Below are 43,977 nucleotides of genomic sequence, written 5' to 3' on the forward strand. Positions count from 1 at the left end.
CCAGCGAAGGGTGGAGTTATAGACGAAACGCACACAGCCGAATGTTTGAGCCAAAAGCTCAATTTGTTCGGGGGTTGGATAGAATCTATATCTATATGCTCGCTTCATTCCTTACATTTTATTTTATTGAATGTAAAAGTCAATGACGGGTTGGATAGAAGGTCAAAAGCACGCCTTATATCCTCGCCCTAGAAGAACGAGGTTTTACGGCGCTTCCTGAAAAACCCCAACGGCTATTGTGGCCTGGGTGGTATCGGTATTTGCTTACCGCCTGAACGTTAATATCAGCACATCGTTTATAGCAATAGTCCGGCCAAGGCTGTTGCTGCTGAAAACTAATCGCCTAACTGCGTGCTTTGACGTAAACGATACAGACTCAACGCTTTATCTTTGATGACATTCATCTTGGTCTCAGCAGCAATAATCCCCCAGATAGTCCCCTGCTCCTGGCGATAGAATTCGTTGGTTGCTTCGTTATAAGAATCTTTATATTTAATCCATTGTCGTTGCGAAGCCCGCAAAGCCTTGCGTACGCTTTCAGGATTCTCTTTCAATAATGCCTGATATTGCGTATTGAGTTCTTTATCCCAGTCAGCCATCGCCTGCCTATAGCACTCACTGGAATCCAGGGTGGTCTGCGCTTTGTCCTGACATTGTTTAAGCTCTGTATCAATGTTAACTGCCGGAGATTGGGCAAACACAGGTAAAGTGTAGCTGGCTAAGAGTAAAAAAAAGACTGGTTTTAGCAACATAGAAACACCTGTATAAGTGAGAGTGATACCGAGAAGTTAGTTATTTCCTCAGTCCGGAAGCGATGAAATCATAATTTTCAGTCAATCTGGATAGAAAATCATCATCTTTGAACGCTGGCGACGAATTTACTCTTTAGGCTATACTCTTGATGGTCAAAATTGTCATCTTGAGATAATAAGATGTAGTCAGACATTTTTTCACGTATTAGTTATCCATTATCCCAGAGGATCTGACTCCAGCAGTCAGATAAATTATGTTAAACAGTATTTTGATAATACTTATTCTGATAGCCATTAGTGCCTTTTTCTCAATATCTGAGATTTCACTTGCCGCATCTCGCAAAATAAAACTTAAACTCCTGGCCGATGAAGGCAATACCAACGCCAAACACGTGCTCAAAATCCAGGAAACACCGGGTACTTTTTTTACCGTAGTACAAATTGGCCTGAATGCTGTCGCCATTCTGGGTGGTATTATCGGTGATGCCGCTTTTTCGCCCGCCATCCAGGCATTACTGGAACGTTTTTTATCTCCAGAACTTTCTGAGCAGCTGAGTTTTGTTTTATCTTTCACCCTGGTGACCAGTCTGTTTATTCTGTTTGCCGACCTGACGCCAAAACGTATTGCGATGGTATCCCCGGAAGCAATTGCGCTTCGTGTCGTTAATCCGATGCGTTTCTGCCTATATATTTTCAAACCATTTGTTTGGATTTTCAATGGGTTATCCAATTCAATTTTTCGTCTTTTCAAGCTGCCGATGGTACGAAAAGAAGACATTACTTCCGATGATATCTATGCCGTGGTTGAAGCGGGAGCCCTGGCTGGTGTACTGCGTAAACAAGAGCACGAATTAATCGAAAACGTATTTGAGCTGGAGTCTCGTACCGTTCCATCCTCAATGACTTCTCGTGAAAACGTCATCTGGTTCGATTTACATGCTGACGAGCAGCATCTGAAAGCCACCATTGCAGAACATCCTCATTCTAAATTTTTAGTTTGTAACGGCGATATCGATCATGTCCTGGGGTATGTTGACTCCAAAGATTTACTGAATCGCGTGCTGGCTAATCAAAGTATGGCGCTCAACAGTGGTGTACTGCTGCATAATGCGCTGATTGTGCCCGATACGCTAACGCTCTCAGAGGCGCTGGAAAGCTTCAAAACTGCTGGTGAAGACTTCGCCATCATCATGAATGAATACGCTTTAGTGGTCGGGATCATTACTCTGAACGATGTCATGACAACGCTGATGGGTGACTTAGTCGGTCAGGGCATGGAAGAACAGATCGTTGCTCGCGATGAACATTCATGGCTGGTTGAAGGTGGGACGCCAATTGAAGATGTGATGCGCGTTCTGGATATCGATGAATTTCCACAGTCCGGTAACTATGAAACTATCGGCGGTTTCATGATGTTTATTCTGCGTAAGATACCGAAACGTACCGATTCAGTGATACTGGCTGGCTATAAATTCGAAGTGGTTGACATTGATAACTACCGAATTGACCAACTCCTGGTCACACGTATTGATCCTAAAGCAAGTCCGGTGATCCCTAAACTCCCGGATGCTTCCGCTTTTGCTGAATAAGGTTCTTCTTATCCGGTAATCGAAAAACGGCCCGCAAGGGCCGTTTCAGATTGCTACATGGCATCAGCCTGCATCAGCGTAACCTGCCGATTCACTTCAGACATCACCGACAGATGTAGCTTATCTTTAATCCTTGGGATAAGGATCTTGCCCTTATCGAACTCGAATGCACCGACATCCTTGATATATAACCGTCCTCTGAACAGGATCTTCACGTACTTAGCCACTTGTAAGGGATTGTAGCGTTGGAAAATTTTCATTTTTCTTTCACTCCTGCAATATTGCCGTCTCCGCGGTACCACACTTGGTCCAGCGAGATGAGACGAAAAAGTTGATGCCTAAAAACTATAATTCAGAAACAAGCTGGCATCGAGTGTGTATAAGTTTTTTTACTTAATGATGACAAAATGCTAAAAATCCTCGTCAAAAACTGCCGAGCCTCAATATAGAGGCTAATGACTCATCGACCTGTGCAGTAGTCCACAAACTGGTAAGTCCAATTCGCTATCCGCGATAATTTTCTACATATTGTTAACATAGTCACCCTCAGTTCCGGGAACCTTTTTATTCCGACAAGAGGTAACATATGAACCGACACAACGCTGTGTTAATTCTGGCATTACTGACTCCATTTATCGCTTCTGCCCATCTCTTTCAAGAACAGCATCGCTTACCCCCTGTCGGTATTGCCGATAAAGGTGAGTTAATTCTCGATAATAATCAGCTCAGTTATAAAAACTGGAATACTGCCCGGCTACCTGGAAAAGTGCGGGTTTTACAGCATATTGCCGGCCGTTCAAGTGCTAAAGAACAAAATGCGCCATTAATTGAAGCAATAAAAGCGGCCAATCTGCCTCATGACCAATACCAAACCACCACCATTATCAATGTTGATGATGCCATCATCGGTAGCGGTATTTTTGTCAGAAACAGTATTGAAGACAGTAAAAAACAGTTCCCCTGGTCTCAGTTTATTGTTGATGACCAAGGGGTTGCCGCAAAAGCATGGCAGTTAACCCCGGAAGGCTCCGCTATTGTGGTACTGGATAAAGACGGGCGCATTGAGTTTGCTAAAGATGGAGCATTAAATCCGCAAGAGATACAGCAGGTGATAAGCCTGCTGCAGAGTTTACTCAATAAACCGTAACGCGAAAACCTGGATTAAGGAAGGACTCACGAGGGGTATAGTCAAGTACGCGACCTTCCCAGTCGTGAACATGGGCCCCCGCTGCCACAGCAACAGCATGACCAGCTGCCGTGTCCCAAATATTGGTCGGCCCAAAGCGAGGATACAGCTGGGCCTGACCATCAGCAACCAGGCAAAACTTCAGAGAAGATCCTACTGAGACAGTCTGATGCTCACCCAGCAGATGTAAATACTCTTTCAGCTCGGTGTCGCTATCTGCATGTGAACGGCTCACCACCACCAAAGGAGGGCGCGCATCTTGGATCTGAATCTCAATACGTCTTCCCTGCTCTTCTTTCCAGGCTTTGCCTTCTGCCGCGCTATACATCACATTCAGTACCGGGGCATACACCACCCCCAGTACCGCTTTGCCTTTATCGATAAGCGCAATATTTACAGTGAACTCACCGTTACGCTTCAGAAACTCTTTAGTACCGTCTAAAGGATCGACCAGCCAGTAACGCTGCCAGTTTTTGCGCGTCTCCCAGTCTTGTGGATCTTCTTCGGATAGTACGGGGATATCAGGCGTCAGCTCCTGGAGTCCTTTGACAATAATGCCATGAGCGGCAATATCTGCTGCCGTCACAGGGGAGTCATCTGACTTTTTAACCGCGTCAAGTGGGGATTTCCCATCATAGACTTGCATAATAGCCACGCCTGCTTCGCGCGCCAGCTGGCAAATTTTATCTAGCATTGTCCACCTCCGTAATGTCCGGGTATACGTGTCGAACAGATTTTTTATTTATAACCCATTGTGCTGCGATACGCTATTAATGAGCACCAACATGCGGTTCTCAGAGGAAGGAGAGATGAACAATGGTGTTGAATTTGATATTTACAGTAAGATATTCCCCGATAACCGGGGAATATCTGGCATGATTAGAGAGTTAGGATCACCACCAAACTTCGGCCTGAACCCCCAGAGAGAACTGATCGCTCTTCTGGTCCTGGAAGCTGAAATCAGACAGTTCATTATCCAGTACGTGCAAGTAGGTTCCGTAGAAACGGATTTCAGGACGTGAAGTCAGGATACTGGTATCCACCTTCAGAGCATGATACAGCGTAGTTTTATAGCCGGACTCTTTCAGATCTTGTCCTGCCTGAGTTTTGTTCGTCTGGGTGAACCAACCCAGTTCAACGCCGGTTTGATTGTAGCTATCCCAAACCCAGGCTGGTCTCACGACGGTGCGTATACTGTCGAAGTCACTGTGTGCGCCGCTTTCATAGCTATAGACATCGTTCCCTTTTGAATAGACCAGGGCATTCGCCATGATTATCTTATCGCCAAAGTACATCTCTCCCTGGGAAATCAGGCGGAATGCTTTACCGTTGGTATGGTCACCATAATAGTAGCCATTGTTACTCACATTCGAACTGGCACCATTGTAGTTAGAAAAACTGCTGGCGTAGGAGTTATTCCCCACCTGGAGGGCAAAATCATTAAATCCTTTGTTGCTCAGTTGCTGATGTACAATGACAGTCCCCAGCCCGGCATCTTTCAGGTTATAGAAGCTGTTATTATTTTCATTCTCTTTTTGGGTATCCGTTTTATTGGCCATCGAGTATTTTGCCATCAGCGTTAGTGACGCGGTATCCCACAGAGGAAGATCTTTATAGCGTGCTTCGACAACGTTGGTATTCGTCTGGGTTTTGCTGGCCAAGTCACGTGAATACACATCCATATCTTCACGGGTCAGTGACAGATCAAGCTTGCCAGGTCCAGCATCAAGGTTTTCGATACCTACACCTGCTCCGATGGTCGAAACGGCCGCCTTCCAGTCAAGCATCTGAATTTCATACTTCACTAAACCATGTCGGCCGACCCAGAAATCAGCCTCTGGAGCAAATGGCAGGAAACCTTTGGTATTCAGATAAATATCTGAGAACTGCAGTAGGTTTTCATTACCGGCATTATCACCAAACCAGCCCGATCCGTACTGTTGCGTTACGTTACCGTCTAACTGGACAATCGCTTCAGCCGATTTGCCATTCTGATTATAGACTCGCTGTTTTAACAACAAATCAAACCAGCCACTGTGCTCGTTACCAAAACGACCGAGTGAACCGATAGCATAAGACTGTGGCGCGCCGCGGTTACTGGTTGCCCAGCCGCTGCGCAGGTATCCCGAATAGGTGAAGCCTATTTCATCTTTAACATACTGGCTGAGATCTTTAATGCTGACAGCCTGGTTATTATTGCCCGCTGCATCGGTGCTGGTCACATTAATCGTCGAGCTGGCAGTCACCGGAATAGCCTTCGCTTCAGGCGATGAGTTTTGTACCGGGGCCGGTGATGATTGAGCCACAACTGAAGCCTGATGTTGAGCCTTGTACTCACTGAATTCTGTTTTCGTCTTCTGTAACTCTTGTTCGAGTAATTCAAGGCGTTGCTCAAGGGTCAATTTGGCTGCAATAGCATGATTTGAGAAAAGTGCAGCACCCATTAAAACTACTATTAGTTTCAGAGAATGTTTTTTCATTACGAGTTATCCTCGATAATATTATTATATTTATACCCAAAATAATTCGAGTTGCTTGTAGGCGCGAAATGAGGCGCGTCGATGAGCATAGATAAACTATGTGATTCGGCGTGCCTCATGCACGCAACACCCAAGCAACTTGAAGTATGACGGGTATAAGCGAACTGAGTCCTTGCCGGTTATATTAATAACTGGCAGATATTAGGAACTGATGATTCTCATCAGAACGATGTCATTAACTAATATATTTATTTTGTTCTGTTGTTCGTTTCCTTTATTTCATTCACTACTGAGCCTATTCGTTAAGTCATTCACCGTTTGAGCGCTGACAATGCTCAGGCAAGGCGCTACATGACGGCATATTGAAAGCAAAAAAAAACCTGAACAAATTCCCTGGCATTAATCAATGCGGGAGCCTGTTCAGGTTTTGCCTGCTATCCAGCGAACTGGAAAACAGTAGCAATCCTATGGTCATATTAACGAAATAAACTTCACACTATTTCGAAGTTCGCTAATATTGTCTCACTAGCGACGGAGACTGCAATCAGTTTTTATTCTCAATGAGTAATCTGTGATGTAACTTACATTTCATTGCTAATGATGAAATTCATTTTTCGATTCTTATGCTGTACAGAGCAAGCTAATTCTGCCCGGGATTACCACTTTTTCCGCTGAGCAGACTTTCTAAAATCAGTCGCGCTGAGCCATAATATTAACGCAGCTCACCCCACTTTAGCCTGTCTCACGCGTTTCATTGGCCTGATAACTCAAACTATCAACACTGGCTTATCGTCTGCATCCTGATATGGCTCAGGATAACCGAACGTGCAATACTGACAGCCAGACAGACCGCCCTTCACCTCATCATAGTGCTTACAGAGACAGAGATAAGATAGTTTATATTATCGTAATAGAACACTAACCCGGCACTGTGCTAAAGACCTCAGGAGTGAAACCAGTATTCAACCCATTAATACCCCACCGATGGCGATACCGACCAGCGGCAGTGTTTCAAGAAGCATGGCGTATTTAAATCCTCTGACCTTATCGATATTTTTGAATCACCAGCCGAAAAATACGGTACCAAAGAAACTAGAAATCATAATAACTGACATAAACCAATTAATTAACTCAGGTGGTTTCAGAATATTGTCACAGTAGTAGATAATACTTCCACCCTTAAATAATACCGCCACAAGATTAACGATATTCAGAACAAATATAACGTTCGCATGTAGTAAAAAAAAGATATAGAAAAAGACAATATTCAGAGAGTTTGTAATCATCATGGTATAAAAACACTCTTTCTGAATACAGAGAAAAAATACCAGACCGATAGCAATATCAACACTTTGATTACGTATTTATATCAGTTGAAGAATGTCCGTTCTTCGGAGGCAGATACAGTATCCCTCCGTAAGTGGTCAACATTATATTTTACCCGTTATTTTAAAAGATGATTTTCAATAACCGTCAAAGAATACCTTTTATTCCGGAAAATAAAATATGCACGTCAATTTTTTCTGCCCTCTGATCTGAACATTTCTGACGTTACGCTGATAGCAGGGTTTACTGATAGCGCCTACTTCCGTATGAAATTTAAAAGAGTGATGGGATACAGCCCAATGACCTTCCGACACGATACTTTAGGGACAAATCCTGTCGAACACCGCCCTCCCATACAGCATATAACTATCTAATATTTAAAATATTATTAACTTGTTACCTATTGATAACCTGCATCATTCGGGTCGCTTGTAGTCGATGAATGTCTTCTGGTAATGAGCATAAACATATGATGTGTCTGACAGGGCTCAGGGGAATTAAAATTCCAATAACTATTTATGAGTGATTATTATGTAACATTACATATTTGTCGATGGCATCACATTCATATCAAAATATACGTGATAGCTTCCCTGTTGCTAATAGCTATGTACTTAGAAATAAATACATGCTCAGCCTTCTGATTTATATCCTAAATGATTCGAATTGCCTGCAGGCGTCAAAGCCCTGTCCATCGATGAGCACAGATACGCTATGTAAGTCGGCGGGCTGAACGCAGTCAATATCCATACAATCAGAAAAATATCGGATATATATCAACAATACTAAACAAAATAAATACATGAGGTGATATTATGTCTACTGATGATAAAATGTATTCTGACGAAAGAATCGCATTATTATTTAGTCAAACTGGGAATTTATTATCTGGATATTTAGCCGCAAACCCCAAAGAGACGCCTGAGTATGTTATCCGCGATATGTTTGAAACCACATATAAAGCGCTTCAGACTGAGTTTAATAAAAGCTACATTAAGAAATAGTCACTTTAACTAACAGACACCCAAGAGATAATCCAGTCCGATGTTGGCGACCGGACTAATCATCAACAACCGGACTGGATCATCTTGCTTATTTTATCAACAGGATTGCATTCAAATTAACGAAGATAAAACAATTACAACATAATATATTTATTTTAAATGCAATGGCGGAAACTCAGATTACAAATAAGCATTTTATTGAATACTCTTCTGGTTATAATACCAATACCCGTAATATCCTGGAGTATGATCAGGTTGGGGAACCGCAGGCATATTCTTGTATTCATGGAATAATGGTAACTACCTGTTATTATTTATAATAAATACCGAACATTAACTCATTTCAACCGCGAAGGGCGGTGAGTGGTTTTATCCCCTCCCCGAGCGCCTCGCCACCACCATAGCGCAAATCATCATACAACCCGCCACCAGAAACGTCAGTTTCATCCCTGTAGCAATGGCTGTTTCGCTAGCCTGAGCCAGTTCAGCGGTTCCAACACCCAACGCAAATACCGCGCCGAGACCCGAAGCTCCGGTAATCATGCCAACGTTACGCGACAAATTAAGCAGTCCTGATACGGTTCCCTGGCGTTCTTTGGGGATGTCCATCAGCGTGCCGGTATTATTGGCCGCCTGGAATAACTGATAGCCCGGTGTCAGGACAATCATCGCCAGTATATAGCCACTGGCCGCCATCATATTAGGTAGAAATGCCAGCAGGAAAGCCCCTGCGGTTAACAGACTCAGTCCAAGAAACAATACACGTTTACTGCCCCAGCTATCTACCAGTCGCCCGGAAGGGATCCCGCTAATAATAGAGATAACCGGGCCGACGGCCATAATCAGACCGACCTGCGTGGCCTGCAACTCCAGACCCAGACTCAGGTAGTAAGGTCCCACCGTCAGGGTGGTCATCATAATCGCAAACACCAGTAAGTTCAGCACAAGACTGGGGGCCAGATGGCTATTCAGTGCAGACCAAATAGTGACTTTAACCACCGCAGCCCGATTCTGCTGAGCCGGCAGCGTTACTGCGGCAAAGATAAAGGCCACAGCGGCTAATAATAGCTGTAACCAAAACAGACTACGCCACCCTGCAAGCTCAATCAGCAGTCCTCCGAGTGAAGGTCCGATAGCCATTCCTAGCGCCGAAACCGTTCCAAGCAGCCCCATCGCACGGCCGATCCGTTCTTTACCTGCTGTCTGACGGGCCAGCGCCATGGCCAGAGTCATCAAAAATGCCGCCCCTATCCCTTGCAATGCCCTGGCTGCCACCAGTAATACTAAATTTGCGGCAACGCTACACAGCAGTGAAGCCATGCCAAAAATCACCAATCCGGTCATCAACATTGGCTTTAGTCCATGACGATCGCCGAGCCGACCGGCAATGACCACCGTAATAGTCAAGGCCACAAGATAGACCACGACCACCGCCTGTACCTGTGCAAAGGGGGCGGAGAACGCAACGCTCAGTGTCGGTAAGGCAATATTCGCGATACTGGTTCCGAGTGATGCCAGTAGCATTGATAGTGCCAAGGTAATCGTGATCCCGGATTGATTTTTGGTGACTAAAGGTATTTCAGCCTGCTGCATTCTTTTTCTCTCTTGCCTGACACAGGGTATGGGGAGATGATACAAGTTAAAGTCAGCTTGAGGTCAAGTATGAAATTTATTGATATTGGTGAAGTGGCTAAGCAGACAGGAGTCAAACCTTCAGCGCTACGCTATTACGAAAAAATAGGGCTGATTTCTTCAAGCTCTCGTCACGGGCTACGCCGGCAATTTCCGCACCATGTTGTGCTCCAGCTAAAATTGATTGCCATGGGGAAATCCGCAGGTTTTTCACTGGAAGAAATTGCCAGTATGTTTGGTCGCCAGGGAACTCCTGAGCTGCCGCGTACGCTGCTACATCAAAAGGCTGACCAGATAGACCAGCAAATCCATAAGCTGACTGCGCTACGTGATACTTTACGTCATGTTGCAGACTGTCCGGCCCCCTCTCATATGGAGTGTCCAACCTTTCAACGACTGGTCGAGGTAACAGGAAAAAGTCGCCGTAAAGCTCTCAAACAGGCAGCGGAGTAACGTTTTTATTCATCAAGTTGCTGACGGGAAGCCATCACTTTCGATAAGTTTATTTCAATCCAGTCGGCTAATGCCTCTACTTTATCCGCAACCTCAGCCCCCAATGGCGTTAAGGTATATTCAACATGAGGTGGCACAACCGGATAGGAATGGCGCGTCACAAAGCCATCCGCCTCCAGCCATTGTAAGGTTTGCGCCAGCATTTTTTCACTGACGCCCCCCATCTTGCGCCGCAGCTCGCTGAAGCGATGGGTCCCTCCCTGTAGAGCGATAAGGATCAGAACCCCCCAGCGGCTGGTGACATGTTTCAGTATCTCCCGTGAAGGGCAGGCTGCGGCAAATAAATCACCGTCACGCTGTAGCTCGGAGATCAGACGGGGTCGGGCGATTAAATCACTCATTCATACTTACCTTTTTGTACGTACTTACTAAAAGTTAGCTAGGATGTTAGTGTGACACAACATCACCAAAACATCACGCAGGAGAGTCACAATGTTTGCAATCACAGGGGCATCCGGTCAATTAGGCCGTCTGGTTATTGAAGAATTAGTTACCTATGTTGAAGCTGAAAAACTGGTCGCTGTCGTACGTAATCCGGCCAAAGTGGCTGACTTGGCACAATCTGGAGTAGAAGTACGGGCGGCCGATTATAATGACCAGGCAGCACTGGCTAAGGCCTTTGCTGGCGTAGAAAAATTGCTGCTGATCTCTTCCAGCGAAGTCGGGCAGCGCGTGGCACAGCACCGTAAGGTGATTGAGGCAGCAAAACAAGCCGGGGTTAAACTGATTGCGTATACCAGCTTACTGCATGCCACTGATTCCCCGCTGGCACTCGCCGCTGAACATATCGAAACTGAAAAGCTGCTGGCTGACTCCGGTATCCCGTTTGTCCTGCTGCGTAATGGCTGGTATACCGAAAACTACCTCGCTTCCCTGCCACCGGCATTGGAACATGGCGTCTTTATCGGTAGCGCTGGCGAAGGCAAAATATCTGCCTCCCCGCGTGCTGATTATGCCGCCGCCGCCGCTAAAGTCCTGGTCCTGGATGACCAGGCCGGTAAAGTCTATGAACTGGCAGGTGATGAGGCCTGGACCCTGACAGATCTGGTCACTGAAGTGGCTCAACAAACCTCTACTGCGCTTCGTTATCAGAATCTGAGCGAAGCAGATTTTCAGGCGGCATTACTGCATGCCGGCTTACCTGAAGGACTGGCGGGTGTGCTGGCAAACTCCGATACGGGTGCCTCAAAAGGCGGTTTATTTGATGATAAACGTCAGCTTAGCCAGTTAATTGGTCGCCCAACGGTGCCACTGAGTATCAGCGTTAAAGAAGCCCTGTCTGCACTGAAAAACGCTTAATCTCTGGCTCTCCCCACAGAGCGCTTTATACTGTGGGGAAAAGCCCAGAGGAGAAATATCGTGCAAGGTGTTCCCGCCGTTTTCGCTGATGAACGAGACCGAGCCCAGTTCCGTCACCTTCCACAGCTGGCTGGCGTTGAGCTTTATCACGCTCATATCACCAAATATGCTTTTGAGCCTCATACCCATGAGGCTTTTGGCGTGGGTGCAATTACCCGGGGAGCAGAGCGTTTTCGCTACCGTGGTGAACAGCTGGTTGCCCCAGCTGATTCTCTGGTACTGATGAACCCGGATGAGCTACACACCGGTGAGTCAGCCAGTGATGATGGCTGGCAGTACCGGATGATTTATCTTGAACCCGATTTTCTCGAGTCACTGACCGGGGAACGCAACTGGTGGTTTAATGCTGCGGTGAATCACGATCCGCTGCGGGCACGGCAGATATCTCATCTTATTGGTGGCTTATGGCAGGCTCCGGATACCTTAAGCCAACAAGGTTTACTGCTTCATCTGGTGGAGACCTTTCGTCCTTATGCGCACCATACGCCAGGCAGAGCTCCTGATGCCACCAACCGTTTTATACGGGTAAGAGAATATCTGCATGATAACTATATGCATACTATTACTCTGGATACCTTGGCTGCCCTGCTTTCGCTCAGTCCCTATCATTTTCAGCGCCAGTTTAAAGCCCATTATCACGTAACACCGCATCAAATGCTGATGGCGATTCGCCTCTGGCACGCCAAACAATTTCTCACCGCGGGAATACCGGCGGCGGAAGTCGCAGTCCAGTGTGGACTGGTGGATCAGTCACACCTGACAAAAGCCTTCACCCGACGTTATGGTATTACGCCAGTACGCTATCAAAAACAGGTCACGCGGAAATAAAAGAGCGCAACCTGGTACAATATATTTAATATTTAGCCCCCTACACTGACGCCATATTGTCATTATTCGGGATAAGAAAAATGTTGGTTGGCGTATTCTACGCGCTACTCGCGGGTATCATGTGGGGACTTATCTTTGTCGGGCCGGTTATTGTGCCAGACTACTCTGCTGCCTTTCAGTCTACCGGGCGTTACCTGGCTTTAGGCCTGATTGCTATCCCTATCGCCTGGCTGGGTCGTCAGCGTCTGCGTGCCTTAAGTCGGGCAGACTGGTGGACTGCCATGAAACTTTCTACCTTTGGTAATCTGATTTATTACCTTTGTCTTGCCAGTGCGATTCAGCGTACCGGAGCGCCTATCGCAACCATGATTATCGGCACTCTGCCGGTGGTTATCCCTATTTTTGCTAATCTGCTGTACAGCAAACGTGATGGGAAACTGCCCTGGCGTCGCCTTGCTCCCTCTCTGGTAGCCATTGCTGCTGGGCTTATCATGGTCAATATTGACGAACTCGACAGTCATGCATCGACCGATTTTAGCTGGTGGCGCTATATCAGCGGTATTCTGCTGGCGCTGGTAGCAGTAATTTGCTGGGCCTGGTATGCGCTGCGTAATGCCCGCTGGCTGCGTGAGAATCCGGATAAAAATCCGATAATGTGGGCAACAGCCCAGGGGCTGGCGACCCTGCCATTATCCCTGGTCGGCTATATTGCTGTCTGCTTTTGGACCGCTCAGGATAACAGTAGTTTTGCTTTACCTTTTGGCCCACGACCGCTGCTTTTTATTAGCCTGATGCTAGCCATCGCTGTCCTCTGTTCCTGGGTTGGTAATCTGTGCTGGAATATTGCCTGTCAACGCCTGCCGACCGTCGTGGCCGGGCCACTTATGGTATTTGAGATCCTGACAGGTCTTACCTATGCCTTTATGCTGCGCCAAAGCTGGCCACCGTTATTAACTCTGACTGGCATTTTATGTTTGATTATGGGTGTCGTGCTGGCGATTACCGCCAAACCAGAAAAACAAAATATCACTCCGATATCTGAGTGACCGTTAATCTATTTATTTTTACCAGATAAGCTTTTCTTATTTAGGTTGGACTCTGTGAATTGGGAATCCCCGTCCTTCAGGGCGGGGAGCAGTCAACATCATGCATCTGTACGATACAAAGCAGCTGATTAACTGGCGACGCGAATTGCACCAGCATCCGGAGCTTTCCAGTCAGGAATTTGCTACCACAGAACGTATTACTCGCTGGCTGCAACAAGGGGATATTCGTCTGCTACCTCTGAGGTTAAAGACGGGGTTGTCGCTGAAATTGGCTATGGCGAACCTCTTATTGCCCTGCGATAAAAAAGCAGCATAACGTTAACTATGCTGCTTTTTTACTTATCTTACTGAATGCAACCCAATGGCTTATTTGGTCTGATTTCTTCTCGATAAGAAGAACCAGCCGATTCCTAACATAACAAACCATACCGGTGTCACGATAAGCGCCTCACGGGTATCATCTTCCAGCGTTAACAGCACCAGTACTGCTGCGAAGAAGGCCATACATACCCAGCACATCAGTTTACCAAACGGCATTTTGTAGATAGAACGAGCATGCAATTGAGGGCTGCGTTTCCGGTACGCCAAATACGAACACAGAATGATAGTCCAGACGAACATAAACAAAATCGCCGATACCGTGGTTATCATCGTAAAGGCGGAGATAACATCTGGATTCACATACAGCATCACCACGCCGCCCAGCAAGCACATACAGGAAAAGGTTAATCCTTTTGCCGGAACAGAACGCTTAGATAACTTAGCAAAGGCCTTTGGCGCCACACCATCCTGCGCCAGGCCATAGAGCATACGGCTGGTAGAAAAAATACCACTGTTTGCTGAAGATGCCGCTGAAGTCAGAACCACAAAATTGATAATACTTGCCGCTGCAGGTAATCCCACCAGCACAAACAGCTCCACAAATGGGCTCTTATCAGGTACTACGGAGCTCCATGGCGTCACTGACATAATGATAATCAGTGAGAATACATAGAACATGATAATACGTAAGGGAATCGAGTTAATCGCACGCGGCAGCGATTTTTCCGGGTCTTTCGTTTCAGCAGCGGTTGTACCCACCAGTTCAATACCTACAAAGGCAAAGATAGCTATCTGGAAACCAGCAAAGAACCCACTGAGCCCTTTAGGGAACCAGCCACCGTCATTCCAAAGGTTAGCGACAGAGGCTTCAACCCCCGATGGCGAATGAAAGTTCGTCAGGATCATTACCAACCCAACAACGATCAGGGCGACAATGGCGACAATTTTGATCATCGCAAACCAGAACTCCATTTCACCAAACAGCTTAACCGTGACCAGATTCAGGCCCAGTAACAGGAGTATTACCGCTAAAGAAGCAATCCAGTCTGACAGCCCTGGAAACCAGAACTGCGCATAGGCGGTAATCGCCACAACGTCCGCCATTCCGGTAACCACCCAACAAAACCAATAGGTCCAACCGGTAAAATAACCCGCCCATGGCCCAAGTAAGTCCGCCGCAAAATCACTGAATGACTTATATTCAAGATTAGAGAGCAGCAGCTCTCCCATCGCTCGCATCACAAAGAACAACATAAAGCCGATTATCATATAAACGAAGATAATCGACGGCCCGGCAAGACTTATCGTTTTGCCTGATCCCATAAACAACCCGGTACCAATGGCTCCACCAATAGCAATCAGCTGAATATGCCGATTAGTAAGATTACGCTGGAGCGACGGCTCGGCGGAAACACTCGCTTCGCTCGCGCTTTTTATCTGCTTTCCCATGTCTTTTTCCCTGTACTTGTCTGTTCTCAGGCTCTGACGGCCTTATTATTACGTTTTTTATAACTATATTAAGTATAAAACTCTGCTGATAGTAGGCAGTAACCGACCAATTGCATACCGATAAGGCGCTCAAATGTTAATTTTTTGTTATATTTGAGTGCAAAATCTCATTTGCATTGCAAGTTATAGAATCTTTCAGCATACAAAGATAGCGAGCCAAAAGAAATTAACCTCTTTAAATCTATAAGCTATTTTTCATATAACCGCGATAGCGCTTTCAGCTTAATCTCCTGTGGAAATGTCGCTCCAGCTACCCTTTGCCGCCTTATTTTCTTTCCTGTTCGTCACAATCTACAGCCAATTTATGAGCAATCATCCAGGTTAAGTTAATTTTCAAACATCGTTAGTCATTTTTCTTCGTTTTCATCCTTTATCGATTGCGATGTTATGGAGCTCAGGTCGCAGATAGCGCCATAAATTGCCGGACAATATAAAGGAAACTACCATGCCATTACTCCCTCGTCGTAACCTGCTGGCCCACAGCCTGGCGCTGGCAACCACTTTGACGGCATTGAATAGCTTTGCCGCCCCAGTAAAAGGGGGTGATTTGGTTTATCTGGAGCAACAGGCGCATACCAATCTCTATCCTCCTGCCGGTGGCTTTTACCCTAATGGCGGGATCCTGAACCAAATTACTGACAAGCTAACCTGGCAAAACCCGCAAACACTGGAAGTTGAACCCTGGATAGCTGAGTCATGGAGCAGTAACCCGGATAAAACGGAATATACCTTTAAAATACGTCCAGGGGTGACCTTCTCTGATGGCTCCCCATTGGATGCCGCTGCGGTTGCAAAAAACTTTGATACCTACGGGCTCGGCAATAAAGCACTACGTTTGCCCGTATCCGAAGTGATTAATAACTATGACCATAGTGAGGTTATCGATCCCCTGACGGTGAAGTTTTACTTTAAAAAGCCTTCCCCCGGTTTCCTGCAAGGCACTGCCACTATTGGTTCCGGACTGGTGTCAGTCAAAACCCTCAACCGCAGTTTTGATGAACTTGGCGATGCCCGCAATATTATCGGCTCCGGCCCATTCGTGGTTAAAAGTGAAGTGCTGGGACGGGAAGTCAATCTTGCAGCCCGTAAGGACTATCTATGGGGACCGAAAAACAGTCCTCAGCAAGGTCCGGCTAACCTCGATAGCATCAAGATCCTCGTAACACCAGAAGACAGCGTACGTATTGGTGCTTTGCTCGCGGGACAAGCCGATTTTATTCGTCAGATCCAAGCCTATGATGAAAAACAGGCCAGCGACCAGCAATTCCCGGTTTATGCCGCGCCAACCCGTGGGGTAAACGATGGTATTGCTCTGCGCCCTGATAATCCGCTGGTTTCCGATATTCGGGTTCGCCAGGCTTTATTACACGGCACTAATGCCCAACAAGTGGTCGATACTCTCTTCTCACCCAACTATCCGGTAGCCACTTCGATTGTCGCTACCACCGCCGCGGGCTATGTCGACCTGCGCGATCGGTTAAAATATGATCCCGACCTCGCCAATAAACTACTGGATGAGGCAGGCTGGAAAAAAGGCAGTAACGGTCTGCGTGAGAAAGAGGGCAGAACGCTCAACCTGACTATCTATGAATCCCTGCCGCAACCACAAAATAAAGAAGTCTTGCAGCTGGTTGCCCAGCAATGGAAGCCGCTGGGCGTCGGTCTGACCATTCGTTCAGGAGACGCCGGTAGCCATGCTATCGATACTGTCGATCCACAAAAAAACGCCCGCCAATGTGATTGAAGTGGGTCGTGCCGATCCCGATGTGATTAAGAGCCAGTTCCACCCTGCTAACCGTGATGCGCTATTACAAAAAGGTGGGCTGAGTGCAGCATCACAATTCAGTGATGACAAGCTGAATACCTTACTGGTCGGTATCTCTTCTGAAGTCGATCCACAAAAACGTCTGGCCCTGGCGGGTGATGCTCAACGCTACCTGATAGAACAAGCCTACGTCATTCCTATTTTCGAAGAACCCCAGGTTTATGCCGGCTCGCCTGCATTAAAAGGTATTGCCTTTGAAGCTGTCGGTCGTCCGTCCTTCTATACCGCCTGGCTTGAGAAAGAATAAGGAGAGGTGAATGATACGTTATCTGGCTGGCCGGTTAAGCCAGGCAATACTGGTATTATGGGCGGCCTATAGCCTGTCGTTCATTCTGCTGCAGTTTCTGCCTGCTGATGCGATTTTAATTAAATTTCAAAGCCCTGACTTAGGGCTTAGCGCCGCACAAATACAAGAGATCCGTGCTGCCTATGGGGACAATACCCCGGTCTGGCAACAATACCTGACGACGCTTGGTAATATGTTGCGCGGAGACTTTGGTTATTCCGTTGAAGCAGGCGTGTCAGTCAGTCAGCTTATCAGTACCAATCTGCCACCGACACTGCGGCTGGCAGCATTAGGTTTTATCACAGCGATTGTACTGGCGGTTATCATTGCCGCAGCCTCAACCCTGACACCACTGCGCTGGCTGCGATCTTTATTTGCTAACCTTCCCGCGCTATTTATTGCCGTACCCACCTTCTGGCTGGGCATTGCTCTGATTCAGCTATTTTCCTTCCACTGGCGACTCATACCGGTGATTAATCCTGGTTTCTGGCAAGGACTTGTCCTGCCGGTTGCCACTCTGGCAGTACCTATCAGCGCCCCGCTGGCACAGCTATTAATGCGCAGCATCGATCAGGTATTAACACAACCCTATATCGCCGTTGCCCGCGCCAAGGGTGGCAGTCATGCCGGTGTGTTATGGCGGCATGTTGCCCGAAATGCCTTGCTGCCTGTACTCACTGTCGCTGGATTATTGTTAGGTGAATTAATAGCAGGGGCATTAGTTACCGAAACGGTATTTGGTTTAAACGGGCTGGGACAGCTGACGCAACGAGCAGTGAATAATCAGGATGCGGCGGTATTACAAGCTGTCGTGATGATCTCAGCCCTGAGCTTTGTAGTGATTAATTTACTCGTTGATCTGATTTATCCCTTACTCGATCCGCGTCTCAAGTCTATTCGGGGAGTGACCGCATGAGTACCGTTGATATGAATACTCCGCTGGCAAGCCGTACCTCACGCCGTTTATTGAGGATAAACGTCGAAGTTAAACCCGGCTTATGGCTGGCCTGGCTTATCGTCTTACTGGTTGCCAGCTGGGCGTTATTTCCTGGCTTATTTACCCACTATAGCCCAACTGAAGGGCTGCCAGGCGCTCAGCGTCTTGCTCCTCAGGCAGGACACTGGTTAGGCACCGATCAGTTGGGCCGCGATCTTTATGCACGTATTGTCTGGGGCGCATCCCATTCTCTTTCCGGCGCCTTAGTCGCGGTTGCTTTGGGTCTGGTTGTCGGCGTTGCCCTTGGCTTAATTGCCGGTGCGACTGGCGGTAAAACTGAAAATATTCTGATGCGTGGTGTTGATGTTCTGCTCGCGATCCCGGGCCTGTTACTCTCGCTAAGTATCATCATCCTGCTGGGATTTGGCACAGTGAATGCAGCAATTGCCGTGGGGATTACCTCGGTCGCTAACTTTACCCGTCTGGCCCGTGCGGAAGTGGTGCGTATACGCCATCTTGATTATGTCGAAGCAGCAATTGGCAGCGGGGCTACTTTTTCCCAGGTACTGTGGCGACATATCCTGCCCAATGCCATGACCTCCGTATTCGCCTTCGCAGCCCTGCAATTCGGCAGCGCAATCCTGGCACTCTCCACCTTAAGTTTTCTCGGTTATGGCACACCGCCTCCAACCCCTGAATGGGGATTACTGATTGCTGAAGGACGTAATTACCTGGCAACAGCATGGTGGTTATCCACTTTCCCGGGCCTCGTAGTGGTGGCAGTGGTATTAGCAGTTAATCGTCTGAGTCACCATTTTGCCAGGAGGAATGCATGACAACGCCCCTGTTGAAAATTAACGACCTGAGTATCGCCTGGCGACAGCAGAGAACCCATAAACGCGTGGTACATGATGTTTCCTTTGAGCTTAATGCCGGAGAAGTGCTGGCCTTGGTCGGCGAGTCTGGATCAGGTAAAACAACGCTTGCTCAGTCTATTATTGGCTTACTGGGTGAAAACGGCACCATTGAGTCAGGTGAGATCCAGCTTAACGGACAGCCGATTAGCCGCTGGTCTGAACGTCAGCTTGATGGTCTGCGGGGAGCCAGTATTAGTCTGATCCCACAAGATCCCGGCAGTGCATTAAATCCGGTCAAAACCATCGGTCAGCAAGTCGCTGAAGTACTCAAGCTGCATACCCGAATGCCCAAATCACTGCGCGATGCACAGGTTGTATCATTGCTGGAAAAAGTCGGTCTGACTCACCCTGCCCTGCGGGTGAATCAATATCCGCACCAGCTTTCCGGTGGCATGAAACAACGGGTACTGATAGCGATGGCCATCGCCCTCAAACCCTTACTGATTATTGCCGACGAACCCACCAGTGCACTGGATGTCACGGTTCAAAAACGTATTCTTGATTTGCTGGATAATTTACGCCGCGAATCCGGCACTGCGCTATTATTTGTCACTCATGACCTGGCGTTAGCCGCCCAGCGTGCGGACAAAATCATGGTGTTCCGGCATGGGCGTATTCAGGAGGCAGGTCCCACGGCAGAGGTAGTCTTACGTCCGCAGAGCCCCTATACCCGACAACTCTTTGCCGATGCTCCAGGATTATCACAAACGCTGCATTCCTGGCCGGTAACAGGCACGCGCACAGCAGCCATTGAAATTGAAAACCTCAGCCAGAGTTTTTCACTCGGCAAAGGTCACGAACAAACGCTTCAAGTGCTGGATGGTGTTTCGCTTCGCGTTGATCGCGGCACCACTCATGCCTTAGTGGGAGAGTCAGGCTCTGGTAAGTCAACCCTGGCGCGTATTCTGCTCGGTTTTCAGCGACCAGATACCGGTCGCATATTAATCGATGGTATCGACACCACGCATCTTAGCCCGGAAGCCCGACGTCAACTGCGGCAGAAAATTCAGCTGGTCTATCAGAATCCCTTTGCTTCGCTTGATCCGAGCCAAACATTATTTCAGATCATTGAAGAACCGCTGAAAAACTTTGGTAAGTTATCGAAGACTGAACGCCGTGCAAAAGTTGAAGCCATTACCCACAAAGTTGCGCTCCCGCTTGACATTTTAACCCGTAAACCGCGGGAGCTCTCTGGCGGGCAGCGTCAGCGTGTGGCAATCGCCAGGGCACTGATACTTGAACCGCAAATTTTAGTACTCGATGAAGCCACCTCGGCATTAGATGTCACCGTTCAGGCTCAGATCCTGCAATTACTCGACAATCTTCAGCAGCAGCTGGGCCTGAGTTATCTGTTCATTTCCCACGATCTGGCAACCGTACGTCAGCTGGCGCACAGCGTCTCGGTACTGCAAGCCGGAAAATTAGTCGATAGCGGCCAAATAGCAGATGTCTTTAACTCCCCTGCCAGTGACTACACCCGACAATTACTGAATGCCATTCCCACAATACCTGTCACTGAAAGGAGCATCGCATGACCATTAAACGACTCGGTTTCTTTACTCGCCTGTTGGACAATGTTCCTGCCAGTGAGCGCTACCGATTAGCGACAGAGCAAATTCTCCATGCGGAGCGCCAAGGATTTGATAGCGCATGGGTTGCTCAACATCACTTCCACGAAGCAGAGGGAGGTCTTCCTGCTCCCCTGGTGTTTTTAAGTTACCTTGCGGCGCAAACGCAACGGATCCGACTAGGAACAGGAATTATTACTTTACCCATGGAATCCGCACTACGGGTCGCAGAGGACGCGGTAGTACTGGATTTATTAAGTAAAGGGCGTTTCGAATTAGGCGTGGGATCTGGCGGAACACCGAGTTCATTCCCCACATTCGGGCTACAAAGCAGCGATCGTGGCAAAGTCTATGCTGAAAATCTGACGCTACTGCGTGCAGCATTGAATGATGAACCCCTGTCCGGGACCGATAATCATCTCTACCCGTCTTCGCCTCAGCTTGCCCGACGCATCTGGCAGGCAACGTTTTCCGTTGATGGTGGTGCCCGGGCAGGTAGGGCTGGCGATGGTTTAATGCTATCGCGCACACAACCCCGCAGTGCTGATGCTCTCGATGCGCCGCTCGATGTTATCCAGAATCCAATAATTGATGCTTACCTTGATGCCCTTCCCGAAGGTGTTGAGCCGAGGATCCTCGCATCACGCACTGGGTTTGTGGCCGATGACGGCGAACAGGCGCGGCAATTAGCCGTACCGGGTTTACGCCAGCAGGCAGAACAGTTTCAGCTTCAGGGATATAAACTGTCAGGCAATAGCCTCGATGATCATATTGCCCTGTTTGATGTTCATCTTGGTGATGTCCGACAGGTTATCGCCTCATTAGGGCGGGACAGTACTCTATCCCGAGTCACCGATTTATCGTTTCAAGTTCACTCTATCGACCCACCCCATGCTTATATTTTGCGATCCATCGAACTGCTGGCACAGCAGGTAGCCCCGGCATTCGGCTGGACAAGTCATGGAGCGCGTTCTACCCCTACGCCGACCCCCACTAAGGAGACAGCATGAGTCACCCAGATTTACTCAATCAACTGGCAGAGATTATTCCCAATAGCGCTCTGGCAGAGGCCCGTGAAACGCGCCATGCCGCAACCCAGCATGCACAAGGGAGTTATCAGGCTTTATTTGGTGAAACCAGTATCAGTGGTCTAACGCTCAATGAACGTCTGACTCTGGCAAAGCAGGTTGCTGAATGGCATGAAGACACACAGCTTGCCGATCATTATCATCAACGCGTCACAGAGCCCGTAAGCAAGCGCTTTGCCGCCCTGCTTGATCATGCTGAACGACTCAGTTTTCAACCAGTACAAGTCAGTCCTGCTGGGGTAGAAGGCTTACTCGCAGCCGGATTCAATGAAGAAGAGATTGTTACCTTATCGCAAATTATTGGTTTTGTGGCTTTCCAGAGCCGTCTGCTACGCGGTCTGCGTTTACTCGGCGACAAATCGGTCAGCGGTGAGCAGGAACGCATTCCCGGAGCGGGAGAATGGCATCATCAGTCTCATACTCTGAGTGGCAAATCAGCACCTCAGGCATTTACTCAGGCAGAATTAGGCTGGGAAGCCTGGCTACCGGCAAAAGCCTTTAGCGAGTTTAATCCTGATGAGCAAGAAACCCTGAAACGTTTTGGTCATCAAAACTCCGATTATTTCCGCTTACTGGGGCGTAATCTGCCGGTACTGGAGCAACGGACCCTGACCGATAAAGGTATCTTCTTTACGCCAGGGGGCCTGCCACGCGCTGAACGTGAGCTTGCCGCCACTATCGCGAGTAAAATTAATGGCTGTATCTTTTGTGCCTCGGTGCATGCCCGAAAAGCGGGGCAGCTTGCCAAACAAAGTGAGGCTATCGACAAGCTACTGGCGATTCAGCCCGGCCAGCAATTAAGTGAAGGTCAGTCTTCACGTTGGCAGGCAGAGATTAATTTCTCAGCCGCACTTTCAGCCACACCTGCCACGGCCAGTGCACAACAGGTAGCGATTCTGAGAGAACAAGGATTAAGTGAATTAGAACTGTTGGACTTAGTGCAGTCGACGGCATTTTTTGCCTGGGCTAACCGCTTGATGTTGACTCTTGGTGAGCCATTTAATTAATTTCTTGTGGTTTTATCGATAAAAATGGCCCGAAAGGGCCATTTTTATCGGAAGTTTGAACATGAAAGATTAGATGATATCTAACAGTTCAACTTCAAAGACCAGGGTGCTAAATGGTGGGATAGAGGCACCCGCACCACGCTCGCCATAAGCGAGGTTGTAAGGGATAGTCAGTTCCCATTTAGAACCTACAGGCATTAATGTCAGCGCTTCAATCCAGCCTGCGATAACACCATTAACCGGGAACTCAGCCGGTTCGCCGCGCTGTACGGAGCTGTCGAATACTGTGCCATCGACCAGTTTGCCGGTGTAGTGAACACGAACATGATCGGTACGGGCAGGAATAGCCCCTTCACCCTGAGTCAGTACACGGAACTGCAGGCCTGATTCTGTGCTGTTCACGCCTTCTTTCTGCGCGTTAGCTTCCAGATACTTCTGGCCTTCAACAGCCAGCTCTTTTTGACGTTCCTGACGTACTGCATCAGCGCGTTCATGCACTTCACGCAGAGCGCGGTGAACCACGTCTACGGGTACCACTGGAGCATTACCTTCCAGTGCATCAGTCAAACCAGCGAGCAGGGCTTCTGGCAGTAAACCTTCCAGGCCAGATTCACTCAGTTGTTGACCAATCTGTAAACCAATACCGTAGCTTGCTTGTGCTTCAACGCTGTCAAAAGCAGGAGTTGTCATGGATTATCCTTTCATAGGGTTTGAATATCAGTGGCAAGCATAACAGCGTTGTACCTGCCCGGTAAAATGCAATTGACCAGCAGGTAATAAAACAGGAACAATGTATTCTACAAACTCAGTGCATTTCACGTTGTTAAAATGCATAAGACAATGGATTACATGAGGAGGTTAGCGATGCGATTCGCCGCGAAGTTCTGGCTGAGAAAGGTCTGGCACGCACCTGAATATTTCCGAATTATGGATCCTCTTCCCCCGGCCCATCGCCGCGGGATCATTGCCAGTGCGATAGTCATCTGTGTCTGCTTCTTATGGCCAACAGATCCCCCTCCGCCCAAGCCCCAAGCTATTCAACTGAATAGCGAGGCGACTCTGCCATTACAGGCCAATCTGGTAGTGCCTTCTTACGATAGCGCTGAAAATAGCAACACCTCTGAAAGTCAGCCCATCGCACCAGACAATAATACATCCCCTCCACCGGCAGAAGTTGCGGTTCAGAATAGTGATACCGGAGGACAATGGCATACCTATCAGATTGCACCGGGGCAGACTATGGCGCAATTATTCAGGGATAATAATTTACCCCCCACTGATGTCTATGCAATGGCCCAGGTCGAAGGAAGTGATAAAGCCCTGAGTAATCTGCAAGCGGGTCAGACTGTGCGTATTCTTGAGAATGAAGATGGAGTAGTGACAGGATTATCTATTGAAAATGAAAAAGACAATAAACAAGTCCATTTCACTCGTCAGCAAGATGGCAGCTTCAGACTGGGACGTTAATAAGTCTTAGGGGATTTTTCGGTATGAAACACATAAAAACGCCAGCACGAGGCTGGCGTTAAAAACGGTGTGAATAATTAATTATTCAGCAACAACGTTTACAGTCAGTTTAGCGAATACTTCGCTGTGAACCTGGAAGTCCACTTCATGCTCACCGGTGGTGCGCAGAACGCCGTTCGGCAGGCGAACTTCACTCTTAGCAACGCTAACGCCAGCAGCAGTAACTGCATCAGCGATATCACGTGTACCGATAGAACCGAACAATTTACCTTCGTCACCCGCTTTAGAAGCGATAACAACGGTTTCCAGTGCAGTGATTTTCGCAGCACGTGCTTCGGCAGCAGCCAGAACTTCAGAAAGCTTAGCTTCCAGTTCAGCACGGCGAGCTTCGAAAAACTCCACATTTTTCTTAGTTGCAGGAACAGCTTTACCCTGTGGTACTAAGAAGTTACGAGCATAACCCGCTTTAACGTTAACCTGATCACCCAGGCTACCCAGATTTGCTACTTTATCAAGCAGAATAACTTGCATTACCTTATCCTCTCAAAGTCGTATTAATGGACCGTGACCGATTACTGATGACGATCAGTGTACGGCAGCAGAGACAGGTAGCGAGCGCGTTTAATAGCGCGAGCCAGCTGACGCTGATACTTAGCACGGGTACCGGTGATACGGCTTGGGACAATCTTACCGCTTTCGGTGATATAGTTTTTCAGCGTAGCGATGTCTTTATAGTCAATCTCTTGAACGCCTTCCGCGGTGAAACGGCAGAACTTGCGACGACGGAAATAACGTGCCATATGGCTAGTCTCCAGAATCTATCAAATCAATCTGCTCGGCATGCAATACCATTTTGTTCAGGCCATTTTTTGTCTGATGACAACTGATAAAACCATGAACAGTGAGTTGCGTACCGACCGTTATACTGTGAGTAATGGCTTGGTTCATCTGCCCGCTAACAATTACAGGCATTCGGCACCAGGCCTGCCGGTTAAAACCGGCTTCCTCTTGCACAGAACGGTGCTCAAGCACGAACTGACAATGAGGAATTCCTGAGGGGCTGACCTTACGAAGCGGTGTCTTACACACAGTGCCAGACAACACTAACCGGTTGGCCATCATCAGAATTACTCTTCAGAATCCCCAGCATCTGCATCGTCAGCGGTTTCGCCAGCAAAATCGTCACGACGCTCACGGCGTTCGTCTTTTGCTTTAACCATTGGAGATGCTTCGGTAACCGCGTGCTTAACGCGCATAACCATGTTGCGGATAACGGCGTCGTTGAAGCGGAAGTTAGTTTCCAGCTCATCAATCACTTCCTGCGGAGCTTCAACGTTCATCAGAACGTAGTGAGCTTTGTGCAGTTTGTTGATTGGGTAAGCCAGCTGACGGCGGCCCCAGTCTTCCAGACGGTGGATCGTACCTTCTGCTGCAGTAATTGCACCAGTGTAACGTTCGATCATACCCGGAACCTGTTCGCTCTGGTCAGGATGGACCATAAAAACGATTTCGTAATGACGCATCGAATTGCTCCTTACGGATTATTCAGCCTCCTGTCAGGGTCAGCCGCGGCCCATGGAAGCAAGGAACGTTGTTTGAAATGCGGCTGAAAAATTGACGCGTAATAATACTTATACCGCCGCCTAAACTCAAGGCCTGAGTGGATTAATTTTGAGCACGAAGGAAATCACGTTTTAATCCGTTGAATTAATGAAGAGATGGCTAAAAATTCTGTTCGAAAAACGCCGTGGTGGCGCTCAGCGCTGAGGGAGTGATGCGGTGTTTTACCCCCGGCTCCAATAAGCAGGTCAGCCGTGTATCAAGCTGCCGAATGGAGAGAGCCTGTTGCAACCTTTGGGTTTCAGTCACAGGGACGACATCATCATCTTCGCCATGCCACAATAGCAAAGGGCGATCCGCCAATTTGCCAAGTTGGTGTTCAATATCATAAGACGCTAATGTCGCCATCACCTTATCACTTTCCCTTGGAGCGGGTGGAAACAGTGTCGTAGCGAGAGAGGAAAAATAGCCTGATCCCATCAAACAGGCCACGGCACGCACCTCAGGATGACGCGCCATAATTCCCAGTGCCGTCATTCCCCCCATCGAAGCTCCGGCAACGGCCACTTTATTATCCTCAATCCATGACTTTTCTAACGCCAGCTGATGAAGTTCGGGAAATTCATCAATATTTTTTTGCAGAATTGACCAGAACTGCTCCAGACGGCGATTTTCATCACCAGTAAAACGCGCACCGTGTTGATCCGCATCCGGCATAATGACCCTGAATCCAGCCTGCGCTAAAGCGATGGAAAAGTAGCTATACACCAGTTTTGATGAAAGGAATCCGTGATAAAAAAACAACGTCGGTAATGGTGTGTTATGGCATCCTGAAGGCGTTGCATGTAAAAACTCCCTTGCGCCGATTTTTTCGAGATTAATCTCTATCACGGGTCACTATCCTCAATATTTGCTGTCAAAAAAAATAAACCCCACCAACGATTATTATCAGGATGAGATCTGGCTTGCAATTTTCCTTTTTCGCTCATAAAAAAATGTGTCGGAGATAGCAAATAACAGGCATTCCTCCATCGCTGGCAACGTATTCAAACTATAATAAAAACATGATGAAATGGGGCTGAAGAGGCGACTCTCTCGGTTATCGCTGACTGATTAACAACGTTATATTTTAAGCCATTAAACTTGAATTGTAATAAATATGTTAATAGCAAGTCACATATAGCCGAATACATTAACAAAGATATTACGAGTCTATCTACAGATATTCACATTTAAATAATGTGAAGCATGAAGATAGAAGTTTTACCGGCAATGATGCCAGTATCATTTCGAGCACTATCCCTGTTATTGATAAGCCTTTATTACTGATGAATATGTCTGTGAGTTATTAATAAATAAACGTTATTTATTGATATTTACACATGCTTTCACAGATTTATTCTTTATTGTGCACAATGAACTACGAGCTCAGGAAAGAACTGTAGTTTGATTCTGCAAAGGAATGTCCAGCGCTATCGGGATATAAATAAAAGGAGCCGACAATGAAACGATCAAATGCCTTAACGAACTTGCTCTCATCTATGAGCCTGCTCCCGCCTTTGGCTCGTTCTGCTGAGGATGTCGCGGCAGACTGTGTCACCGGATTAAATGAAATTGGTACGATGTCCGTCAATGACATGGTAGGCAGTCCATATGATGTAGAAAAGGTTATCGCCCTGAAAGCCAGTGAACAAGGGGCATCTTATTACCGTATTATCCAGCTTGAGGAGGATTTACCGACTGAAAGCTGGCAAGCACAAGTGATTATCTATGCCTGAAAAATTTCAGCTTCATCACCCATGGCACGGCAGGACGGGTATTTAATGATATTTGCCGATTAAACATCATTTAATACCGGCCCCGGCCATCGGTGATGCAAGCGATTTATGTTTTTATATCCCGTGCACCCCACCAGAATATCTCCCACATTACTCGCCAATGACCGAATATAGTGCACCGCATCAAGGATGGTTATCCGGGTAAAAAGACAGCGCAGCCAGCTTTAATGATGACTGAGCAACAATTCTAACGCTTACAGAAATGTCCCTAAACAGAGTCGTTCCCTGTCGGGATCTGCGCAAAGAAATTCACATAATCCGCGGCTCGAACTTGTTTAAGAATAACAACAAGCTGTCCTAAGGGATCTGTAGACCAATCACAACGGATATCAATATCGGCATACTGGCGCTTATTCCACACTTTTAATGCAGCAGAGCCTATGCCACGATAGTCACCCCCCGCTTTTGCGCCTGCTTGCATAGCAAGTAATAACCTTTCAGCAAATTCACACTCGCTATTTTTCTGGTAGCTGTGTCGCATCGCTTTAATTACCTGCTCACCAACTAACATATTACCCGCTATGGCGAGATTTTCTTCTGACAGACTGCCACACCAGGGTAAACAAGAACGACCTGTCCAGTCAACACTCTGCCCCTGGCTATCGATGATGATCCATTGTCTCAAATCTCGGCCATCATCCTCGGCGAGCATCATTTCCAGACTGGCTCTCGCACAGAGTCCCTGCTGTAGCCATTCAATACCTTTCAGGCCAGCCACGGGATTAGTCATGGCCTGTGTCGCGATTGCCCCGGTCAAACTGGCACCGTGAAGGACTAATGCGCCGACAGCAGGACCAGCAGTTGCCGTTGCGGCACCAATTACCCCTGTTCCTGGACAACGCGCCACGATTGAAAACGTCATTTACACCTCTAAAAATAGACATCGCTCAAATTTATCATTATAAATTATTGCATATAAGCTAATTTATCATCACAAATAAATAAAAAAGATAAAGCAGTTAACAAAATTGACACAAATATCATTTCAAAAATCATCTGTGCGGTCAGTTCCGGGAGGTTACATGAGAATACGTTTAAGGCGGTGGATAGCAGGAATTATGCTGCTCTCTCTGTTTTCACAGCCGGCTTTAGCATCAAAGTTCCGTGATGTCCTGCTCCTGGGGCAGGTTGCCGAACCGCAATCACTTGACCCACAGGTTGCGACAGCAGCAAACGATTCACGGATTTTGGTTAATATTTATGAGGGGCTCGTGCGGAATGCCGACGGTACATTGACCCTTGAGCCATCGCTAGCGAAGTCATGGCACATCAGCGACGATGGGCTGACTTACACATTTCAATTGCGCGACCACATTCAGTTTCACGATGGCACCCCATTTAATGCTCAAGCGGTGAAATTCACATTTGAGAGAATGCTCGATAAAAACCACCCCTACTATTCCACCGGGCCATTTCCTCTGTCTTTTTTCTTCTCTGCTATCGATAAAATTGATGTGCCTGATGACTTAACCGTGGTCTTTAAATTAAAAGAGCCTTTTGCCCCCTTCTTATCAAATCTGGCGACACCCGCCGGGCTTATTGTTTCCCCAGCTGCGGTTAAGCAATATGGCAAAGATTTCAGTCGTCATCCTAACGGTACTGGGCCATTTAAGTTTGATGAGTGGACGGCCAACCAACGAGTGGTCGTCTCCGCCAATCAAGATTACTGGGATGGCAAGCCAAGTTTAAAGCACGTGGTATTTCGCCCAATTACTGATGCCAATACCCGCGTGGCGGAGATGCTATCGGGGGGCATTGATGCCATCGTGGAAGTACCTGCCGATAATGTCCCTCTTTTTGCAAAAGATAATCGCTTTAACCTGTATGAAGCTACAGGCCCGCATGTGTGGTACAGCATGCTGAATGCATCCCAGCCTCCTTTCGATAATGTTCGTGTCAGACAGGCGGTGAACTACGCGGTTAATAAACAAAACATCGTTAAATATATTCTTCAGGATTCAGCCGATGTTGCCGAGGGACCGATTCCCTCAGCATTTGATTGGGCGTTTGATAAACAAACCGCCCCCTATCCTTATGATCCCAACAAAGCTCGCGAGCTGATTAAAGAGGCTGGTGCGGAAGGCAAAAAAATCATTTTTTATGTCACTGAGGGGGGATCTGGCATGTTAGATCCGATCCCGATGGCAACAGCTATTCAAGCCGATTTAAAAGCAGTGGGGCTATCAGTTGAAATTCAAACTTTTGAATGGAATACCTATTTATCTAAGGTTAATGCCGGACTAAAAGAAGCGCATATGGCGGAAATGGCATGGATGACTAACGATCCTGATACTTTGCCATTTCTCACCTTACACTCGGCATCCTGGCCGGATAAAGGCGGTTTCAATTCAGGCTATTACAGTAATAAACAACTTGATACGTTGCTAAATAAGGCCCGGATTACCAATGACCTTGAGGAACGTGCCGCTTTGTATCATCAAGTCCAAAGAATCGTTCATCAAGATGCGCCTTGGTTATTTGTAGCCAATTGGAAGCAAAATGCCGTCGCCAGTGAACATGTCCAAAACTTTAAATTACAGCCGAACTTTAATCTATTACTCAAAGATGTTCGCAAAAATTAATTTAATGGGGAAAAAATGATGTGGATATACTGTTTAAAGCGCATTTTAGCGACGATTCCCATACTGATCGGTTTAACACTAATCGTTTTTCTAATCATGGCAATGATTCCCGGGGACCCTGCTCAAGCCTTGCTTGGCCCTTGGGCGACCCCCGAGAATGTTACCCGTGTTAAAGCTGAACTAGGCTTAGATAAGCCTCTCTATCAACAGTATTTTATCTGGATGTACAACTTAATATCAGGGGATTTTGGCCGGTCATTTGTGCTGAATCGTCCAGTTGTGGATGAAGTACTGGAGCGTTTTTCAGCAACCCTGGTCCTCGGTGGATGCGCCTTATTATTAAGCTCGATACTTGGGCTACTGGCAGGAATAATTTCTGCTATTCGCCAGTTTAGCTGGAGCGACAGATTTATTACCCTGGCAGTTTTATTAGGGATCTCAATGCCATCTTTTTGGATTGGATTATTGATGATTATGGTTTTCTCCGTTCAGCTGCAGTGGTTTCCTGCCTCAGGAATGTACGATATTTGGCAAGGCGGCGGTTTGAGCGACTTATTACATCACCTTGTTTTACCAGTGATAACCTTATCACTGGTCGCGACAGGCGTGATTGCCCGTTTAACTCGCACCGCTATGTTAGAGGTTTTACGCCTCGATTTTATTCGTACAGCAAGAGCCAAAGGAGTGAGTGAACGCCAAGTGATTTTTCGTCATGCATTTCGCATGGCGTTAGTGTCAGTGATCCCTGTCATAGGTATTCAAGCTGGTTTTGTGTTTGGCGGAGCAGTCTACATTGAAACTGTCTTTCAGTGGCCGGGGCTCGGCGCGATGCTGGTCAAAGCCGTCGCCACGCGTGATCTATTCCTCGTTCAAGGGGGCGTTCTGATTGCCGCTGCATCTTACGTGTTTATTAACTTGTTTGCCGATGTGCTGCAAGCCATGCTAGACCCGAGGTTGAAATCATGAACCAAACGACTATACCGATTATTCAACATCGCCAACGACAGTCTGTAGGCACTTTGCTCCTTGCCAACCGGCTTGCCACTATTGGATTAGTGATTATCTCGATTATCATACTGCTGGTGCTATTAGCTCCTTGGCTACCGCTGGATAATCCCGACCAAACAGATCTGGAAAATCGTTTATTACCTGTTTTTTCATCGGGGCATATATTAGGAACGGATCATTTAGGCCGTGATATTTTATCTCGCCTGTTATGGGGAACAAGAGTGTCGCTGATGGTCGGAATATCCGCCACACTCATTGCGGCATTTTTTGGAACACTGATTGGTTTAGTTGCCGGCTATGTAGGACAGCGTACTGATACGATATTAATGCGCTGTATCGATATGCTAATGGCTTTCCCCTATATATTGTTGGCGCTGGCTATTGTGGCAGTATTAGGTCCCGGACTATTGAATGCGCTGTATGCCATTGCTTTAGTTAACATTCCCTTCTTTGCACGAAATATTCGTGGGTTAACCGTCGGATTACGCGACAGAGATTTTATACAAGCCGCCCGCCTGTCAGGCAAAAATCATTTCCAAGTATTATTGACCGAAGTTTTACCTAATGTATTGCCGATTATTGTGGTCACCATGTCAACGACCATTGGTTGGATGATTTTAGAGACTGCAGGCCTCTCATTCTTGGGTCTTGGCACTCAGCCACCCAATGCCGATCTCGGTTCAATGTTAGGGCAAGGGCGCGCGCAAATGTTTGTTGCCCCCCACGTTGCCTTAGTGCCTGGCGTGATGATCTTCTTGATAGTTATCAGTTTTAACCTATTAGGCGATGGGGTTCGCGATATTCTCGATCCGCGCCTAAAATCGGGAGCGTTATACCGCTCACAGCCGGTAACTGAAACTGACCGCGTGGATATTCCAGCCAAAGAACTTGGTAAACAAGTCGTACTAGAAGTCAAAGATCTCAGGGTGGCGTTTCGTCAGGGTCAGCAACTGCGCCCCACCGTCAAAGGCATTAACTTTAGCGTTGCCCGCGGTGAGTGCTTTGGTTTGATCGGGGAAAGTGGCTCAGGTAAGAGTGTCACAGCTTTGTCTATAATGGGCCTGCTGGCGTCTCCTCCTGCGGTTATCACCGGCGGAGGGATTTATGTAGAACATGAAGAGATGCTCTCTTTACCTCTTGCTATTTTACAACGTCGCCGCGGCGCGCGAGTGTCTTATATTTTCCAAGATCCGCTTACGACGCTACATCCCCAGTTCACTATAGGTGCGCAGCTTCAAGAAGCCATTACCGCCCACCAAGCCTTAGGTCAGCAAGCGGCAAAAAAACAAGCTATTGAGCTACTTGATAGCGTGGGTATCCAGAATGCCGCGGAACAATTCAGTGCTTATCCCCATGAACTATCAGGAGGACAGCGACAGAGAGTCGGTATTGCCATGGCATTGGCTAACGACCCTATATTGATCATTGCCGATGAGCCAACAACCGCTTTGGATGTCACCATTCAGGCAAAAATTCTGGAATTACTGAATAAATTACGCCGTGAGCGTGGAGTCGCATTGCTCTTTATCACGCATGATTTTGCCGTAATCAATCAAATCTGCGATCGCGTTGCCGTATTACAGCACGGAGAGATTGTCGAGACAGGAGCCACTCAGTCAGTATTGCAAGATCCGCAGCATCCCTATACCCAACGGTTAATAGCCAGCGTACCGAAACTGGGTGAAGGCCGTCAGTTTCTAACCCAAGTCGCTGCGCTTTATCGCAGTCAAGCCGATGATGAAAATCTAAAAGTAGCGCAGGAGACATCATGAATAGCGTTATTGAAGTGGATCAAGTGGTGAAAACATTTGGCCGGCCTCGCAGTTTATTTCATCCAAAAGGCCGGCAAGTTCATGCTCTGAAAAATATTTCATTATCACTCTATGAAGGGGAAACTTTGGCGGTTGTCGGTGAAAGTGGCTCGGGAAAAAGCACTCTTGCGCGAATTTTAGTCGGTCTGGAAAATGAAAGCTCAGGCACTATCCGGGTGTCAGGTCAAACCAAGACACAGTGGAAGAAGCAAGGAGCTAAAGCCTTTGGTCAGGAAATTCAATATGTTTTTCAAGATCCTGTCGCATCGCTAAATCCTCGAAAAACCATTGGTGAAACCTTATCGGTTCCTCTGAAATATTTAAAACAGATGACCTCGCCACAACGCAACAAGCGACTGGCAGAATTGCTCGAAGCCGTCAATATGCCGGTCGACTCTCTCGCTTGCTATCCCCATGAGTTTTCTGGAGGCCAGGCTCAACGCCTGGCGATTGCCAGAGCCCTCGCCGCCGATGCACGAATATTAGTGCTTGATGAACCCGTGAGCGCTTTAGATGTGTCGGTTCAAGCTCAGGTTCTGTTGCTTCTGGAAGAGTTAAAAGCACAATTCGCACTTTCGTATTTATTTATTAGCCACGATTTAGCGGTCGTGGAATCCATTGCCGATAGAGTAGCGGTACTCTATCTGGGAGAGTTACTTGAATGTCGCGAAACTCGCCAGCTTTTTGACGCTCCTGAACATGCGTATACTCAGAACTTAATTGCCAGCGCGCCACGTATACATATTGGGCCATCTATTGAAACTGATTAAGAGCAACTATGAGCATCGATAAGACATCAGCTAATGATCCGGTTCGTATCAAACGGACAGATGAAATTGTGAATGCCATAAAAGAAACCATTATGGCGGATAATCTCACCCCAGGTGATCGATTACCGCAAGAAAAAGATCTGATTGAGCGCTATAGCGCGAGTAAAAGTACTGTCAGAGAAGCGCTAAAATCTCTGGAGGTTCAAGGGCTAATAAGAACTAAAACCGGGCCAGGCGGTGGGGCATTTATTGATTCTATGACCGAATCACGCGCCATGAGCCTGTTATCTAACTATCTGTTTACGCGTAATATTTCTATTAAAGATATCTACACCTTACGTAAATTGTTGGAGCCCGTGGTGGCCGTCAGTGCGATGGAGAATATCGATAATGCCGGTATTCAAAAACTGTATGAGATTATCGCTATCTATGACCATGAACCAGTGGATGAAGATGAGCGCTGGCAGCAACGTATGGCAGAGCTCGATTTCCATACGGTTGTTGCCAGCTATTCCGACAATGTGCTTCTGGTATTTATATGTCATTTTCTTCAGAGATTACTGAAGGATTTAGCGGTTTGTAAGGACATTTACTTAAAGCCAGAGCCGGTTGATCGATGCCAGGGTATTGAATATCAATACCAATTAATCGAAGCCTTACGCCGGAAAAATGCAGAAAAAGTACAATCCGTCATGGAAGCACATATGAATTATGCAGAGCAAATCATGTTGGAATTACAGGCCACGTTACAAGAACGCTTTTTAAGTGAAGACAGGTAAAAATCATGATCGATACAGCATATCTGACCAAGGTATTGCGCACTCTTCTACAAACGCCAAGTCCAGTCGGAATGACGGAGAAAGCCGTTGCCCAGACTCATCAGTGGCTCACAGAATTGGGTTTTGTTCCTCAATATACCCGTCGTGGCGTGCTGTACATTACCTTAGGGTCGGAACAACCTCAGCGTGCTCTGGCCGCCCACTTGGATACATTGGGGGCGATGGTTACCCAATTAAAATCCAATGGCCGCCTGGCCCTTCGGAATACTGGCACATGGGCAGCCCGTTTTGCCGAAGGCGCAAGAGTGACGGTGTTTAGTGATAATCACCAGTATCGCGGTACGATTTTGCCTTTAAAGGCTTCCGGGCATCGTTTTAACACCGAAGTGGATACCCAAATTGCCGACTGGGACAATCTGGAAATTCGCCTGGATGCTCCTTGTTACAATGAAGCCGACTTACACGCGCATGGTTTAAATGTCGGCGATATTGTAGCGGTGGATGCGCAACCCGAATTTATGGATAACGGCTTTATCGTCTCTCGCCATTTGGATGATAAAGCAGGCTGTGCCGTGATGCTAGCAGCCCTAAAATCTCTCGTGGATGACGGGATTCTTCCGGCGGTGTCATGCCAAATTATGTTCACGATTTCTGAAGAGGTCGGCATAGGCGGAACACATGGCTTTGGCCCTCAGGTCCAGGAACTATTAGCAATAGATAATTCGGTATCAGGGCCAGACCAAACAACTCGAGATGATGCTCTGACATTAGCCTTTCGCGACAGAACAGGGCCATTTGATTTGGCAATAACTCGCCATTTGCTACAGTTATGCCAACAGCATGACATTCCTCATGTACGGGATACGTTTAAACATTATCGTTCAGACAGTGCCGCAGCGATTGATGCCGGATGGGATATCCGCGCGGCATTAGCCTGCTTTGCCCTGGATAGCTCCCATGGCTGGGAAAGAACGCATATGGATTCATTAGTGGCATTAGCCACACTGGTAAGGCGTTATATAGAAAGTGATTTGGTCCCATTGCCCGGACAATAACTCTCCCTGCGACTCACGCAAAGGGTTCTGGTCAGTTATGCACCAGGCGGGAATTCAAATAAACGATGGGATTGTTCCCCAGGGGCTCGATAGCCGAGCCCCTGGGCGATTAACTACAGAGCACGCTGACGCACAATTTCAAACAGGCAAACCCCGGTAGCAACCGAGACGTTTAACGAAGAAACCGTACCAGCCATTGGAATACTGATCAGTTCATCACAGTGTTCCCGAGTCAGCCGGCGCATACCTTCACCTTCTGCTCCCATCACTAAAGCAATGGGTCCGTTAAACTTGCTCTCAAACAGAGTATGCGTGGCTTCGCCGGCGGTCCCGACGATCCAGACATTCTCTTCCTGTAACAGACGCATGGTGCGCGCGAGATTAGTTACCCGAATCAAGGGAACATTTTCTGCGGCCCCACAAGCCACTTTCTTGGCTGTGGCATTAAGCTGAGCTGAACGATCTTTCGGTACAATAATCGCGTGCACACCTGCAGCATCAGCACTACGCAAGCAGGCACCGAGATTATGTGGATCGGTTACGCCATCGAGGATCAACAAGAAAGGACGTTCATGTTCTGCCAGCAGATCCGGCAGGGAACTTTCCTGATACTGACGGCCCGGTTTTACCCGCGCGATAATCCCCTGGTGCACTGCGCCTTCAGCCTTGTCATCAAGCCACTGGCGGTTAGCGACCTGAATCACAACACCTTGCGCTTCCAGTGCTTTAATAAGCGGCATCAAGCGCTTATCTTCACGCCCTTTCAGAATAAACACTTCCTGAAAACGTTGTGGAGCGTTTTCAAGCAAAGCCTGAACCGCATGGATGCCGTAAATAATTTCACTCATTGATTTCACTCATTTCAGACCATGGTGTGTCTGTGTTGTTTTATACCCTGCCAGACATCTGGCAGGGATAACGATACACCTATCATAACGTCAAGCTACTCGGATGTAGCCTGCTTTTTCGCTGCGCGTTTAGCCTTAGTGGCCGCCGCTATTTTACGGGTTTTATCTGAAGGCGCTTTGGCTTTCTTCGCTTTACTGCCCGTTTTTTCAGGCTTCACTTTTGCGCTGCCTTTCTCGTTACTGCCCGCTTTTCCAGGTTTCCCTTTACCACTTTTTTTCGCCGGGCGAAATTCGCTATCAGGCTCAAAGTTCTGACGTTTGCCAGCATCCCGACGTTTTGAAGGAGAACCCGCAGACTTCTTCTTCGCCCGGTCTTTTTGCGTTTTACCTTCACCACGCGCGACTCGCTGGCTGGAAATCAGAGCAAAGTCGATTTTACGCTCATCCATATGGACAGCCTCAACACGAACTTCAACTTTATCACCAAGGCGATAGGTTTTACCGCCCGATTCACCAATCAGCCGCTGGCCTACCTGGTCGAAACGGTAATAGTCATTATCAAGTGAAGAGACATGTACCAGACCATCGATAAACAGCTCATCCAGACGGACAAAGAAACCAAAGCCCGTTACGCTGGCAATAATACCGTTGAATACCTGACCGACCTGATCTTGCATAAAATCGCATTTAAGCCAGTCAGAAACTTCACGGGTTGCTTCATCAGCCCGGCGTTCAGCCATGGAACAGTGCTGACCCAGTTGCAACATCTCTTCCATGCTGTAGTGCCAGCCACCTGACTCAGTGCTGTTCCCCTGATGCCCCTGCTCTTTCGCCAGCAAATACTTAATCGCACGATGCAGCAGTAAATCCGGATAACGGCGAATCGGTGAGGTAAAGTGTGCATAGGACTGCAATGCTAAGCCAAAGTGACCGCGGTTTTCCGGATCGTAAATCGCCTGTTTCATTGAGCGCAGCAACATCGTTTGCAGCATTTCATGATCGGGGCGATCGGCGATTGAGGTCAGTAACTCAGCGTAGTCACGCGGTTCTGGTTTCTGACCACCCGGTAATTCCAGTCCCAGCTCAGCCAGTACCGAACGGAATGCAGTAATGGCGTCATTACCAGGCCTGTCATGATCGCGGAACAGTGCTGGTTCATTGTTCTTTTCAACAAAACGCGCGGCTGAAATATTGGCGAGGATCATGCACTCCTCAATCAGCTTATGCGCATCATTACGTACTGTCTGTTCTACCCGCTCAATACGGCGTTCAGCATTGAAGATAAACTTGGCTTCTTCGCTCTCAAAAGAGATCCCGCCACGCTGAGTGCGCGAAATTTCCAGGGCTTTATAGAGACGGTGCAGTTCTTCAATATGCTTCACCAGCGGCGCATATTGCTCACGTAACTCTTCGTCACCCTGCAACACATGCCAGACTTTGGTGTAGGTCAGGCGAGCATGGGAACGCATAACTGCTTCATAGAACTTGGAGCCCGTCAAACGGCCGCTAGCTGAAACTGTCATCTCACACACCATACAGAGTCTGTCGACTTGTGGGTTCAGCGAGCACAGACCGTTAGACAGCACTTCCGGCAGCATCGGTATCACTTGTGACGGGAAGTAGACCGAGGTTCCGCGGTTGCGTGCTTCAGCATCCAGCGGCGTTGGAGGACGTACATAGTAGCTCACATCAGCGATAGCCACCCAAAGACGCCAGCCGCCCCCGCGTTTTTTCTCACAGAATACCGCATCATCGAAGTCGCGCGCATCTTCTCCATCGATAGTCATCAACGGTAAATCACGCAGGTCAACACGGCCAACTTTCGCTTCTTCCGGGACTTCTTCTTTCAGTCCTGCAACCTGGGCTTCAACTTCTTTTGGCCACACATAAGGAATTTCATGGGTACGCAGTGCCATATCCACTGCCATACCGGTTCCCATATTGTCACCTAATACTTCAACAATCTTACCGACAGCCTTGGTGCGTCGTGTGGGTCTTTGGGTGAGTTCAACCACCACCACAAAGCCCATACGCGCGCCCATAATATTTTCAGGCGGGATCAGAATATCGAAACTCAGGCGACTGTCGTCCGGTACCACAAAACCGACACCAGCATCGGTAAAGTAACGCCCAACGATTTGCCCGGTTCTGGCTTCCAGAACACGCACGATGCGGGCTTCACGACGCCCCTTGCGGTCAGCGCCTAAAGGCTGTACCAGGGCAATATCGCCGTGCATACACATTTTCATCTGCTCGGAAGAGAGATAAAGATCGTCTTTGCGGCCTTCTACGCGCAGAAAACCAAAGCCATCGCGATGGCCGATAACTTTACCTTTGAGCAAATCCAGACGTTCTGGCAAGGCGTAGCATTGACGACGGGTAAAGACCAGTTGTCCGTCACGCTCCATGGCGCGCAGACGACGGCGCAGCGCTTCCAGCTGCTCTTCATCAGTAATATTTAGTGCTTCAGCCAGCTCTTCCCGGCTGGCGGGTTTTTCTCTCTGAGAAAGAAGATCGAGAATAAATTCCCGACTTGGGATCGGATTTTCATATTTTCCGGCTTCTCTTTCCTGAAAAGGATCTTTTGACATTGCGGTTCCTCCGTTGTCATCTGGAACCTGCACGCATTGCGTTAGCTCCAGCAAAATGGGTCAGCAATGGGGAGGGGGTTATTTTAGGCTGGTCATTTTTATCTGACAGCGCTTAAACCGCTCATCCCCTACATCCGTCCTGTTTCATACATTACGTGAAATCGTAGGACTAAAGTATTGCTGTTGTTCGCTTTAAAGCGAAATTTTTAGTTGTTAGCCTCAGCATATTCAATGATAAGGCTGGAAATTTGCCCGCACGAGATATCGGTATCAGATAGCCCTGGTGGCGTGTTGATTAATATTTTCACCCTGAACTCAAGGTGAGCCAAACGTCATACTCTCTTTAATCTTAGTCGTGCCAGTCATATTTGCGGTGAGTAACAACGTTTATAATATAAATCTGGCGCACATAACGAGCAAAACAAACGATAACCATCAATCTGTTAGGCGGACAAGCACATGATACAGATCATCTGTTAATGATATTGATCATAAACCAGCCAGGCAGATACCCGCTAATTTATTTATGCAAGAGGGAATGAAAGGATGGGGAATACTGTGAATGGGGTGTGCAAAACACACCCCTTTAACCTGTTATGCGTCGAATGGATCACGCAGAATCATGGTTTCAGTCCGATCCGGGCCGGTTGAAATAATATCAATCGGTACACCTGTCAGCTCTTCAATACGCTTAATATAGTCCAGAGCCGCTTGTGGCAAGCCACTGCGCTCTTTTACACCAAAGGTGGTTTCAGACCAGCCTGGCATCGTTTCGTAAATCGGCTCGATACCTTCCCAGTCGTCTGCTGCCATTGGCGTGGTGGTGACTTCGCGGCCATCAGGCATGCGGTAAGCCACACAAATTTTAACTTCTTTCAGGCCGTCCAGTACATCAAGCTTGGTCAGGCAGAAGCCAGACAGGGAGTTGATCTGTACAGCGCGGCGAACGGCAACAGCATCAAGCCAGCCGGTACGACGACGACGACCGGTGGTAGCACCAAATTCGTTGCCCTGTTTGCACAAGAACTCACCGATATCATCAAACAACTCAGTTGGGAACGGACCCGCACCCACACGCGTAGAGTACGCTTTAATGATACCCAGAACGTAATCGACATAACGTGGACCGATACCAGAACCTGTCGCTACACCGCCCGCAGTGGTGTTAGAAGAGGTCACATACGGATAGGTACCGTGGTCGATATCCAGTAAGGTACCCTGCGCGCCTTCAAACATAATGAAGTCACCGCGCTGACGTGCCTGGTCTAACAAGTCAGAAACATCAACCACCATACTGGTCAGGATGTCGGCAACCGCCATCACATCGTCCAGTACTTTCTGGTAGTCAACCGCTTCAGCTTTGTAGAAATTGACTAACTGGAAGTTATGGTATTCCAGAACGTCTTTCAGTTTATCAGCAAAGGTTGCTTTATCGAACAGATCACCCACGCGCAGACCACGGCGAGCCACTTTATCTTCGTAAGCAGGTCCAATACCACGACCGGTAGTACCGATAGCTTTAGCACCACGCGCTTTCTCACGAGCAACATCAAGCGCTACGTGATAATCGAGGATCAGCGGGCAAGCTTCAGATAACAGCAGACGTTCGCGTACAGGAATACCGCGCTCTTCAAGCTGTGTCATCTCTTTCATCAATGCCGCAGGCGACAGAACAACACCGTTACCAATGATGCTGGTAACATTGTCGCGAAGAATACCTGATGGAATAAGATGGAGGACGGTTTTTTCACCGTCAATTACAAGAGTATGGCCTGCGTTGTGTCCACCCTGATAGCGCACAACATATTTAGCCCGTTCGGTCAGGAGATCAACAATTTTCCCCTTGCCTTCGTCACCCCATTGGGTGCCCAGTACGACGACGTTGTTACCCATTTTTCAAAATCACCGTTTGCTTAAAAATGGATTCTATCATCGGTTTCAAGGATGATCAGCCACTTTAGTGCACTAATTAGCATTATTATGCATGGTTTTTGGTCAGCCCGCGCTGTGACTCAACATATAGTAGATAACGACCCCTGCGACCACAAGACCACCGCCAAAACGTCGCAACAGCGATTCAGGTAATTGGGCAAATGCGAGGATCATACGCCGCCACGCCTTGGGATAAAGCATCGGTCCCAGCCCTTCGAGTACCAAAACTAAAGCCAGTGCCAGCCAAATTGTCGAATTCATATGAAGTTATTCCTGCATCGAGTCGGAGACAGAATGGCTCCATCGCTCTGTGCGTACCAGGTGCCGTGTTATTCTGGCGCTGATAGTACCCTTTCTTGCCTTAATCACGATATTTTTATCGTTTTCAATTATTACAAGTATGTCCGTAACAGCCTGAAACTAAAAAGTCTGAGTTGGCGGAGTGCCGAACTCAGACAAGGGGGCAGTGGGGATACGCGGGCTGACAGATTGGTCACAACGTTCTTTGTCACTGCCAGGCCATTTTTACGTCCCGATACTATTACTTAATCGGATAATGGTAATGTTCTGGAATTTTATAGTCGTCGGGAAATTCTGCAACATCAGGAATTTTGATAAAACGATCAACGTCCTCCCTGGTTTGTTCTAGCACTCCATTAATTCCTGATAAAAATGTAGATATTCGTAGTAACGCAGCCTGGATGGCCAGTTCATCGTTGTTTTCTTTTGCTTTAAAAAATAAATCAAACGTTAATGTAAGATTATTAAAATCCTTTTCAATACTATTGGCAATTGAATGGCCACATGACAAATAGATATCATCAACACTATTTTTCTTTGTTTTCAATAAATCTAAATAAGCCTCTTTAAATTTATCTAACTCTTTAATATTTATCATTTAGGTAGTTTCCTTCCTTCAGCCCTGGCTGCTTTAGTTTTTTTATCGTTGTATGAACCATCAAGATTAAGCACGGCCTGTACTTTTGTACCTGTTCTGTCAAAAACCTCAATATGGTTTTTATGGCTGGCATCAAGATAAAACTGATCGCCTGGTTTTATAAAATTGCCAATACTATCAGTCGCCTTATAAATACTTTGACCCTGATATTGCTTACTGGTTTTTGTAGATAGCCCTTTTATTTCACGACCAAAACCGGATTGTGTAAAGAACTCCCCTATATTCCCAACTGCGCCCTTATTTGGCTCATAACCTCCTGCCAGATAAGCCAAATCATCCAAACTTGGCCCCTGTGGGATCGGTGTTATTGTAGCCTTTATACCGATATCCGTCACACCTGCAGTATTTCCAGTATGCATCGCTCCCGAGACAGGGATCTGATGATGACCGGTATGGCCTGGCGTCTGGGGGACTAATGACTGATGGCCGCCGGTGTTGCGCAGGCCCGTATCCGGCAACTGAGCATTCCCGGTATGCACAGGCGCATACTTATCTTGCAGTGCGCTCAGGTAATCGCCCGTAACAGCAGGATTTCCAGCGGTGCTCAGGGCAGTAATATGATTCAGTTCATCAACGGTTATCCTGTCGGCGACATCCTTAAACGTCGTGGCAGTAATACCGGCGATACTGGCTTTGATACCGATATCCAGCAACTGTTCAGCGACTTTCGTTTGCTGAGGAATAGCGAAAGTTAATTTGTCCACCCGCCCTCTACCGAGGAAAGGATTTTCCAGCGACGGAATGGTTAAATGCGTGGAGTTTTTCAGTGCAAGTCTGGCTGCTTCTGAGGTATCAGAAATCACCTTAGGGGCCATATACTCTGCCATACGCTCAGGAGCACTGGCGGGTGGCAGAGCCATATCGGCTCCTGCTTTAGCCACTGAGTCAACCTTGCCGGCGGCTTTAGCAACGGCCTTCTCTGTGGCGACTATGCCACTTTTCAACAGCCCCGTGCCACTCGTTACCAGTCCACCCATATCTGCCGTGAGTTTGCCGCCCTCAACACCGGCATTAAACGCACCGCTGATACTGCCCTTTTGATACTCTGCTTCCATGCGATCGATACTGTCTGTCCAGGACTGTTTCACCGCTGAGGCCAGGTTACCCAGGATATTTCCATTTTCAGCCAAGGCTTTCAGCGCGCTGTAAACTTCCGCCGGGCTACTGGCTGCTTTCACAATCCCGTCAACTGTTTCATACAGCCCGACCGGCACACCGGCAGCCAAACCTGCCGCAAAACTGGCACCCTGGGCCAGGTCGGTGACTGCCCACTGTGCTTCTTTGCTCATTTTGCACAGAGTGGTCTGACATTCCGCTATCTCTTTACTTTTCTGAGCCTGCTGTTTATTACTCAGGAAGTTATGGCTGGCAAGAGTAGATAAGGAAAAATTATCACTCTTTTGGAGTGGGGGATTAGCCGCAGGTTTTGCTGCTGAGGTCGGTACGTTAGCAGCTGGCTTTGCTGCAGGTGCCGGTACTTTAGCTGCAGGTTTGGCCGCGAGTGCCTGTGCGTTAGCTGCAGGCTTTGCCGCCGGAGCAGAGGCTTTCGCCGCAGGCTTTGCTGCAGGTTTGGCCGCGGGTGCCTGTGCGTTAGCGGCAGGCTTT

41 protein-coding genes and 3 pseudogenes are annotated in these 43,977 nt (G+C 47.7%); 23 read left to right on the top strand and 21 right to left on the bottom strand.

Going from position 1 to position 43,977, the window contains the following annotated elements; genetic code table 11:
- A partial coding sequence (locus Q1A40_RS20905; RefSeq protein WP_300004979.1) for a helix-turn-helix domain-containing protein occupies positions 1 to 108 on the bottom strand: 108 nt, incomplete at its 3' end.
- Positions 109 to 335: 227 nt separating this feature from the next.
- A complete protein-coding gene (locus tag Q1A40_RS20910; RefSeq protein ID WP_300004863.1) occupies positions 336 to 752 on the bottom strand; it encodes a lysozyme inhibitor LprI family protein in 417 nt (138 codons plus the stop codon).
- A gap of 254 nt (positions 753 to 1,006) precedes the next feature.
- Between Q1A40_RS20910 and Q1A40_RS20915 the strand changes: the two genes are divergently transcribed.
- The gene (locus Q1A40_RS20915; protein ID WP_300004865.1) at positions 1,007 to 2,341 is read left to right on the top strand and encodes a hemolysin family protein; all 1,335 of its coding nucleotides are present in this window, start codon (positions 1,007 to 1,009) and stop codon (positions 2,339 to 2,341) included.
- A gap of 53 nt (positions 2,342 to 2,394) precedes the next feature.
- Here the strand turns inward: Q1A40_RS20915 and Q1A40_RS20920 are convergent, their stop codons facing one another.
- The gene (locus Q1A40_RS20920) at positions 2,395 to 2,601 is read right to left on the bottom strand and encodes a DUF1107 domain-containing protein (RefSeq protein ID WP_300004868.1); all 207 of its coding nucleotides are present in this window, start codon (positions 2,599 to 2,601) and stop codon (positions 2,395 to 2,397) included.
- 326 nt (positions 2,602 to 2,927) lie between these two features.
- On the opposite strand from Q1A40_RS20920, the gene Q1A40_RS20925 reads away from it, so the two are divergent.
- Positions 2,928 to 3,488 (top strand): YtfJ family protein, encoded by a 561-nt coding sequence (locus tag Q1A40_RS20925; RefSeq protein WP_300004871.1) that lies wholly within the window; start codon positions 2,928 to 2,930, stop codon positions 3,486 to 3,488.
- Here the strand turns inward: Q1A40_RS20925 and cysQ are convergent.
- Positions 3,475 to 4,221, bottom strand: a complete 747-nt coding sequence (gene cysQ, locus Q1A40_RS20930) for a 3'(2'),5'-bisphosphate nucleotidase CysQ (RefSeq protein WP_300004874.1) — start codon at positions 4,219 to 4,221, stop codon at positions 3,475 to 3,477. The two genes, Q1A40_RS20925 and cysQ, sit on opposite strands and share 14 nt — an antisense overlap.
- Before the next feature lie 199 nt (positions 4,222 to 4,420).
- The gene (locus tag Q1A40_RS20935) at positions 4,421 to 6,007 is read right to left on the bottom strand and encodes a carbohydrate porin (protein ID WP_300004876.1); all 1,587 of its coding nucleotides are present in this window, start codon (positions 6,005 to 6,007) and stop codon (positions 4,421 to 4,423) included.
- A gap of 1,466 nt (positions 6,008 to 7,473) precedes the next feature.
- Between Q1A40_RS20935 and Q1A40_RS23235 the strand changes: the two genes are divergently transcribed.
- Both Q1A40_RS23235 and Q1A40_RS20940 read left to right on the top strand, forming a co-directional pair.
- Positions 7,474 to 7,707, top strand: a complete 234-nt coding sequence (locus Q1A40_RS23235; RefSeq protein WP_367275779.1) for a helix-turn-helix domain-containing protein — start codon at positions 7,474 to 7,476, stop codon at positions 7,705 to 7,707.
- A 441-nt stretch (positions 7,708 to 8,148) separates the two neighbouring features.
- Positions 8,149 to 8,337 (top strand): hypothetical protein, encoded by a 189-nt coding sequence (locus tag Q1A40_RS20940; protein WP_300004879.1) that lies wholly within the window; start codon positions 8,149 to 8,151, stop codon positions 8,335 to 8,337.
- Positions 8,338 to 8,706: 369 nt separating this feature from the next.
- Here the strand turns inward: Q1A40_RS20940 and Q1A40_RS20945 are convergent, their stop codons facing one another.
- Complete coding sequence (locus Q1A40_RS20945) at positions 8,707 to 9,930, bottom strand: MFS transporter (RefSeq protein ID WP_300004882.1); 1,224 nt, start codon at positions 9,928 to 9,930, stop codon at positions 8,707 to 8,709.
- Positions 9,931 to 9,999: 69 nt separating this feature from the next.
- On the opposite strand from Q1A40_RS20945, the gene Q1A40_RS20950 reads away from it, so the two are divergent.
- Complete coding sequence (locus Q1A40_RS20950; protein ID WP_367275774.1) at positions 10,000 to 10,422, top strand: helix-turn-helix domain-containing protein; 423 nt, start codon at positions 10,000 to 10,002, stop codon at positions 10,420 to 10,422.
- A gap of 5 nt (positions 10,423 to 10,427) precedes the next feature.
- Here the strand turns inward: Q1A40_RS20950 and Q1A40_RS20955 are convergent, their stop codons facing one another.
- Positions 10,428 to 10,823: a helix-turn-helix domain-containing protein gene (locus Q1A40_RS20955; RefSeq protein WP_300004885.1), complete on the bottom strand. Its 396-nt coding sequence runs from the start codon at positions 10,821 to 10,823 to the stop codon at positions 10,428 to 10,430.
- Between the two features lie 91 nt (positions 10,824 to 10,914).
- Between Q1A40_RS20955 and Q1A40_RS20960 the strand changes: the two genes are divergently transcribed.
- From Q1A40_RS20960 to Q1A40_RS20975, 4 genes and pseudogenes are all read left to right on the top strand, one after another.
- Positions 10,915 to 11,781: an SDR family oxidoreductase gene (locus Q1A40_RS20960; RefSeq protein ID WP_300004887.1), complete on the top strand. Its 867-nt coding sequence runs from the start codon at positions 10,915 to 10,917 to the stop codon at positions 11,779 to 11,781.
- A 60-nt stretch (positions 11,782 to 11,841) separates the two neighbouring features.
- Entirely contained in the window at positions 11,842 to 12,669 is an 828-nt protein-coding gene (locus tag Q1A40_RS20965) for an AraC family transcriptional regulator (protein ID WP_300004890.1), read from the top strand.
- An 80-nt stretch (positions 12,670 to 12,749) separates the two neighbouring features.
- A complete protein-coding gene (locus tag Q1A40_RS20970) occupies positions 12,750 to 13,715 on the top strand; it encodes a DMT family transporter (RefSeq protein WP_300004893.1) in 966 nt (321 codons plus the stop codon).
- A 100-nt stretch (positions 13,716 to 13,815) separates the two neighbouring features.
- Positions 13,816 to 14,015, top strand: a pseudogene (locus Q1A40_RS20975) (amidohydrolase); the annotation flags it as partial.
- Between the two features lie 66 nt (positions 14,016 to 14,081).
- Here Q1A40_RS20975 and cycA read toward each other — a convergent pair.
- On the bottom strand, positions 14,082 to 15,485 hold the full coding sequence (gene cycA, locus Q1A40_RS20980; RefSeq protein WP_300004896.1) for a D-serine/D-alanine/glycine transporter: 1,404 nt from the start codon (positions 15,483 to 15,485) through the stop codon (positions 14,082 to 14,084).
- Between the two features lie 505 nt (positions 15,486 to 15,990).
- Here cycA and Q1A40_RS20985 point away from each other — a divergent pair.
- From Q1A40_RS20985 to Q1A40_RS21010, 6 genes and pseudogenes are all read left to right on the top strand, one after another.
- A pseudogene (locus Q1A40_RS20985) lies at positions 15,991 to 17,617 on the top strand (TIGR04028 family ABC transporter substrate-binding protein).
- A 10-nt stretch (positions 17,618 to 17,627) separates the two neighbouring features.
- Entirely contained in the window at positions 17,628 to 18,572 is a 945-nt protein-coding gene (locus Q1A40_RS20990; RefSeq protein WP_300004899.1) for an ABC transporter permease, read from the top strand.
- An 11-nt stretch (positions 18,573 to 18,583) separates the two neighbouring features.
- Positions 18,584 to 19,429 (top strand): ABC transporter permease, encoded by an 846-nt coding sequence (locus Q1A40_RS20995; RefSeq protein ID WP_300004985.1) that lies wholly within the window; start codon positions 18,584 to 18,586, stop codon positions 19,427 to 19,429.
- Complete coding sequence (locus tag Q1A40_RS21000; protein ID WP_300004902.1) at positions 19,426 to 21,045, top strand: ABC transporter ATP-binding protein; 1,620 nt, start codon at positions 19,426 to 19,428, stop codon at positions 21,043 to 21,045. The genes Q1A40_RS20995 and Q1A40_RS21000 overlap by 4 nt, the downstream gene beginning before the upstream one ends.
- Positions 21,042 to 22,088, top strand: a complete 1,047-nt coding sequence (locus Q1A40_RS21005; protein WP_300004905.1) for a putative FMN-dependent luciferase-like monooxygenase — start codon at positions 21,042 to 21,044, stop codon at positions 22,086 to 22,088. The genes Q1A40_RS21000 and Q1A40_RS21005 overlap by 4 nt, the downstream gene beginning before the upstream one ends.
- Positions 22,085 to 23,173 (top strand): alkylhydroperoxidase domain protein, encoded by a 1,089-nt coding sequence (locus Q1A40_RS21010; RefSeq protein ID WP_300004908.1) that lies wholly within the window; start codon positions 22,085 to 22,087, stop codon positions 23,171 to 23,173. Before Q1A40_RS21005 ends, Q1A40_RS21010 begins: the two co-directional genes overlap by 4 nt.
- Positions 23,174 to 23,242: 69 nt before the next feature.
- Here the strand turns inward: Q1A40_RS21010 and fklB are convergent, their stop codons facing one another.
- A complete protein-coding gene (gene fklB, locus Q1A40_RS21015; RefSeq protein WP_300004911.1) occupies positions 23,243 to 23,863 on the bottom strand; it encodes an FKBP-type peptidyl-prolyl cis-trans isomerase in 621 nt (206 codons plus the stop codon).
- 174 nt (positions 23,864 to 24,037) lie between these two features.
- On the opposite strand from fklB, the gene Q1A40_RS21020 reads away from it, so the two are divergent.
- Positions 24,038 to 24,640, top strand: coding sequence for an OapA family protein (locus tag Q1A40_RS21020; RefSeq protein WP_300004914.1), 603 nt, complete (start codon positions 24,038 to 24,040; stop codon positions 24,638 to 24,640).
- Positions 24,641 to 24,721: 81 nt separating this feature from the next.
- Here the strand turns inward: Q1A40_RS21020 and rplI are convergent, their stop codons facing one another.
- The 5 genes from rplI to yjfP form a co-directional block, all read right to left on the bottom strand.
- Positions 24,722 to 25,171 carry a 50S ribosomal protein L9 gene (gene rplI / locus Q1A40_RS21025; RefSeq protein WP_300004917.1) on the bottom strand — a complete coding sequence of 150 codons (450 nt, stop codon included), beginning with the start codon at positions 25,169 to 25,171 and terminating at the stop codon, positions 24,722 to 24,724.
- Between the two features lie 41 nt (positions 25,172 to 25,212).
- Positions 25,213 to 25,440, bottom strand: coding sequence for a 30S ribosomal protein S18 (gene rpsR / locus Q1A40_RS21030; RefSeq protein WP_000135199.1), 228 nt, complete (start codon positions 25,438 to 25,440; stop codon positions 25,213 to 25,215).
- A gap of 4 nt (positions 25,441 to 25,444) precedes the next feature.
- Positions 25,445 to 25,759, bottom strand: a complete 315-nt coding sequence (gene priB / locus Q1A40_RS21035) for a primosomal replication protein N (RefSeq protein WP_300004988.1) — start codon at positions 25,757 to 25,759, stop codon at positions 25,445 to 25,447.
- Positions 25,760 to 25,767: 8 nt separating this feature from the next.
- Positions 25,768 to 26,163: a 30S ribosomal protein S6 gene (rpsF, locus tag Q1A40_RS21040; protein ID WP_300004950.1), complete on the bottom strand. Its 396-nt coding sequence runs from the start codon at positions 26,161 to 26,163 to the stop codon at positions 25,768 to 25,770.
- Between the two features lie 199 nt (positions 26,164 to 26,362).
- Positions 26,363 to 27,091, bottom strand: coding sequence for an esterase (yjfP, locus tag Q1A40_RS21045; protein ID WP_300004952.1), 729 nt, complete (start codon positions 27,089 to 27,091; stop codon positions 26,363 to 26,365).
- A 611-nt stretch (positions 27,092 to 27,702) separates the two neighbouring features.
- On the opposite strand from yjfP, the gene Q1A40_RS21050 reads away from it, so the two are divergent.
- Positions 27,703 to 27,978, top strand: coding sequence for a YdgH/BhsA/McbA-like domain containing protein (locus tag Q1A40_RS21050; RefSeq protein WP_300004954.1), 276 nt, complete (start codon positions 27,703 to 27,705; stop codon positions 27,976 to 27,978).
- Between the two features lie 268 nt (positions 27,979 to 28,246).
- Here Q1A40_RS21050 and Q1A40_RS21055 read toward each other — a convergent pair whose 3' ends face one another.
- Positions 28,247 to 28,900: a DUF1028 domain-containing protein gene (locus Q1A40_RS21055; protein ID WP_300004956.1), complete on the bottom strand. Its 654-nt coding sequence runs from the start codon at positions 28,898 to 28,900 to the stop codon at positions 28,247 to 28,249.
- 160 nt (positions 28,901 to 29,060) lie between these two features.
- On the opposite strand from Q1A40_RS21055, the gene Q1A40_RS21060 reads away from it, so the two are divergent.
- From Q1A40_RS21060 to Q1A40_RS21085, 6 genes are read left to right on the top strand one after another with little or no spacing between them, the layout of a single operon-like run.
- The gene (locus Q1A40_RS21060; protein ID WP_300004959.1) at positions 29,061 to 30,620 is read left to right on the top strand and encodes an ABC transporter substrate-binding protein; all 1,560 of its coding nucleotides are present in this window, start codon (positions 29,061 to 29,063) and stop codon (positions 30,618 to 30,620) included.
- An 18-nt stretch (positions 30,621 to 30,638) separates the two neighbouring features.
- Positions 30,639 to 31,586 carry an ABC transporter permease gene (locus tag Q1A40_RS21065; RefSeq protein ID WP_300004990.1) on the top strand — a complete coding sequence of 316 codons (948 nt, stop codon included), beginning with the start codon at positions 30,639 to 30,641 and terminating at the stop codon, positions 31,584 to 31,586.
- Positions 31,583 to 33,400, top strand: a complete 1,818-nt coding sequence (locus Q1A40_RS21070) for a dipeptide/oligopeptide/nickel ABC transporter permease/ATP-binding protein (protein ID WP_300004961.1) — start codon at positions 31,583 to 31,585, stop codon at positions 33,398 to 33,400. Before Q1A40_RS21065 ends, Q1A40_RS21070 begins: the two co-directional genes overlap by 4 nt.
- Positions 33,397 to 34,209, top strand: coding sequence for an ABC transporter ATP-binding protein (locus Q1A40_RS21075; protein ID WP_300004963.1), 813 nt, complete (start codon positions 33,397 to 33,399; stop codon positions 34,207 to 34,209). Before Q1A40_RS21070 ends, Q1A40_RS21075 begins: the two co-directional genes overlap by 4 nt.
- An 8-nt stretch (positions 34,210 to 34,217) precedes the next feature.
- Complete coding sequence (locus Q1A40_RS21080; RefSeq protein ID WP_300004964.1) at positions 34,218 to 34,988, top strand: GntR family transcriptional regulator; 771 nt, start codon at positions 34,218 to 34,220, stop codon at positions 34,986 to 34,988.
- Positions 34,989 to 34,993: 5 nt separating this feature from the next.
- Positions 34,994 to 36,043 carry an osmoprotectant NAGGN system M42 family peptidase gene (locus tag Q1A40_RS21085; protein ID WP_300004966.1) on the top strand — a complete coding sequence of 350 codons (1,050 nt, stop codon included), beginning with the start codon at positions 34,994 to 34,996 and terminating at the stop codon, positions 36,041 to 36,043.
- Between the two features lie 113 nt (positions 36,044 to 36,156).
- Here Q1A40_RS21085 and rlmB read toward each other — a convergent pair whose 3' ends face one another.
- The 6 genes and pseudogenes from rlmB to Q1A40_RS21115 form a co-directional block, all read right to left on the bottom strand.
- Positions 36,157 to 36,891 (bottom strand): 23S rRNA (guanosine(2251)-2'-O)-methyltransferase RlmB, encoded by a 735-nt coding sequence (gene rlmB / locus Q1A40_RS21090; protein ID WP_300004968.1) that lies wholly within the window; start codon positions 36,889 to 36,891, stop codon positions 36,157 to 36,159.
- A gap of 95 nt (positions 36,892 to 36,986) precedes the next feature.
- The gene (gene rnr, locus Q1A40_RS21095) at positions 36,987 to 39,482 is read right to left on the bottom strand and encodes a ribonuclease R (protein ID WP_300004970.1); all 2,496 of its coding nucleotides are present in this window, start codon (positions 39,480 to 39,482) and stop codon (positions 36,987 to 36,989) included.
- A 594-nt stretch (positions 39,483 to 40,076) separates the two neighbouring features.
- Entirely contained in the window at positions 40,077 to 41,375 is a 1,299-nt protein-coding gene (locus Q1A40_RS21100) for an adenylosuccinate synthase (RefSeq protein WP_300004972.1), read from the bottom strand.
- A 102-nt stretch (positions 41,376 to 41,477) separates the two neighbouring features.
- Positions 41,478 to 41,675, bottom strand: a complete 198-nt coding sequence (locus tag Q1A40_RS21105; protein WP_300004974.1) for a DUF2065 family protein — start codon at positions 41,673 to 41,675, stop codon at positions 41,478 to 41,480.
- 280 nt (positions 41,676 to 41,955) lie between these two features.
- Positions 41,956 to 42,312 (bottom strand): hypothetical protein, encoded by a 357-nt coding sequence (locus Q1A40_RS21110; RefSeq protein WP_300004976.1) that lies wholly within the window; start codon positions 42,310 to 42,312, stop codon positions 41,956 to 41,958.
- Positions 42,309 to 43,977, bottom strand: a pseudogene (locus Q1A40_RS21115) (hypothetical protein); the annotation flags it as partial. The pseudogene Q1A40_RS21115 and the gene Q1A40_RS21110, both read right to left, overlap by 4 nt.

The organism is uncultured Cedecea sp. (assembly GCF_947498825.1).
GTDB lineage: Bacteria > Pseudomonadota > Gammaproteobacteria > Enterobacterales > Enterobacteriaceae > JGM124.

Excerpts from the sequence above, each read along its gene's own strand:
- Q1A40_RS20910 (WP_300004863.1), bottom strand. The coding sequence starts at position 752 with ATGTTGCTAAAACCAGTCTTTTTTTTACTCTTAGCCAGCTACACTTTA.
- Q1A40_RS20915 (WP_300004865.1), top strand. The coding sequence starts at position 1,007 with ATGTTAAACAGTATTTTGATAATACTTATTCTGATAGCCATTAGTGCC.
- Q1A40_RS20920 (WP_300004868.1), bottom strand. The coding sequence starts at position 2,601 with ATGAAAATTTTCCAACGCTACAATCCCTTACAAGTGGCTAAGTACGTG.
- Q1A40_RS20925 (WP_300004871.1), top strand. The coding sequence starts at position 2,928 with ATGAACCGACACAACGCTGTGTTAATTCTGGCATTACTGACTCCATTT.
- cysQ (WP_300004874.1), bottom strand. The coding sequence starts at position 4,221 with ATGCTAGATAAAATTTGCCAGCTGGCGCGCGAAGCAGGCGTGGCTATT.
- Q1A40_RS20935 (WP_300004876.1), bottom strand. The coding sequence starts at position 6,007 with ATGAAAAAACATTCTCTGAAACTAATAGTAGTTTTAATGGGTGCTGCA.
- Q1A40_RS20940 (WP_300004879.1), top strand. The coding sequence starts at position 8,149 with ATGTCTACTGATGATAAAATGTATTCTGACGAAAGAATCGCATTATTA.
- Q1A40_RS20945 (WP_300004882.1), bottom strand. The coding sequence starts at position 9,930 with ATGCAGCAGGCTGAAATACCTTTAGTCACCAAAAATCAATCCGGGATC.
- Q1A40_RS20950 (WP_367275774.1), top strand. The coding sequence starts at position 10,000 with ATGAAATTTATTGATATTGGTGAAGTGGCTAAGCAGACAGGAGTCAAA.
- Q1A40_RS20955 (WP_300004885.1), bottom strand. The coding sequence starts at position 10,823 with ATGAGTGATTTAATCGCCCGACCCCGTCTGATCTCCGAGCTACAGCGT.
- Q1A40_RS20960 (WP_300004887.1), top strand. The coding sequence starts at position 10,915 with ATGTTTGCAATCACAGGGGCATCCGGTCAATTAGGCCGTCTGGTTATT.
- Q1A40_RS20970 (WP_300004893.1), top strand. The coding sequence starts at position 12,750 with ATGTTGGTTGGCGTATTCTACGCGCTACTCGCGGGTATCATGTGGGGA.
- cycA (WP_300004896.1), bottom strand. The coding sequence starts at position 15,485 with ATGGGAAAGCAGATAAAAAGCGCGAGCGAAGCGAGTGTTTCCGCCGAG.
- Q1A40_RS20990 (WP_300004899.1), top strand. The coding sequence starts at position 17,628 with ATGATACGTTATCTGGCTGGCCGGTTAAGCCAGGCAATACTGGTATTA.
- Q1A40_RS20995 (WP_300004985.1), top strand. The coding sequence starts at position 18,584 with ATGAATACTCCGCTGGCAAGCCGTACCTCACGCCGTTTATTGAGGATA.
- Q1A40_RS21000 (WP_300004902.1), top strand. The coding sequence starts at position 19,426 with ATGACAACGCCCCTGTTGAAAATTAACGACCTGAGTATCGCCTGGCGA.
- Q1A40_RS21005 (WP_300004905.1), top strand. The coding sequence starts at position 21,042 with ATGACCATTAAACGACTCGGTTTCTTTACTCGCCTGTTGGACAATGTT.
- Q1A40_RS21010 (WP_300004908.1), top strand. The coding sequence starts at position 22,085 with ATGAGTCACCCAGATTTACTCAATCAACTGGCAGAGATTATTCCCAAT.
- fklB (WP_300004911.1), bottom strand. The coding sequence starts at position 23,863 with ATGACAACTCCTGCTTTTGACAGCGTTGAAGCACAAGCAAGCTACGGT.
- Q1A40_RS21020 (WP_300004914.1), top strand. The coding sequence starts at position 24,038 with ATGCGATTCGCCGCGAAGTTCTGGCTGAGAAAGGTCTGGCACGCACCT.
- rplI (WP_300004917.1), bottom strand. The coding sequence starts at position 25,171 with ATGCAAGTTATTCTGCTTGATAAAGTAGCAAATCTGGGTAGCCTGGGT.
- rpsR (WP_000135199.1), bottom strand. The coding sequence starts at position 25,440 with ATGGCACGTTATTTCCGTCGTCGCAAGTTCTGCCGTTTCACCGCGGAA.
- priB (WP_300004988.1), bottom strand. The coding sequence starts at position 25,759 with ATGGCCAACCGGTTAGTGTTGTCTGGCACTGTGTGTAAGACACCGCTT.
- rpsF (WP_300004950.1), bottom strand. The coding sequence starts at position 26,163 with ATGCGTCATTACGAAATCGTTTTTATGGTCCATCCTGACCAGAGCGAA.
- Q1A40_RS21050 (WP_300004954.1), top strand. The coding sequence starts at position 27,703 with ATGAAACGATCAAATGCCTTAACGAACTTGCTCTCATCTATGAGCCTG.
- Q1A40_RS21055 (WP_300004956.1), bottom strand. The coding sequence starts at position 28,900 with ATGACGTTTTCAATCGTGGCGCGTTGTCCAGGAACAGGGGTAATTGGT.
- Q1A40_RS21060 (WP_300004959.1), top strand. The coding sequence starts at position 29,061 with ATGAGAATACGTTTAAGGCGGTGGATAGCAGGAATTATGCTGCTCTCT.
- Q1A40_RS21065 (WP_300004990.1), top strand. The coding sequence starts at position 30,639 with ATGTGGATATACTGTTTAAAGCGCATTTTAGCGACGATTCCCATACTG.
- Q1A40_RS21070 (WP_300004961.1), top strand. The coding sequence starts at position 31,583 with ATGAACCAAACGACTATACCGATTATTCAACATCGCCAACGACAGTCT.
- Q1A40_RS21075 (WP_300004963.1), top strand. The coding sequence starts at position 33,397 with ATGAATAGCGTTATTGAAGTGGATCAAGTGGTGAAAACATTTGGCCGG.
- Q1A40_RS21080 (WP_300004964.1), top strand. The coding sequence starts at position 34,218 with ATGAGCATCGATAAGACATCAGCTAATGATCCGGTTCGTATCAAACGG.
- Q1A40_RS21085 (WP_300004966.1), top strand. The coding sequence starts at position 34,994 with ATGATCGATACAGCATATCTGACCAAGGTATTGCGCACTCTTCTACAA.
- rlmB (WP_300004968.1), bottom strand. The coding sequence starts at position 36,891 with ATGAGTGAAATTATTTACGGCATCCATGCGGTTCAGGCTTTGCTTGAA.
- rnr (WP_300004970.1), bottom strand. The coding sequence starts at position 39,482 with ATGTCAAAAGATCCTTTTCAGGAAAGAGAAGCCGGAAAATATGAAAAT.
- Q1A40_RS21100 (WP_300004972.1), bottom strand. The coding sequence starts at position 41,375 with ATGGGTAACAACGTCGTCGTACTGGGCACCCAATGGGGTGACGAAGGC.
- Q1A40_RS21105 (WP_300004974.1), bottom strand. The coding sequence starts at position 41,675 with ATGAATTCGACAATTTGGCTGGCACTGGCTTTAGTTTTGGTACTCGAA.
- Q1A40_RS21110 (WP_300004976.1), bottom strand. The coding sequence starts at position 42,312 with ATGATAAATATTAAAGAGTTAGATAAATTTAAAGAGGCTTATTTAGAT.